The organism is Burkholderia sp. BC1, from assembly GCF_052683555.1.
This window is the reverse complement of the sequence record NZ_JBQYLP010000008.1, coordinates 57,672-110,920: the sequence shown is the minus strand read 5'-3', so window position 1 is coordinate 110,920 and position 53,249 is coordinate 57,672. Positions and strand designations below refer to the sequence as shown.

The following is a 53,249-nucleotide window of genomic DNA, read 5'->3' as shown; positions in this document are numbered from 1 at the left end:
AAAAAACTCGACGCGCTGGGTCTCGCGCAGCGTCGCCGCGAACGACGCGCCTTCGGGCAGCCGCAGATCGACGAGCAGCTCCGGGCGATCCGAGCTCGGGAAGAACTGCTGCGGCACGAGCGAGAAACCGAGCAGCGACACGACGAACAGCGCGACCGTGATCGCGAGCACGACGAAGCGCCGCTCGATGCACCAGTCGATCCAGCCGCGCAGCCGCCGGTAGAACCGCGTGTCGTAGATCTCGTGCTCGTGATCGTCCGGCAGATGCGCGTCGTGCGCGTGCTTCTTGCGTTCGGGCAGCAGGTGATAGCCGAGCAGCGGAATCAGCACGACGGCCGCGAACCACGACGCGATCAGCGCGATCGCCGAGACCTCGAAGATCGAGCGCGTGTATTCGCCGGTGCTCGACTTCGCGAGCGCGATCGGCAGGAAGCCCGACACCGTGACGAGCGTGCCGGTCAGCATCGGGAACGCGGTACTCGTGTAGGCGAACGCGGCGGCGCGTGCGCGGTTGTAGCCCTGTTCGAGCTTCACGGCCATCATCTCGACGGCGATGATCGCGTCGTCGACGAGCAGGCCGAGCGCGAGCACGAGCGTGCCGAGCGACACCTTGTGCAGCCCGATGTCGAACAGGTACATGAAGAGCGCGGTGACGGCGAGCACGACCGGAATCGAGATCACCACGACCATCCCGGTGCGCAGCCCGAGCGAGACGAGGCTCACGATCAGCACGATCGCGACGGCTTCGGCGACGGCTTCGAGGAAGTCGTCGACCGAGTGCGATACCGCGTGCGGCATGCTCGACACCTCGGTGAGCTTGAGGCCGGCCGGCAGCTGCGCCTGCAGCGCCTTCGACTGCGCGTCAAGCGCCTTGCCGAGCCGGATCACGTCGCCGCCGGGCTGCATCGTCACGCCGATGCCGAGCACCGGCTTGCCGGCGCCCGTGCCCGACGCGGCGGTGCGCATCTGCGTGACGGCCGGGTCGTCGTAGCCGCGCCGCACCGTCGCGAGATCGCCGAGCCGGAACGTGCGGCCGTTGATGCGGATCAGCGTGTCGGCGATCGCGGCGACGTTGTCGAACTGGCCGCTCGGCCGCACGAACACGCGGTCGTCGGTCGTCGTCAGCACGCCGGCGGACGACACGTCGTTCTGCGCATTGATCGCCTGCCCGAGCTGCTGCGGCGAGATGCCGAGCCGCGTGAGCTTCGCGTTGTCGACCTCGATGAAAATGCGCTGGGCCGGATCGCCGAAGTAGTCGACCTTCGCGACGCCCGGCACGCGCAGCAGCACGGTGCGCAGCTGGTCCGCATAGTCGTGCAGCTGCGCGGGCGAGAAGCCGTCGCCTTCGAGCGTCCAGATATTCGTGTAGACGTCGCCGAACTCGTCGTTGAAGAACGGACCCTGCACGCCGGGCGGCAGCGTATAGCCGATATCGCCGACCTTCTTGCGGATCTGGTACCAGGTTTCAGGCACGTCCTTGACCGGCGCGGAATCCTTCATCGTGAAGAAGATCAGCGATTCGCCGGGCCGCGAATAGCTGCGCAGGAAGTCGATCGCCGGCGTTTCCTGCAGCTTGCGGCCGATCCGGTCGGTCACCTGTTCCTGCACCTGGCGCGCGGTCGCGCCCGGCCAGAACGTGCGGATCACCATCACGCGGAACGTGAACGGCGGATCCTCGGATTGTGCGAGCCGCGTGTACGCGAGGATGCCCGCGACCGTCGCGAGCACGATCAGATAGACGACGAGCGCCTGATGGCGCAGCGCCCACGCGGACAGGTTGAAGCGTCCTTCTTCGCGGGCCGCGCTCATGACGCGAAATCCTCGGGATGCAGCGGCGCGATCGCGCGGACCTTCTCGCCGGCGCTGACCGTATGCACGCCCTGCAGCACGACGCGCTCGCCCGGCTGCACGCCGTGCGACACGGTGACCGTGCGCTCGTTGAAGCGCGCGACCTCGACGCGGCGCAGCTCGAGCGTGTCGTCCTTCGCGCGGACGATCCAGACGGCCGGATGCGGGCCATCGTGGAACAGCGCGGTCGCGGGCAGCGTGACCGGTTGCGCGTCGGCGGCGCGCGGCGCGCCATCGAATGCGACGTTCGCGGTCATCCCGAGACGGATCGCAGATGCATCCGGCGCGGCGAGCGTGAGCCGCATCCGATACGTCCGGCTTTGCGGATCGGCGGCCGGCGCGATCTCGCGCACCTTCGCCGCGAACGTGCGGCCGGGCAGCGACGGCAGCGTGACCGTCGCCGGATGGCCGGGCGAGAGCGCCGCGAGCGCCGTTTCGGGCACGTCGACGACCACGTCGACGTCGCCGGCCCACGCGAGCTGATAGACGGGCTGGCCGGCCGACACGTTCTGCCCGGTGTCGGCCTGCTCGGCGGTGATGTAGCCCGCATGATCGGCGACGAGCGTCGCGTAGCGCAGCTGATTCTTTGCGAGCGCGAGCTGCTGCTGCGCCTGATCGCGCTGCGCGAGCGCGGCCGTGTAGCTGTCCTCGGTCTGCTCGAGCTGCGCGGTCGCGATCAGGTTCTCGCGCGCCTGCGCGCGGTCGCGGTCGAGTTGCTGTTTGGCGAATGCGAGCCGGTGCGAGGCGGCGTCGAGCTGCGCCTGCGCGCTCGCCGCGTTTTTCTCGACGTCGGACGGATCGAGCAGTGCGACGACCTGGCCGGCCTTCACCGTATCGCCGAGCCGCACCTTGCGCTCGACGATCTTGCCCGCGATGCGGAACGACAGCGGCGTCGCGTAACGCGGCTGGATTTCGCCGGGCAGCGTGAAGGCGGACGCGGCGGCATCCGCGCGCGCGGGCAGCGCGACGACCGGGCGCGGCGCCGGCGGCGCGGATTCCTTCGGATGACAGGCGGCGAGAACGAGTGCGGCGCCGATCAGCAGCGCGGCACGGGAACCGGAGCGATTCACGAAACCCCCAAGGGACGAGAGCGAAAGAGGTCGGCAAGCGCGGCGGCGCCTGCCCCGAAGAGGCCGCGCGAGCGCGACGCCCGGACAGCACGATCGGATACTGCGGCGGATTCTAATACACCTATGTATCCGAATGCAAAGATGAATCTGAAAGGGGAGTGGTGCTAGACTGCGCGCCATGAAACCACAGCGCTTAACTCGCGAGCAGAGCAGGGACCAGACGCGCGAACGTCTGCTGAATGCCGCACATCGCATTTTTCTGAAGAAAGGCTACGTCGCCGCGAGCGTCGAGGACATCGCGGCAGCCGCGGGCTATACACGCGGTGCGTTCTATTCGAACTTCCGCAGCAAGTCGGAATTGCTGCTCGAGCTGCTGGAGCGCGATCACGCGTCGGTGCAGGCCGATTTCGAGGCGATCTTCGAGGAGGGCGGGCCGCGCGAGCAGATGGAGTCGATGGCGCTCGCCTATTACCGAAAGCTGTTTCGCGACGACGAGTATTCGCTGCTATGGGTCGAGGCGAAGCTGCAGGCGGCGCGCGACGCGAAATTCCGCGTGCGCTTCAACCAGTTCCTGCACGGCAAGCGCGTGCAGATGGCCGAATTCATCCGTCGCTTCGCGGATCGCGCGGGCACGCCGCTGCTGCTGCCGGCCGAAACGCTGGCGTTCGGACTGATGTCTCTGTGCGACGGCGTGCAGTCGTATTACACGGCCGATCCGCAGCACGTGTCGGCCGAGGCCGCCGAATCGGTGCTGGCCGGCTTCTTCGCGCGTGTCGTGCTGGGGCGCGCGCCCGATTGACGGCGGCGCGGCGGCTCAGCGCTCGCCGGTCATGCGCCGATACGCGTCGAGCAGCGAGGTCTTGTACACGACGCCCGCGAGCGTCGGCTCGGCCTCGCTCTCGATCACCGGCAGACGTTCACCCTTGAACGCCATGAAGCGTTCGAGCGCGGTCGCGAGCGGCATGTCGGGCGTGAGCAGCGGAAACGGCGTGTGCGCATAGTGCGCGGCCGTCTTGTCGGTCGTGTCGCGCTTGTCGAGCAGGTCGGACGTGATGTCCTTCAGCGCGACCGCACCGCGAAAGCGCCCGGCGTCGTCGGTCACGTACAGATACTTCACCGGATATTCGAGAAACACGCGCGTCATGTCGGCGACGCTCGCCGTGAGCGGCACGACCGTCTGCGCGGGCTGGATCAACTCGCGCATCTGCGTGGTGCGCAGCCGCATCCGCTCGGCCGCGTCCTGGTGATGGCGCAGCGTGATCTCGTACATCGACGTCGTGCCGGTCGCGCGCGCGACGAAATACGCGAACACGCACGACACCATCAGCGGCAGCACGACCTGATAGCTGAGCGTCATCTCGAACATCATCAGGATCGCCATCAGCGGCGCCTGCGTCGCGCCCGCCATGAACGCACCCATCCCGACGATCGCATAGGCGAAGTACGCGGACGTGTGGCCCGGCCACAGCGCGTTCATCGCGAGCCCGAACAGCGAGCCGAATACCGCGCCGACGAACAGCGTCGGCGTGAACACGCCGCCGATCGCGCCCGAGCCCGTCGTCGCGGCGGTCGCGAGCACCTTGAACACGAGCACCGCGACGAGCGCCTGCCAGGTCCACGGCGAATGCAGGATGTCGTTCACGACGCTGTAGCCGTTGCCCCATACATCCGGAATCCACACCGAGATCACGCCGACCACGAGCCCGCCGAGCGCGAGCCGCACCGGCAGCGGCACGGGCAGCCGCTTGAACTGGTTCTTCGACGCGTCGAGCAGATGCAGGAACTGCGGCGCGAGCACGCCGCACAGCGCGCCGAGCACGACGAACAGCAGCACCTCGGGGCCCGTGACGGCCGGAAACACCGGCATCTCGTACGGCGGCCGATAGCCGGCGAACTCGCGCATCACGATGTTCGCGACGACCGACGCGACGACCATCGGCCCGAAGCTTTCCATCGCGATCGTGCCGAGCACGATTTCGGAGACGAAGAACGCGCCGGCGATCGGCGCGTTGTACGCGGACGTGATGCCGGCCGCCGCGCCGCACGCGACGAGCAGCCGCAGGCGCGGCGGATCGAAATGCGCGAAGCGGCCGACGAGCGACGCGGCGAGCGCCGCGAGCTGCACCATCGGGCCTTCGCGGCCGATCGAGCCGCCGCTGCCGATCGTCAGCAGCGACGACAGGCTGCGCCACAGGCTCTGCCGTACGGGCACGATGCCGTTGCCAAGCGCGACGGCTTCCATATAGTCGGTCTTGCCGGACTTGTGTTCGCCGCGCGTCGCGAGCAGCAGCACGCCGCCCGCGAGCAGGCCGCCGGCGGCCGGCAGCCAGAAGCGCACGTACCACGGCAGGCTGCGCGCCATTTGCACGAAGCTGCCGCTGCGCCCGGCGATCAGATGCTGCATCAGGTCGATCCCTTCGCGAAACGCGATGGTCGCGAACGCGCCGCCGACACCGACGATCGCCGACCAGATCAGCATCGTATGGGCATCCGACAGGCGGAACAGCGTCTGTGCGCGGGTGCGCAGCTTCAGCAGGAACGAGAGCACGGCTGACAGGGGGCGATGGAAAACGACGCGAAGCATAGCACTGCGCCGCGCCCGCGGGAGATCCCCGTCGGGCGCGGCGCGCGAAGCGGTGCGGACGTGCGGCTCAGCCAAGCCAGTGCTGCACGGCCCACGTGATGCCGTAGCCGCCGACGATCAACCACACGTACAGAATCAGCCCGGTGGTCAGCGCGCGCGGGCCGGCCTGGCGGATCTGCGCGACGCGCGTCTCGATCCCGAGCGCCGTCATCGCCATCGTCAGCGCGAACGTATCGAGCACGTTCAGCGTATGCGTGACGTCGGCCGGCAGCACGTTCAGCGAGTTGACGATCACGAAGGCCAGGAAGCCGAGCGCGAACCACGGCACCGCGACCTTGCGCTTGCCCTGCGCGCCGTCGGCTGCCGTCTGCGCCGAGCGCGCGAGCCACCAGCCGAGCACGAGCAGCACGGGCACGAGCAGCATCACGCGCGTCATCTTGACGATCGTCGCGACGTGCGCGACCTGCGGGCTGATGTCGCTCGCGGCGCCGACCACCTGCGCGACCTCGTGGATCGTGCCGCCGAAGAACAGCCCGAGCCCGGCCGGATCGAGATTCAGCAGCCCGGCGTGATAGGCGATCGGATACAGGAACATCGACAGCGTGCCGAACAGCACGACGCTGCCGACCGCCATCGCGCTTTGATGGGGCTTGGACTGCAGCGTCGATTCGAACGCGAGCACCGCGGCCGCGCCGCAGATCGCGCTGCCGGCGGCGGTCAGCAGCGCCGCGTCGCGGTCCAGCTTCATCAGCTTCATGCCGGCCCAGGTGCCGATCGCGAGCGTGCTGACGACGACCAGCACCGATACCGTCAGGCCCGGCAGGCCGACCTGCGCGATTTCCTGCAGGCTCACGCGCAGCCCGAAGAACGCGACCGCGATGCGCAGCAGCTTGCGCGCGGAGAAGTTCACGCCGGCCGCCCAGCTCGCCGGCATGCCGTCGCGCAGCGCATTGCCGTACATCGCGCCGGCGACGATCCCGACGATCAGCGGCGACAGGCCGAGCGCGGCGATCGCAGGCAGTTGCGACAGGCTCGTGACGGCGGCGGCGAACAGCGCGACGAACAGCACGCCGTTCAACTGGCCGCGCATCGACGGCGCGGCGTGGCCGAGAGAGGGAGTCGGGGCAGTGGACATGGGAGGCACCGTGACAGCGTCGTTGCGATGGTCTAATCCTAAATTCGTTATATCGATATGAAAAATTGTGATTTGTGACATAAACTATCCGCCAAACCGATAATTCGACGCCATGACCCCGGATCAACTGATAACGTTCGCCGCCGTCGCCGAGCATCTGAACATCAGCCATGCGGCCGTCGCGCTGCATCTATCGCAGCCGGCCGTGTCCGGTCAGTTGCGGCTGCTGCAGGAGGAATTCGGCGAGCCGCTGTATCAGCGCGACGGGCGCGGCATCCGGCTCACGCCGCTCGGCGAGCAGCTCGCGCAGTACGCGAAGGCGCAGCGCGACACGTTCGCGCAGGCACGCGCGTTTCGCGACGCGGTGCGCGGCCTCGATGCCGGCACGCTGCGGATCGGCGCGAGCACGACGCCGGCGAGCTATCTGCTGCCGTACCTGATCGCCGCTTTTCAGCCGCGTGCGCCGCGCATCGCGATCCAGACGATGAGCGGCAACACGGCCGACGTCGTCGCCGCGTTGCCGTCGCTCGATATCGCGATGATCGAAGGGCCGCCCGGCGACGCATTGCCGCCCGGTACCGCGGTGCACGTCTGGCACGAGGACGAAATCGTCGCGATCGTGCCGGCCGGCCATCCGCTCGCCGCGCCCGAGTACGACGCCGGCGTGACGCTCGACGCGCTCGCGCCGCACCCGCTCGTGCTGCGCGAGGAGGGCTCGGGCGTGCGGCAGCTCGTCGAGCGCGCGTTCGCGCAGTGCGCGGCGCCGATGCGCGTTGCGTTCGAGATCGCCGGCGTCGAAGCCGTGAAGGAGGCCGTGCGCGCGGGCATGGGCGTCGGCTTCGTGTCGGCGATGTCGTTGCGCCATCGCGATGCGGCGCTCGTCATGCGTTCTTTCGCGCCGACGCCGCTCACGCGGCATTTCTCGATTCTGGTCCCGCATGGCAGTGCGCCGTCGCGGGCCGCCGCGCAGTTCCTCGAGATGAGCGTCGCGCACACAATCGGATAACGGCCGCGGCCCCACACGCGGCGCACCACGACAGTGCGACGGCAGGCACGGACGATGCGCCTCGGGACGCGCGCGTCGCGCGGGCGGGGCGGCCCCGTGGGGCGGCGTCCGGGCCACCCGCCAATCCTAGGGATTTCCACTATGGTGCACGCCCGAAGCGAAGCGCACCATCCGTCTCAAGCAAATGGAACCGGTTCCAAGGCCGGGGAAAAAGGGCATCATGGCAGACATCGTGATCGTGGCGAGCGCATTCGGAATGGACCGTGTGCGCCAGGCGGGCCACAGTGCATTCATCGCGGCGGCGGCAGCAGCCGGCGCGGCCGGATTCGAGGTGCGGCGCGAGTTGTTCGCGTCGGACGACGACGCGGCGCCCGGCGCGCTGGCCGCGCTCGGCGAGCGGATTGCCGCACACGGGTTGTGGTCGGTCTATTCGACGCCGGCCACGCTGTACACCGACGACGGCGCGCTCGACGCGGTAGCGCTGCGCGACACGCTCGCCGAAGCCGACGCGCTCGGCGCACGCTTCGTGAAATTCCAGCTGGGCGGCTTTGCCGGCGACGCGCACGCGGCCGACATCGTTGCGCTGTCGCGCGGTGCGCGTGCGCGTGTCGTCGTCGAGAACGGGCAATTGGCGGTCGGCGGCGCGTTCGCGCAATTTCGCGGGCTGTTCGACGCGCTCGCGGCGTGCGGCCTGCCCGATGCGCTCGGCATGACGTTCGACATCGGCAACTGGCAGTGGCCGGGCGAAGCGCCGCTCGCATGCGCGCACGCGCTCGCGCCGCACGTCGAATACATCCACTGCAAGGCCGTCGAAGGCGAGGGCGCGCGCCGCTTCGCCGTCGCGCCGGCGCCCGACGATCCGCTCGTGACTGGCGTGCTGGCGGCGCTGCCGCCGCAGGCGCCGCGCGGGATCGAGTTTCCGTTCGACGCACACGATCCGGCGGCCGACGCACGGCGCCGCGTCGCGTGGCTCGCAGCCGCGTGACGCACCCAGGACACGGAGGATTCACTGATGCAGACAGCACTCGATATCGTCACCTACGGCGAAGCGATGGCGATGTTCGTCGCCGCGCAGCCGGGCCATCTCGCGCACGCGGCGCAGTTCACGAAGCGCATCGCGGGCGCCGATCTCAACGTCGCGATCGGGCTCGCGCGACTCGGTTTCCGGGTGGGCTGGATGAGCCGCGTCGGCAACGATTCGTTCGGCCGCTACGTGCTCGACACGCTCGCGCGCGAAGGGATCGACGCGTCGTGCGTGACCGTCGATACGCGCTACCCGACCGGTTTCCAGCTGAAGTCGCGCAATGACGACGGCAGCGATCCGACGGTCGAATATTTCCGCAAGGGCTCGGCGGCGAGCCACCTGTCGTGCGACGACTACGTGGCCGACTACGTGCTCGGCGCGCGCCACCTGCATCTGACCGGCGTCGCGCCGGCGATCTCGGCGAGCTCGTGCGAACTGGCGTTTCATCTCGCGCGCGAGATGCGCGCAGCCGGCAAGTCGATTTCGTTCGATCCGAACCTGCGCCCGACGCTGTGGCCGTCGGCCGAGGCGATGGCGACGACGCTGAACGCGCTCGCGGCGCTCGCCGACTGGGTGCTGCCGGGCCTCGCCGAAGGGCGGCAGCTGACCGGCCGCGACACGCCGGCCGACATCGCGCGCTTCTATCTCGATCAGGGTGCGCGCGGCGTCGTCATCAAGCTCGGCCCGCAGGGCGCGTACTATCGCACCGCCGACGGCGACGAGGGCACGGTCGCGGGCGAGCGCGTCGACAATGTCGTCGACACGGTCGGCGCCGGCGACGGCTTCGCGGTCGGCGTCGTCAGCGCGCTGCTGGAACGCAAGCCGGTCGCGCAGGCGGTTGCGCGCGGCAACCTGATCGGCGCACTCGCGATCCAGGTGATCGGCGATTCGGAAGGGCTGCCGACGCGCGCGGCGCTCGACCGGCTCGAGCGCGAACGGGCCGAGCGAGTAGAGGAAAGCTTCGTCGCGCAATGAGAGGCCGGACACGGCACAATCCGCGAACCGGTTTCGCGCGCGCATCGCGATGCGCGAAGCCGCAGCAACGCATGCAGCAATCACCCCGATCGACGACGCCGACGCAAGCGCTCCGGTCGACACAGGAGACACTCTGATGGCAACCAATCTCGCACCCCGCCGCTGGTGGACGATCATGCCGATCGTCTTCATCACCTACAGCCTCGCCTACCTCGACCGCGCGAACTACGGGTTCGCGGCGGCGGCCGGCATCAACCAGGATCTCGGGATCGGCAAGGGCCTGTCGTCGCTGATCGGCGCGCTGTTCTTCCTCGGCTACTTCTTCTTCCAGATTCCCGGCGCGATCTATGCGGAGCGCCGCAGCGTGAAGAAGCTCGTGTTCGTGAGCCTCGTGCTGTGGGGCGCGTGCGCGGCGCTGACCGGCGTGGTCAGCAACATTCCGTCGCTGATGGTGATCCGCTTCGTGCTCGGCGTGGTCGAGGCGGCCGTGATGCCGGCGATGCTGATCTACATCAGCAACTGGTTCACGAAGAGCGAGCGCTCGCGCGCGAACACGTTCCTGATCCTCGGCAACCCGGTGACGGTGCTCTGGATGTCGGTCGTGTCGGGCTATCTCGTGCACGAATTCGGCTGGCGCCACATGTTCATCGCGGAAGGCGTGCCGGCGATCCTCTGGGCCGTGTGCTGGTGGTTCCTCGTGCAGGACAAGCCCGCGCAGTCGCCGTGGCTGTCCGCGCAGGAAAAGCGCGATCTCGAGACGACGCTCGCGGCCGAGCAGGCGGCGATCAAGCCGGTGCGCAACTATGGCGAAGCGTTCCGCTCGCCGGCCGTGATCAAGCTCTGCGCGCAGTATTTCTGCTGGAGCATCGGCGTGTACGGCTTCGTGCTCTGGCTGCCGTCGATCGTGAAGAACGGCTCCGCGCTCGGGATGGTCGCGACCGGCTGGCTGTCGGCGCTGCCGTATCTCGCGGCGACGATCGCGATGCTCGCCGCGTCGTGGGCGTCGGACAAGGTCGGATCGCGGCGCGGGTTCGTGTGGCCGTTCCTGCTGGTCGGCGCGGCCGCGTTCGCCGCGTCGTTCGCGCTCGGTTCGACGCACTTCTGGATCTCCTACGCGCTGCTCGTCGTGGCGGGCGCCGCGATGTATGCGCCCTACGGCCCGTTCTTCGCGATCGTGCCGGAACTGCTGCCGAAGAACGTCGCCGGCGGCGCGATGGCGCTGATCAACAGCATGGGCGCGCTCGGTTCGTTCGTCGGCTCGTATTTCGTCGGCTATCTGAACGGCGCGACCGGCTCGCCGCTGGCGTCGTATGCGTTCATGAGCGCCGCGCTCGTCGCCGCCGTGATCCTGACGCTGTCCGTCAAACCCCAGCCGCGCGATGCCCATTCGCTCGCGGCGCCGCTGCAAGGAAAATGAAACGATGAAGCCTCGTATCGTCGCGTACAAGCCGCTGCCCGATGACGTCCTCGCGTATCTGCGCGAACATGCGGACGTCGTGCAGGCCGACGGCGCCGACGCGCTGGCCGATGCGCTCGGCGATGCCGACGGCGCAATCGGCGCGAGCCTGAAGATCACGCCGCAGATGCTCGATCGCGCGCCGCGCCTCAAGGCGTGGTCGACGATTTCGGTCGGCTACGACAACTTCGACGTCGCCGATCTGACGCGGCGCGGCATCGTGCTCGCGCACACGCCCGACGTGCTGACCGAGTCGACCGCCGACACCGTGTTCTCGCTGATCCTGGCCTCCGCGCGGCGCGTCGTCGAACTCGCCGAATGGGTGAAGGCCGGCCACTGGCATCGCAGCATCGGCCCCGAGCTGTACGGCACCGACGTGCAGGGCAAGACGCTCGGCATCGTCGGGCTCGGGCGCATCGGCGGCGCCGTCGCGCGGCGTGCGGCGCTCGGCTTCCGGATGCAGGTGCTGTACACGAACCGCGCCGCGCATCCGGAAGCGGAGACGCAATACGGCGCGCGGCGCGTGACGCTCGACACGCTGCTCGCGCAGTCGGATTTCGTCTGCCTGCAGGTGCCGCTGTCGCCGGAGACGCGCCACCTGATCGGCGCGGCCGAATTCGCGAAGATGAAGCGCAGCGCGATCCTGATCAACGCGTCGCGCGGGCCGGTGGTCGACGAGGCCGCGCTGATCGACGCGCTGCGCGCCGGCACGATCCGCGGCGCGGGGCTCGACGTGTTCGAGAAGGAACCGCTGTCGGCCGATTCGCCGCTGCTGCAGATGCGTAACGTCGTCGCGCTGCCGCACATCGGTTCGGCGACGCACGAGACGCGTCATGCGATGGCGCGTTGCGCGGCGGAAAACCTGGTCGGCGCGCTGGCCGGCACGCTGCGCTCGAACCTCGTCAATCCGGACGCGCTCGCGCCGCGCTGAGGCGCTGAGGCGCTGAGGCACGGCCGCGCCGGGGGCGGCCGGCCGGCCGCACGCCTGCCGTTAGAATCGACGGTCTTGGTGCCGGCGGGCGGCGTGCGTTATGATCGCCCGCTCGTCGCGCATGCGCGCGGCCGCGCCCGCGACGACGGTCCGTGCGACGCCGCGCGGCACGCCGGTTCCGGTCGGCATCCGATCGACAGAGGAGTCCGCCAGGTGGCTTTCGTATCCAACAACAAAGGTCCGTCCGCCGACGCAGCGGCGCGGATCGCCCGTCGCGAGGCATCACAGTGACCGAATCGCAACTTTCCACGTCCCGTCCGGCGACGATCAGCGACGTCGCGCGCGAGGCCGGCACGGGCAAGACCAGCGTTTCGCGCTATCTGAACGGCGAGACGCACGTGCTGTCGGCCGATCTGCGCCAGCGGATCGAAGCCGCGATCGCGCGGCTCAACTACCGGCCGAACCAGATGGCGCGCGGGCTCAAGCGCGGCCGCAACCGGCTGCTCGGCATGCTCGCGGCCGACCTGACCAATCCGTATACCGTCGAAGTGCTGCAAGGCGTCGAGGCGGCGTGCCACGCGCTCGGCTACATGCCGCTGATCTGCCACGCCGCGAACGAAGTCGAGATGGAGCGCCGTTTTCTGCAGCTGCTGACCACGTATCGCGTCGAAGGGCTGATCGTGAACGCGCTCGGCGCCGAAGAGGAGGTGCTGCGGCCGCTGCGCGGCGGCGGCATTCCGGCCGTGCTCGTCGACCGGACGGTCGAGGGCTTCGAGGCCGACCTGATCGGCCTCGACAATGCGGACGCGATCGAGACGGCGCTCGCGCATCTGATCGAGCGCGGCTTCGACGCGATCCATTTCGTCGTGCAGCCGTTCGAGCACGTCAGCTCGCGGCGGCTGCGCGAAGCCGCGTTCCGTGCGGCGCTCGCCGCGCGCGGCATGCCGGTGTCGCCGACGGTCGTGCTCGATCTCAACGCGCCGCAGGCGGCCGCCGCCGCGCTGGCCGAACTCGATGCGCGAATCGACGATGCCGCGCGGCGTGGCGTGCGCGCCGCGCTGTTCGCGGCAAACGCGCCGGTCGCGCTCGCGATCGCGCGTCATCTGCGCGCCCGATTCGGCGCCGCGTGGCAGTCGAACGCCGCGCTGCTGTCGATCGACGATCCGGAATGGGCCGAGCTGATCGGCATCACGACGATCCGTCAGCCGACCTACGAGATCGGCTACAAGGCGGTCGAGTTCGTGCACGAGCGGATCGACGGCGCGGGCGGCGACGTGCGCGTCGCGATGCTGCCCGGCGAGCTGATCGCGCGCGCGTCGACCGCAAGCTGAGTATCATTCGGGGCACGCGGCGCGTTCGGTGCGCCGCGCCCAACAAGGAACTCCATGACCGTTGCTCCCGTCACGCTGGCCGTGCTGATTGCGGCCACGCTGATCATCGCGCTGCTGCCGCTCGTCCTCTTCCGTTATCTGCGCAAGCCGCTTGCGCTCGACCGCCGCGACACGATCGTCGGCGTCGCGATGTTCGCGCTGTCCGCGATGATCGTCGAACGCGCATTCCACGCGCTCGTGCTGAGCCGCACGCCGGCCGGCGGCTGGCTCACGCATCCGCTCGCGTTCGTCGCATACAGTGCGCTCGCGACCGCCGTGTTCGAGGAGCTCGGCCGCTATCTCGGGATGCGCTGGCTGAGCCGCCGCTACGGCACGTCGGCCGGCGACGGGCGCGGGATCGGCTACGGGATCGGGCACGGCGGCGCGCAGGCGTGGTTCGTCGGCGTGCTGGTATGGGGGCAGTGGGCGTATCTCGGCTGGCTCGCGAGCCGCGGCCAGCTCGACGCCCAGCTTTCGGACTTGCCGCCCGACACCGTGGTGCGGCTGCAGATGATGCTCGCGACGCTGTCGGTGCCGACCGTCGTGCTGCTGCTGCTCGAACGCGTTGCGGCCTTCGCGGTGCAGGTCGCGCTGTCGGTATTCGTGTGGCGCGGCGTGCGGGCCGGCCGCGCCGGCGTGCTGCCCGCGGCGATCGTGCTGCACGCGCTCGCGGCCGCGCCCGCGTTGCTGTATCAGGTCAGGATGCTGCCGGCCGCGTGGGCCGAGGCCGCGTACTTCGTGATCGCGGCGGTCCTGACGGCCGTGCTCGTGAAGACGTGCCGCACGCCGCGCGCGGCGCACTGAGCGGTGCGGACGAACGAATGCGCCACGCCCGTGCCGACGCGCGGCGACAGAGGATGACATGGACGACTATCAGATTGACTGCGCAAGCGCGGAATTCGATGCGCTCGCGCGCGTCATTTGCGATCTCTTTCCGGAACAGACGCGCTTCGTCGAAAGTAGCGACGCGCGTGGACGCTTTCTGTCCGTGCACTGGCTCGCGATGCGTTTCGGCGCGACGCCGAAGCGGATGACGCTCGACGTACGGATCGCACCGGCTGCGCTGGCCCGCTATCTGGCGCTGAAGCCGATGCAGCGCGCGCGCAGCCATGCGGTGCTGCATGCCTATACGGAGGCGATGCTCGGCTCGCTCGAAGAGCGGCATGCGGCGGGCGAGACGGTCGAGCGCGAAGCGGAACTCGCGCTCGACGAAGACTTTGCGTGACGGCGTGCGCGCGTGATCAGGTGACTGCGGGATTACGTGTGGCCCGCGCGTCGCGCGCTCACGCGTCGCGGTAAACCTGCGCGAAGCGCTGCGCCTGCACGACGCCGTAGTCGCCGGGCGCGTATTGCATGACCCAGTCGCCGGCCGCACCGCGCAGCGTATCGCCGTTTTCCGAGCGTGCGATGGCGAACGGCTCGTCCATCCGGCGTGCGAGCACGACCGTCGGCCGGTTCCGGTATGCGCCCGGTGCGCCGTGCGCAAGCGCCGGATCGGCCGGCACGTACTTCGCGTCGAAGCGCGCGCGCGACACGACCCAGCGGTCGCCGGTCGAGCCCGTGATCAGCGCGTCGCCGGCGACGTAGCGGTTCGGACCTTCGAGGCTCATCAGTTCGCCGGCGGCGTCCGCGAACGCGACGGTGACGGTTTCATCCTTGACGACGCGGCGGGCCTGCGGATCGGTGCGCAGGTCGAGGTGCTTGAGTTCGAGCATGGCGGAAGGGCGGGAAAAGCCGGGAGCTTATCCCGAAATTGACGCGCCGTGTGAGGCGCGTCGACTACTGCAGGCTGTGTGCGCGGCGCCGCCCGGCCGCGGCGGGCAGGGCGGGCGGCCGCGGTACGGCCGAAGTATCAGGGCTGCGCCGGCGCGCTCGCGGCCGGGGCGGCCGCGGCCTTGCCTTCCTTCGCGTTGCCCTTGCGGCGGTGCTCGCCGCCGTGGTGCAGCCAGCTGCGGAACGTCGTATCGGCGAGCGCCTTCTGCTCGGCCGGGAAGCTCTCGTAGAGCGGCGCGAACGCGTCCGCGAGCTTCTTCGCGCCGTCCGCGTTCGCCTGCGCGAGTTCCGCGTACTGCTTCATGTCGTCCACGGCGGACACGTTGCGGCTTTCCATCCGCGCACGGTAGAGGCGGCCCATCGTGTCGCCGTTGTCGCGCATCGTGTCGGCGAACGTCTTCCATTGCGATTCCTGCGCCGGCGTGATCTTCAGCTGATCGTGCAGATACTTGATGCGCTGCTCGATGCGCGCTTCGCGACGGGCGGCGCGCTGCTCCGCGCTCGGCGCGGACGCGGCCGACGTCGTCGCGGCCGAAGCGGACGTTTGCGGTTGCGTCTGCGCGAAGGCGCCGGCGGCAACGACGAGCGTAGCGAGGGTGAGCGAGATTTTCTTCATGATTGGCTCTCCGGGTGGTGTCTTGCGAGCGGGCGTGGCGGCCGTTGCCGCGCGCGCCTCTCGCGTCGCCGCTATTAGTAGCACGTTGCCCGCGCCGCGGCAGCGAATGCGACACTTGCTTACATCCGATACGAATCGAAATTGAAAGGTCGGTGTGTGCGAGGCATTCGGGCGCAGCGGCGTTCGCGCTATCATCGCGGCACGTTCCACTTCGCCGGCGCGCGGCGCCGCGCACAGTCTCATGCGTCCACCCCGTCTCGACCAGCTCGACGATCTCGATCGGCAACTCGTCGCGTTGCTGCAAGCAAATGCGCGTGCGAGCGTTGCCGATCTCGCGCGGCAGCTCGACGTCGCGCGCACGACCGTCGTCGCGCGCATTGCGCGGCTCGAACGCACGAACGTGATCGCGGGCTACAGCGTGCGGCTCGGCCAGGACGTGCTCGACGCGAGCATCTACGCGTACGTCGGCATCATCCTCACGCCGAAGTTCGGCAAGGACGTGCTGCGCAAGCTCGATCGCATGCCGGAAGTGCAGTTGCTATGCGCGGTGAGCGGCGAATACGACTACGTCGCGTGGCTGCGCGCCGATTCGCCGGAACGGCTCAACGATCTGCTCGACCAGATCGGCACGCTCGAAGGCGTCGAACGCACGACGACGTCGATCATCCTGTCGCGCAAGATCGATCGCGGGACCATCGGCGGCTGAGCGGCCGGTGAGCCGCAAGCCGCGCGTATCGGGCGCGTCGTCGTCCGGCTCGTCGCGCCGCGCGACGCGAACGTGCGTCCATCGTTTCCGCCTGCGGGCTAAGCGTCTCCGTCCTTCATGACGATGCCGATCGAGCGATCGGCGAACCCCATTTGCCGTTCGTGAGGCAATTCGATCGGCGCTGGCCGGATGCACTCGCGGTTGGCGTTACCTCGGTGCGCGATGCGCAGCGATCGGCGTTTCGATCGCCATCAATTGCCGCTTTTCCTTCGTGATTTCCCTTGCCGGTCGACGCGTCCGCGTGCGGCGAATCGGCACGTCGCGCGCGCCCGCCGAGCCGCGCGCCACGGTCGTTTCGGCAGTGTTTCGTCGTTTCGGCGAAATGTGTCGTCATTGCGTCGAAGTTATCGGTCGTTTCGCATCATTCTTCGTCTTGGAACTGATTTTGCGCATCTCTACACTGCGGGTCATGGCTCGACGCCGTCCACAACACCAACCCATCATCAGGAGATAAGCGCATGAAAATCGCCATCGTCGGCGCCGGTTTGATCGGCCACACCATTGCTCACATGCTGCGCGAAACGGGCGACTACGAAGTCGTCGCGTTCGACCGCGACGCAGACGCGCTCGCGAAGCTGTCGCGCGAAGGCATCGCGACGCAACGGGTCGACTCGGCCGATGCCGCAGCGATCCGCGAAGCCGTGAAGGGTTTCGATGCGCTGATCAACGCGCTGCCGTACTACCTGGCCGTGAACGTGGCGGCCGCCGCGAAGGCCGCAGGCGTCCACTATTTCGACCTGACCGAAGACGTGCGCGCGACGCACGCGATCCGCGAACTCGCCGAAGGTTCGGATCGCGCGTTCATGCCGCAGTGCGGCCTCGCGCCGGGCTTCATCGGCCTGGCCGCGCACGAGCTCGTGAACGGCTTCACCGAGGTGCGCGACGTGAAGATGCGCGTCGGCGCGCTGCCCGAGTATCCGACCAACGCGCTGAAGTACAACCTCACGTGGAGCGTCGACGGGCTGATCAACGAATACTGCCAGCCGTGCGAAGCGATCCGCGACGGCCGCAAGCAGTGGGTGCAGCCGCTCGAAGGCCTCGAGCATTTCTCGCTCGACGGCACCGAATACGAAGCGTTCAATACGTCCGGCGGCCTCGGCACGCTGTGCGAGACGCTGTCGGGCAAGGTCGAGTCGCTCGACTACAAGTCGGTCCGCTATCCGGGGCACCGCGATCTCGTGCAGTTCCTGCTCGAGGACCTGCGCCTGTCGAGCGATCGCGACACGCTGAAGTCGATCATGCGCCGCGCTGTGCCGTCGACGAAGCAGGACGTCGTGCTCGTGTTCATCACGGTGACGGGCGTGAAGGACGGCCAGCTCGTGCAGGACGTGTTCACGCGCAAGATCTTCGCGAAGGAAGTGTGCGGCATGCACATGAGCGCGATCCAGATCACGACCGCCGGTGCGATGTGCGCGGTGCTGGACCTGTTCCGCGAGAAGAAGCTGCCGCAGAGCGGTTTCATCCCGCAAGAGAAGGTGTCGCTGAAGGCGTTCCTCGCGAACCGCTTCGGCAAGCTGTATGACGGCGGCACGATGGAGCGCGTGCACGCGCTCGCCTGATAACGAAGAAACCAGACCGAGAGGGCCGGACGACGCCGGACGTGCAGCCGCACGTCCGGCGTTGTCGTTTCGGCGCAGGGAAGGGCGCGTGCGCGCTTCAGGCCGGCAGCGGCGGGACGATCGTCGCGGCCGGGGCGGGCGGTACGATGCGGAGCAGCAGTGCGTCGACGTCGGCGTCGGACGGCGCGGTGTTGTCGAACATCACGATGCCGTCGCATTCGGAGCCGGTCGGTACGAAGCGGCGCTGCCGGTATTCGTCCCAGTGCGCGAGCTTGTATGCGTCGTTCGGGTTGCCGCGTGCGACGATCCGCTCGCGTGCGACTTCTTCGGCGGTATGCACCCAGACGACCGTCAGCGCGACGTCGGGCGCGATGCCGAGCCAGGCGCGATCGAGAATGCGGCGGTCGCGCACCTCGCGCGACAGCGGGCCGACGACGATCGCGCTGATGCCGAGCGCGAGGTTTTCACGTGCGGTATCGAGCAGGCCCTGGTACTCGGGATCGCGCAGATGCTGCAGAAAGAGCGGGCTGTCGCGATCGTTCGGATCGGCGGTGAGCGCGCCCATCGCGGCGGCGCTGTAGCGGCCGTACAGCGTATCCTTGTCGAGCAGGCAGAAGGCCTCGCCGGTCGCGCGCATCAGCGGCCGGATCAGCCGTTTCGCGAGCGTCGTCTTGCCGGTGCCGGCGTGGCCGCAGAAGAACACCAGATGCGTCACGAGCGGCGGCTCCCGGCATGCGAAGCGGGCGCGGCGCGGCGGCCGTCGCGCGAGAACACTTCGGCTTCGAGCCACATCGCGTTGATGATGCCGAAGCCGAGCGCGACGCCGATTCCGAGTATCCACGCGAAATACCACATAGGTCTGCCTCCTTGACGGTTGCGCTGCATGGTCGCGTCCGCACGGCCGTACGGGCCGGCGCGCGGGCGGCGACGCGCGAGAGCCCGATCATGACCAATATCGGCGCACGGTGCAAGCCGGCCGCGCGCGCGGCAAACCGGTAAACTGACGGGAAAACGGCAACATCATCCGACAACATGCTGATCAACTGCGCTGCATATCAGGACGGCCGCAAGCTGGCCGACATCGAGATCGAGGCCATCAGCGACTACGTATCGAAGCCCGAATGCTTCGTATGGGTCGCGCTGAAGGACCCGACGCCCGAGGAGCTCGAGCTGATGGGCGAGGAGTTCGGGCTGCACGAGCTTGCGCTCGAGGATGCACGCAAAGGGCATCAGCGGCCGAAGATCGAGGAGTACGGCGATTCGCTGTTCGCGGTGCTGCATACGGTCGAGCTCGACGACGACGACGAATTCAAGGTCGGCGAACTGAACCTGTTCGTCGGCCCGAATTACGTGCTGTCGATCCGCAACCATACCGAGCAGGATTTCCGCGAAGTGCGCAAGCGTTGCGAGCGCGAGCCCGAGCTGCTGCGCGAAGGGTCGGCGTTCGTGTTCTACGCGCTGATGGATCAGGTCGTCGATCGCTACTTTCCGATTCTCGAGACGCTCGGCAACGAGCTCGACGAGCTCGAGGACCGCATCTTCGCCAAGGCGACGACGGCGTCGTCGCGCGCGATCATCGAGGATCTCTATTCGCTGAAGCGCCGGCTCGTGCTGCTGTATCAGCACACGGCGCCGCTGATCGAGCCGCTCGCGAAGCTGACGGGCGGCCGCATTCCGAACGTCTGCAGCGGGATGGTGAACTATTTCCGCGACGTGTACGACCATCTGCAGCGGATCGTGAAGACGATCGAAGGGCGGCGCGAGATGGTCGTGACGGCGATCCAGGTGAATCTCGGGATGATCTCGCTCGCCGAAAACGAAGTGACCAAGCGGCTCGGTTCGTTCGCCGCGCTGTTCGCGATTCCGACGATGATCGCCGGCATTTACGGGATGAACTTCGCGAACATGCCCGAGCTGCACCTGAAATATGGGTTCTACGGCTGCATCGCGGTGATGGTCGCCGCGGACCTCGCGCTGTGGTGGCGCTTCAAGCGCGCAGGGTGGCTGTAGCCGCGGTCACTGCGGCGCGTACTTGCCGACCACGACGCGCCACGGACGCACGCGCCACGACTTGACGAGCCCATTCTGCACATACGGATCGGCACGCGCGAACGATTCGGCGATGGCTGGTGAATCGCCTTCGAACACGAGCACAGCCTGGTCGGCCGGATCGGCAAGCGCGCCGGCGAGCACGAGTTCGCCGCGTTCGGTGGCAGCCCGCGCGAGCGCCAGATGCTCGGCGCGAAATGCTTCGCGGCGGGCCAGATAGTCGTCGACGAGATCGTAGATCAGCTGGAAATGCATGATGGCTCCCGGGATCGGTCGGCGCGCGGGATCGCGCGCGGCGCGGTCAGTATAGGACAGCGTGCGTCGTTTGGCAGGCTGCGATGATGGCGCGTCGTGCCTCGCGCCGCGCGTCGCGAAGTCGTCGCTGCAGCTCGTATCGCTGCTCTCTTATTTGCAACTAATGGTCCGCCCGTTCAATGCCGGCGGCTTCGGTCCGCGTTTCCGCACCCTTCGGCGCATCGGCGCTTCAGTCTGCAGAAAGCCGGCCCGTATTGCGGCTATTCGGCATGGACTGAACGCAATTTTTACGCGCGGCGAGGGCGCACGATGGTGCGGCAAAAATCGCTGCCGATCGGAAAAGTGCGCCGGCCGACACGTCGACAGATCCGATTTCCATCGGCGCGAATGCGACCTATGCTGAACGAATCCGGAGCGAGCTTCGCTCGCCCGCGTTGCCCACTTGTCCAGTCCAGACGAGGTGTGCCATGCCAGTGTCAGCCACCCTGCAGGATTGCCTGCGCCAGAAATCATCCCGATACGAAGTCGTGTATCACCCGTACAGCCATACGAGCATGGAGACGGCCGCCGCCGCGCATATTCCCGGCGATCGGCTCGCGAAAACCGTGCTGCTCGAGGACGAAGATGGCTACGTCGCCGCCGTGCTGCCGACGACGCATGCCGTGCGTCTGTCCGATCTATGGGTCAAGACCGGGCGCCATCTCGTGCTCGCCAAGGAGGTCGAACTGCGCGAACTGTTCAAGGATTGCGACATGGGCGCGCTGCCGCCGGTCTGCATGGCGTACGGGATGAAAACCTTCCTCGAAGAACGGCTCGCGCAGCAGCCGGAAGTCTATTTCGAGGCCGGCGACCACGAAGCGCTGATCCATATGACGCAGGACGAATTTCTGTCGTTGATGGAGACGGCCGAGCGCGCGCATTTTTCGCATCGGATGCAAGGGATGATGTTGTCCTGAGCGGGACGATGCGTTTGTTGGAGGTTGGCGGTGGCCGGTGACGGTCGCCGCGGCCGGTGCGTGCGTTGGTGGTCGAGCGGACTGGTTTGTGGCTTGCCGGATGGTGGCCGCGGGAAGCGGGCGTCGTCGTTTTGCGCGCTTTGTATGGGCGCGTTTTAGACGCTGCTTTGTGGAAATTCGATATTTGACATAATCACAATTATCGACAAAATCGGTTGTAGTGGCTAGATTGAAATGTCCGCTTTTGGCTACATAGAAATGTCCGCTTTCGGGCCGCGTAAGCTGTCCGGCTGCCGGTTTCCCGGCGCCGGAGGCTGCGATGGCTGCAACGGAGCGGATCACGATGACGATGCGCGAGCTGGATCGATTCAAGGTCATCCAGGACGTAGCCGACGGCAAGCTTAAGCCGTGGCGTGCAGCGGAACGGCTGGAATTGACGACCCGGCAGGTCCGTCGGCTGGTCGCCCGGTTACGTGAGCACGGCCCGGTGGGATTGGTGCGGGACACCGGTCGAAGCCCGGCAACCGCCGCCTGGATCCAGGAGCCGCTGACCGGGCTCTGTCGATCATCCGTGAGCGCTACGCCGATTTGGGCCCGACATTGGCCTGCGAGAAGCTGTGGGAATGCCACGGGCTGAGCAGTTGTCAAAGGAACCGGTCAGGAAGCTGATGACGGATGCTGGCTTGTGGATGCCGCGCCGGCAGCGGCCGCCGAAGGTCTATCGGCCGCCAGCACGCAGGACTTGTCCCGGCGAACTGATCCAGATCGACGGCAGACTCTATCAATCGCCACCGTATCCGGCGCGCCGTTCGAACCGGAACCGCTCAACGAGCGTCCCGAGGAACGCCGCATCGTCCGCGCGACCCCGCAAACGCGCCAACAAGCGGCGCGAAGCAGGTCCGCCGACCGCACCGCCACTCGCGCCCCCTCCTCGTTCCGCTCAGATCGCCACCTCCGGCGGCGCCTGACGAAACAGCCGCGTTATCCAGCACAAGTACACGAGCCCGAGTACGTACCACACGACGCCCAGCACGATCGCCGTCTTCTCGAGGCTGACCAGCAGCCAGATATCCGACACCGCACCGATCGCCGGAAAAACGAGCCCGCCGACCACGCCGATCCGGCGCTCGCCATGATTGCCGGAAAGGTACAGCCGAATCACGCACAGATTGACGGCCGTGAACGCGAGGAACGCGCCGAAGTTGATGAACGACGTCGACGTCGCGACGTCCAGTTTCAGCGCGACGAGCCCGACGATGCCGGCCAGCGCGATGTTGATCGCCGGCGTCTTGAAGCGCGGATGGATGAAGCCGAACACGCGCTTCGGCAGGATTTCGTCGCGGCCCATCGCATAGAGCAGCCGCCCCACGCTCGCCTGCGCGGAGATGCCCGACGCGAATTGCGCGAGGATCAAGCCGGCAAGAAACACGGTCACGAATAGATCGCCGCCGATCATCTTCGCCACTTCGAACGCGGCCGAATCCGTGTCCTTGAAGGCGACGCCCGGATGCGCGAGCTGCATCGTGTAGGCGGCGATCACGAAGATCGCGCCCCCGATCAGCGCGATCAGCAGGATCGCGCGCGGCATGTTCTTCTTCGGATCGATCGTTTCCTCGGTCAGCGTCGATACGGCGTCGAAGCCGAGGTAGGAATACGCGGCGATCGCGGCGCCCGCCATCGTCGCGCCGAACCGCACGTGCGGCTTGAAAAACGGTTCGGCCATCGCGATCCCGCCCGCGCCCGCCGCCGCCGATGCGTAGTGCCAGCACAGCACGACGAACATCGCGACGATCGCCAGCTTCACGATCATCAGCACGATATTGAAACGCGCGGCCAGCTCGATGCCGACGATGTTCAGTCCGCTCGTCAGCACGATGAACGCGACGATCCAGATCCACGTCGGCACATGAGGAAATGCGGCGTTCAGATATGCCGCGCCGATCAGCCAGATCACCATCGGCAGGAAGAAGTAGTCGAGCAGCGTCGCCCAGCCGATCATGAAGCCGACGTGCGGACTGAACGTCTTGCGCGTGTACGTGTACGCGGAGCCCGCGGCCGGAAAGAGACGCGCGAGCTTGCCGTAGCTGAGCGCCGTGAACACGATCGCGATCAGCGCGAGCAGATACGCGAGCGCGGCCGTGTCGTCGCTCGCCTTCGCGAGCACGCCGTACGTGCCGTAGACGATCAGCGGAGCCATATAGGCGAGACCGAACAGCAGCACGGACGGCAGGCCGAGCGTGCGCTTCAGGCGCGGCGATTCTTGGGACGACGACGCTTGCATGTTATCTCCTGGGCCCCGCGGGGGCCGATGCGAATGCCTTCGGGCCGTTTGCGGCCGGCATTTCGATTGGATGAGCCGGTACCGCACGCACGCAGCGTGCGCGCGATGCCGTGAATGGACCGAAATCGGGACCGCGTCAGCCGACGCGCTGTCGAGGCGTTTCGATTGCGAGCGCGCGCCGGCCGTCCGGCTGTTCGATCGGTACGAGCCCGAGCGGCACGCGTGCGTCGTGCAGATAGTTGTAGTGCTCGCGGCTTGCTTCGAGACGCGTCGGATCGATGCGCGTGCGCGCGATCGCCTCCTCGCGACCCAGTTCGAGCACCGTGTCGCCGAACGGATCGACGAGCGCGGACAGCCCGGCGAACGTCAGATCGTCGTCGCCGGTGCCGCAACGGTTCACCATCAACGCGAACATCTGGTTCTCCATCGCGCGCGCCGCGATCGCACGACGATGCACGGGACCGAACGGGTCCATGTTGCCGTTCGTGACGATCAGCAGATCGGCATCGAGCGAGCCGATCGCGCGCGCGGTTTCAGGGAATTCGATGTCGTAGCAGATCAGCACGCCGACCGTCAGGCCGTTCCAGCGGCAGGTCGCGAAGCGGTCGCCCGGCGCGAACACGCCGACGTCGGACGCCCACAGATGCGTCTTGCGGTACCGCAGCGCGATGTCGCCCTGCTCGTCGACGAGCACCGTCGTGTTGTAGAACCGGTCGCCGTCGCGCTCCGCCAGGCCGACCGCGACGGCGACGCCCTTTTGCCGCGCCGCGTCGCGCACCGCGGACAATGCGCGGCCGTCGAGCGGCTGCGCGACGTCGGCCACGTTCTCGCGCGTCGGAAAACCCGACAGCGTCGTTTCCGGAAACACGATCAGCTTCGTGCCGCCTGCGACGTCGGCGCGTGCGATTGCGTCGATGACCTTGTGCGTGTTGTGCGCGACGTCGCCGTCGATCAGCGATAGTTGCGCGAGTTCCACCTGCATGAAGCCGTCTCCTTCCAATTGCCTTTCATCTATGCCGCACGCACTGCGCGCCGCGCGGCACTTCGCGAACCGGAACGGCGCCCGTGCGGCTGCCGTTCGAACCGGTGTCGATTATCGGGGTATTATTTTTGGCCCGAAATTCCCCGCCAGGGTTACCCTCACCGGAGCACACGATGGACTTCGAATGGCGAGATCTCGCCTTTCATCGGGAGATCGGCTCGGCCATCGATGCGCTCGATGGCCCGCACTTCTGGGCACGGCTCACGCGCGTGCTCGAGCGTCACGTCGGTTTCGACAACTGGGTCGCGCTGTGCTTCGCGCGCGATGCGGCGCCGCTCGTGCTCGCCGAGCAGGCGATGCCGGACGGCAAGATCGACGTGATGTTCCAGGACTATCTGGCCGCGCTCTATCAGCTCGATCCGTTCTACCTCGCGGCATTCGAAATGCAGGCATCGGGTTTCTACACGCTGGCCGACGTCGCGCCGGACAACTTCCGGATGACCGAGTACTACCAGCGCTATTTCAAGAAAAACATCGTCGGCGACGAAGTGCATTTCAACGTCGTGATCGATCGCGACCACACGCTCGGTTTTTCGCTCGGCAAGACCAGCAAATACGACGAACGCGAAATTGCGCTGCTGACGCTGTACTCGCCGTGGGTGCTGTCGCTGATGCAGCAGCGGCTGCATTTCGAGAAATTCGCGACGAAAGCGGCGCCCCGCCCTGCCGACGGCGACGCGCCCGATCCGCATGCGCGCTTCGGGATGCTGACCGGCAAGAGCGGACGCGGCGCGCTGACGACACGCGAGATCGAAGTCGCGATGCTGTCGTTGAGCGGGTTTTCGTCGCGCGCGATCGGCGAAAAATTGTCGATCTCGTTCGAAACCGTGCGCGCGCACAAGAAGCACATCTACGCGAAGCTCGGCATCAGCTCCCAGTCCGAACTGTTCGCGATGTTCTACGACGCCGGGAAGGCGAACGAGCCGGCGTGATGCGCGACGCGCAGGCGAGCGCTATCGACGATGTTGTCGCCCTTCCCTGTTCCGGTTTCGTTCCTGCTCAGCATCGAAACAGCATGCCGGATGACGTGAGACGCGTTTTTGAAATCGCCAGTTTGGAATTTCAATATGGCTATTGTGATAAGAAGAATTATCCCGACGAGCGCTAAGTTTTTATCGAACTGACCGTTTCGCTGGCGGCGAACCGCCATGCCTGAACGGGGCACTTCGGCCCTCGCCGTCCCGTCGGTTGCGTCCCATCGCTTGCGCCGCCCTACGCCCGCACTGCGCGCATCGCCATTTGTTCCTGCGACGCAAGACAGTTGCGCCACCGCGGGCGTTCGAACTTGCCTCGCCGCGTCTCAGTCCGCACATCGAATTCTTCGATGCGGTCGGCATCGAAGCCGAAACCGCTCGCATTGACGGGCGGCGTCGGCGATGCGCTGAACGTGCTCGCGCAAATTCCCCCGCACCTCGGCGGCTTCGACTGGATGCAACCCATCGTTCGTGTCGAGGGGCACGTCGCATCGGCGCACTGCTTCTTCGGGCTGCCGGCCGTCGTCGACGGCGCGTCCGACCTGTTCGCGACGGTGCTCGGCGACAAGGCGGGCGATGCGCGCTCGGCATTCTCGCAACGCGAGTTGCCGCCCGACGCGACCGTCATCCCCGTCGTGATCGCCGAAATTCGTCATACGTGACGCCCGGCCCGCTCGGCATCGATTCCCCTTACGCCGACCCCGCTTTTCCGTACCGAACCGTGTCCTGCAGCGCCGGATCGCCGCACCGCCCGATCGCCCGAGACCGTTGCCGCACAAGGCATAGCCGGTTTTCGATACATTGAAATACAAAATATCGCATGCGATTTAATCGAATGAGATTGACATGGTGCAGCTCGTCGACGAAACTCCATCGCATGCGATCGAATCGCATCTGAACAAAACCTTCCACTGACGGAGCAAACGATGAGCAAGATCGACAAAGTGCTGTACACGGGTAAGACGCACACGACTTCCGGCGGCCGCGACGGTAGCGCGCGCAGTTCCGACGGTCGGCTGGACATTCGCCTGTCGTCGCCGGGCAGCGCCGGCGACGGCACGAATCCCGAGCAGTTGTTCGCGGCGGGCTGGTCCGCATGCTTCATCGGCGCGATGCAACTCGCCGCGCGTGCCGCGAAGGTAACGCTGCCCGCCGATCTGTCGGTCGACGCGGAAGTCGATCTCGGGATGGGCGGCAACGCGTACTTTCTGCAGGCGCGGCTGAACGTCAGCGCGCCGGGCCTCGATCGCGACGTCGTGCAGCAGATCGTCGATACCGCGCATCAGACCTGCCCGTATTCGAAGGCGACGCGCGGGAACATCGACGTCGAAATCCGCATCGTCTGACTCATGCATCGGGCGGCCGCACGCCGCTCTGCCGAATTTCCGCTTTCCTACCGAGGTGAATGATGAAAACCCGACTGATTGCCGTCCTGCTCGTCGCCGCGTCTGCTGCCGTTGCCGCGCCGGCCTTTGCGAATCCCTCCACCGTCACGCGTGCGCAGGTGCGTGCCGAACTCGTGCAACTCGAAAAGACCGGCTACGCGGTCAACCGGGCCAGCGATACGACTTATCCGGACAGTCTCCAGGCCGCGCTTTCGCAGCTTCATGCGGACGATGCGATCGCAGGTGCCGCGTCGCGCAGCGCGTACGGCAGCGACGGCAACGCCGCGACGCAGTCCGGCCGCCGTGCGGCGGTCCGCGTCGCCGAGCGCTCCGTCTATTTCGGTCATTGAGCGCCGCTTTGCCGCCATACCTGAAGAAGTCTTGAATCCTTTCTCTTTCTGTCGAGGTCGACGATGAAAACCCAATTGATTGCCGCTCTTCTCGTTGCCGTGTCCGCCGCCGTTGCGGCGCCGGCGTTCGCCAATGAATCCGCGCTGACGCGTGCGCAAGTGCGCGCGGAGCTCCTCCAGCTCGAAGCGGCCGGTTACGCGCCGGGCCGCGCGAACGATCCGCACTATCCGGTCGACCTGGAAGCCGCGCTGTCGCGGATTCACGCGAACGATCGGGCGTCGGCGTCCGCATACGGCAGTGATGCCGCACCGGTCGCGCAATCGGGCAGCCGGCTCGCAACGCGCGTCGCCGACCGCTCGATCTACTTCGGACACTGAACGAACCCGCGCGCGGGCGCCGACGATCGGCGCGCGACGCACACCTTACGCATCTTTTTTGTCGAGGTCGATGATGAAAACCCCGCTGCTTGCCACCCTTCTCGTTGCCGTGTCCGCCGCGCTCGCCGCACCGGCGTTTGCCTCCGATGGCGCTGCCGTCACGCGCGCACAACTGCGTGCCGAACTGGCCGCGCTCCAGCAAGCCGGCTACCAGCCGAACCGGCCGAACGATCCGAACTATCCGGACAATCTGCAGGCCGCGCTGAAGCGCGTTCACGACAACGGCATCGCCGTCCCGGACGTGCAGACGTCCGGCTACGGCCGCGACGCCGACGCCGCGACGCAGTCCGGCAGCCGCCGCGCCGTTCGTACGGTCGAGCGCTCGATCTACTTCGGGCATTGAGCGGCGCGGCGAAACCGCCGCCGTCCGCCGGGATATAAAGCGCATGCGATGTAATCGCGTGCGCTTTATATTTGGAGCCGATATATCGCGACAAGTGACTGCGAGTGTGACTGAGCCGACGACGTGGTCGGCGTTCGTGGGCGATACGCATCGCCGACATCTGAAACGGATATGCCTGCGAACGCTCCGTGCACTCGACGAAATGGCGCGCCGCGATGCGCGGGCTGCGCGCGCGTGAACGGAGAAAACAAGAAACGCGGGGGAGTAAGAAACGGGCCGGCTCGCATGCGCTTCGCCGGCCCGACGACGGCTAGTCTTCGATCGAATCGATCAGATTGCCGCGCAACGTGACGATCGCCTTCTGCATTTTCGCGAACTCGTCGGGCTTCAAGCCGGTTGCCTCGACGAGGTTCATGCCGAGCCCCTTTTCGCGCACGCGGCGGCCGCTCTTGGTGAGGCTCACGCGCACCTGGCGCTCGTCCGACGGATCGCGGTGGCGTTCCAGATAACCCATTGCCTCGAGCTTCTTCAGGATCGGCGTCAGCGTGTTCGATTCGAGGAACAGCTTCTCGCCGAGTTGGCCGACCGTCAGGCTGCCCTCCTCCCACAACGCGATGATCGTGATGTATTGCGTATAGGTGAGACCGAGCTCCTCGAGGATCGGCTTGTACGCCTTGCCGAACGCGAGGTTCGTCGAATAGATCGCAAAACAGAGGAACTCGGACAGCTTCGGCGGTTGTGCATCGTTCGGTTTCATCGGCGTTCTCCTTCGACGCGGAAACGGTCGCAGATACGCGCATTATATATCGCATGCGATCGTATCGGAAGCAGGAGAATCGTTCGCGATCGACGATGGAGCGCGGCCCGCGCGGCGAAGCGGCGCGCGCGCTCAGATGTGCGTTGCGTCGTCCCGGCACCGACGGTCGCCGACCGACGACAGCCGGCCGACGGACAGCAGCGAACACTGCACCGGATGCGCGATTTCGGTCGCGAGCCCGCCCGCGGCGAACAGCAGGATCGTCAGCCAGCGTTTCATGCGTCCTCCACGACGGACAGGCTCGCACCGTTGGCGATCGTGGCGTCGAGCGCATACGGATCGATGCCGTCGATGCAGCCGAGATTGACGCGCCAGCACGCGGGATCCATGCGCGTCTGGTGGAACGGATAGACGCCGCAGCGGCTGCAGAAATAGTGGCGCGCCGTGCCGGTGTTGAAGCGATACGTGCTCAGCATGCGCTCGCCCTCGACGATCTTCAGGTCGCGCCCGTCGAACATCGGGCTCATCAGCGCGCCGCGCCGGCGGCACAGGCTGCAATTGCAGCGCACCGCCGGTGTGAGGGCAGCTTTTACTTCGAAGCGGACGGCGCCGCAATGGCAGGATCCGCTGAACCAGGTGGCAGACATCGCGTGCTCCGGAAAAGGCGATATCTGCGTTATAGCGAACGCGCGCGACGGCTGCGTATCGCACTGTATCCGCGTTGCGTGCGGATACATGACGTTGCAATCCCGCGGCCGCCGCCGCGCGGGCGCGCTCAGTCGAGCGCGCGCTGCAGTCGCGCGATCGCGGCGCGCGTCTCGCGCTCGAGCGTCGCGAACAGCTCGGCGGCGGGCAGCGCGCGGACGAGCGGCGCGGTCTGCCCGGCCCACTGCGCGCCGTAGCCGAATTCGCCCTTCGCCTTCGCCGCAGCGTGCAGCGCCTTGCCGGCGTCGTAGGCGATCGGATAGGCGGGCGTGGCCGGCGCGCGCGGATCGGCGCCGAGCGCGGTGAACCGGTTCGCGATGCCGCGCGCGACGCGACCCGAAATGGCCGCGGTGAACGTCGTGTGCCGCGTCGCGTCGCTGAGGATCGCGCGGCGATAGCCGTCGTCGATCGAGGTTTCGGGGCACGCGACGAACGCGGTGCCGAGCTGTGCGGCCTGTGCGCCGAGCGCGAGCGCCGCGGCGATCCCCTCGCCGTCCATGATGCCGCCCGCCGCGATCACGGGCAGCGCGCATTCGCGCACGAGCAGTCGCGTGAGCGCGAACGTGCCGAGCCGGTCGTCGCCTGCAGCCGGATCGAACACGCCGCGATGGCCGCCGGCCTCGACGCCCTGCGCGACGATCGCGTCGATGCCGGCGTCGGCGATCTGCCGCGCTTCGTCGAGATTCGTCGCGGACGCGAACAGCGTGACGCCGGCGCGCTTGAGCGCCGCGATCACGTCGGCCGACGGCAGCCCGAAATGGAAGCTGACGACGGCCGGCTTTTCTTCGACGAGCATCGCCTGCATCGCGGGATCGGCGACGAAGCTCGTATAGATCTCCGACAGCGACGCCGGCGGCGTCGCGCCGTATTGCCGAAACGCCGGCGCGAGCCAGTCGAGCCACGCGCGTTCGATCGCCGCATCGGCGCGCGCCGGCTGGTGACAGAACACGTTGATGTTGAACGGCCGGTCGGTGAGCGCGCGTGTGTCGCGGATCATCTTGCGCGCGCCGTCCGCATTCGTCGCGCCGACGCCGAGCGAGCCGAGCCCGCCCGCGTTCGACACCGCGGCCGCAAGCGCCGGCGTGCTGACGCCGGCCATCGGCGCCTGGATGATCGGCACGCGGATGCCGAGCTGGCGCAGCAGCGCGCGGTGTTCGGTCGATGCGTTCATGTCGTTGCCTCCTGTATCGCGATCGAAAGGTCGGTCGAATCGGGTGCCGGTGCGCCTGCGCGCGCCGCGTTGCTGCGCCATCGTACGTCACGGGCAGTCGAGCGCGCTATCGGCGGCGAGCGGTGCGGTGCACGAGCGGCGCACAGCCCGTACGCAGCGCGCGCGGGATGTCCTCGCTGAAGGCAACCGGCGCGGTGACCGTCAGCGGCGCAGAGCGTTCGTCGGCCAGCGGCATGTCGGCTTCCTCGAAATCCGCGAGGAGGCGACGCCACGCGGCCGCGTGGCGCTCGCCGGCTTCGTCGTCCCCGGATGGTGCGCGTGGTCCGGTAGCGCAGCGCGGTGCCGGTATGGGCCTCAAGAAACGCGATCACGCGGCGGCACGCGGCCCGCGAAGGGCGAGCCGCCATCCGGCGCCGGCGCGGCCGCGCTCGTCCAGCGTGGCGACGAACACCTTCATCGCGTCGATTTGGTCCATGGCACTCGCAAGATCGCGCCGGCGCCGAGACACGGGCATGCACTCTATACCCGTAGCCCCGTGCGCGCCCACGCGCCGCCAACCCTTTCTGCACGGGAAAGGACGCTTGAAACATCCTCAATTATCGGCAGCCGAAAATTCGCGGAGCATGTGTCGGACGATCGGCACAGCCCGCGCATTCGGCCCTCGCGGCGCGGCGCGGGACTGACGCGATTCGCATGGCCGGTGCGCCGTTGTGCCGGCCGTCGCCGACCGGGCGCGATGCCCGGCGGTTCCAACAATCGGAGACATGATGACCAGCCCTTCCCTCGATCTCGGCGGCCGCGCGGCGCCGCCCGCACCGGCGTCCCCGCCTGCCGCCCGCTCCGCCGCCGAGCCGGCGCCCGTTCCTGCCCGCGAGGTCACGCTCGGCGCTTTCATGGACGATCTTCCGGTCGGCGCGCTGCACCGGTTCGTCGTCTGGGTGATCGGGATCGGCCTGTTCTTCGACATGTACGAGATCTTTCTCGTCAGCACGATCGGTTCCGCGCTGCAAAGCGAATTCGGGCTGAACCGCGAGAGTGCCGATTTCAAGCTGCTGCTCGCCTCCGCGTTCATCGGGATGTTCGTCGGCGCGATGTGTCTCGGCAGCGTCGCGGATCGCATCGGGCGCCGTCGCGCGTTCCTGCTGACGCTCGTCTGGTACAGCGCGTTCTCGCTGATCGGCGCGTTCGCGGTAAACGCCGACATGCTCGTCGCGTGCCGCTTCCTGACCGGCATCGGCGTCGGCGCGATCTACCCGGTCGCGGACAGCTTCCTGTCGGAAATCCTGCCGAAGGACAAGCGCGGACGGCTCGCGGCGTGGGCGTACACGACCTCGTATGTCGCCGTACCGCTCGTCGGCTTTCTCGCGCTATGGCTCAACCCGCTGCACGTCGGCAGCGTGGCCGGCTGGCGAATCATTCTGGCGATCGGCAGCCTCGGCGCGGTGTACGTGCTGCTCGTGCGGCACCGGCTGCCGGAAAGCCCGCGCTGGCTGCTCGCGCAGGGGCGCGACGACGAAGCGTACGCGACGCTACGGCGCTTTGCGGACAGCGCCGGCGTACGCATGCCCGAGCGCTTCGCCGCGCCCGTCGAACCGCAGCGGCCGCTCTCGCTCGGCGAACGCCTCGCGTTGCTGCGCCGCCGGCCGTACGGCTCGCGCTACGCGATGCTCGTGATCTTTCACCTGTTCCAGGGCTTCGGCTACTACGGCTTCGGCACGCTCGCGGGTGTCGTCGTCAAAAGCCGCGGCTTCGACGTGACGGACAGCACGCTGTTCCTCGCGCTGTCGTTTCTCGGCTATCCGCTCGGCTCGCTGCTGTCGATTCCGTTGCTCCATCGCATCGAGCGCCGCACGCTCGTGATCGCGTCGATCCTGTCGATCGCCGCGTTCGGGCTCTGTTTCGCGTATTCGAACCATACGGTGCTGATCGTCTGCTTCGGCGTGTTGACGACCTGCGCGTCGAACGTGTTCAGCAACGCGTATCACGTCTATCAGGCCGAGATCTTTCCCGCACGCGTGAGGTCGACGGCGATCGGCAGCACGTACGCGCTGTCGCGCATCGTCAGCGGCGCGCTGCCGTTCGTGCTGCTGCCGGTGCTCGTGCGCGGCGGCGCGGGCGCGATGTTCGGCACGATCTCGGTCGCGCTCGCGATCGTCGCGATCACGCTGCGCGTGCTCGGGCCGCTGACCACGCGCCGTAGCCAGGACGAGATCAATCCGGTGTGACGAATCGGGCGCGTCGCGCGTCGCGCGCCGCCCGGCCGTTTGCGTGTCGGCGCCTCAGCGTGCCGACATGAAGTCGAACAGTTTCGCGATGTCAGAGGTCAGCGCCGCACCGGCCTTCACGCCGACCCACAGCGTGCGCGTCGCCCACGCATCCTCGAGCGTCACCACGCCGAGCCGTGCCGCGCGCTCGCCCGTCACGGCGTCGCGCGGCAGCACGCCGATCCCGAGCCCGGCCTCGATCATCCGGCTCACGCCGTCGAAATTCGATACCTGGATCCGCAGCTTCAGCGACCGCTCGGCCGCGAACGCCGCATCGGTCATTCGCGCGAGCAGCGAGCTGCCGTCGCTGAGCCCGACGTAGTCCTCATCGAGCGTCTCGGCGAAGCGGATCCGCTCGCGCGTCGCGAAGCGATGGCCGCGCGGCACCAGCAGCACGAGTTCGTCGCGCCGATACACGCGGCGCTCGATGCCGGGCGCCGGCACGTTGTCCGCGAACACGCCGAGGTCGGCCTGACCGGCCGCGAGCGCATCGACGATTTCGTGGCTGAGCCGCTCCGCGAGGCTGATCCGGATGCCGGGGTTGTCGGTCAGAAACGCGGCGAGATCGGCGGGCAGGAACTGGACGATGGCCGACGTGTTCGTCCAGACATGGATGTGGCCGCGCACGCCGGCGGCGTAGTCGCTCATCTCGTGCGCCATCCGGTTCACCTGTTCGAGAATCATCGCCGCATGATCGAGCAGCGCACGGCCCGCGGGCGTCAGCTCGACGCCGCGCGCATGCCGGACGAACAGCGCGCTGCCCGTCACGCTCTCGAGTTCCGCGATGCGTTTGCTGACGGCCGACAGCGTGAGCTGCCCGTGCTCGGCGGCCTTCGTGAGACTGCCGTGCTCGGCGACGAGCGCGAATACGCGCAATGACTGCAGATCGAAATGAAGCGGGTTCACCATGGGCAGGTCCTGGAAAGCCTGAGGAGAAAGCCGCGCCCGCGCCGGTAGGGTATGCGCGGGCGCGCATGGGCCTGACGCCGATCATACGCGCACGCATGCGTCGGCGGGCCGCGGGCGGCGGGCGGGATTGGCAGGTTGACAGTCGGCGCGGCCGTGCGCGAGCCGGCGCGCCGCTCGTGCGAGACGGCGCTGCCGCGCCGGCCGGCGCGGCGAGATCGGTTCGCTCAGATCGGCTCGGCGATCTCGATCAGGTTCAGATCGGGATCGCGCACGTAGACGGACCGGATCCGCTGCGTCGCACCCGTGCGCTCGACGGGCCCCTCGACGATCGGCCAGCCGACGCGTGCAAGGTGTGCGATCACGTCGTCGAGCGGCACGGCCGCGATCAGACACAGATCGAGCGCGCCCGGCACCGGCAGGTGCGCTTTCGGCTCGAACTCCGCGCCACGCACGTGGAGGTTGATCTTCTGGTTGCCGAAGCGGAACGCGATGCGGCCCGCGCCGAACGTTTCGAGCCGCATCTGCAGCACGTCGACATAGAACTGCCGCGTGCGCTCGGGATCGACGCAGGTCAGCACGAGATGGTCGATGCGATCGATCAGTGTCATGTGCGTGCTCCATCGAGGACAACGCGCGGCGCTGCGATCGCTTCGGTCGGCGCACGATGCAGGTCCGAGCGGCGCCCGGCTTTCAGCAGCTGGCTCGGCACGTCGTGACCGATCAGCGCGGGCAATCGCGCGGCCGCGGCGAGCACGGCCGCGAGATCGACGCCGGTGTCGTAGCCGTCGAGCTCGAGCATGTGCACGAGCTCTTCGGTGCACGCGTTGCCGGTCGCGCCCGGTGCGTAGGGGCAGCCGCCGAGACCGCCGAGCGACGCGTCGAAGCGGTCGATGCCGGCGTCGAGCGCCGCGAGCGTGTTCGCGAGCGCCATTCCGCGCGTATTGTGAAAGTGCAGCGTCAGCGGCAGCGCACCGAAGCGCGCGCGTGCGCGTTCGCAGAGGTCGCGCACCTGCGACGGAAACGCCATGCCCGTCGTGTCGCAAAGCGTGAAGCCGTGCACGCCGAGATCGGCGAACCGCTGCATCCATGCGAGCACCGTTTCGGCAAGCACGTCGCCTTCCATCGGGCACCCCATCGCGGTGGACAGCGACACGTTGATCGCGATGCCCGTGCCGCGCACCGCGTCGATCACCTCGCGCAGCTGCGCGAACGACTGCTCGCGCGTCATCCGCAGGTTCGCGCGGTTGTGGCTCTCGCTTGCCGACATCACGAGGTTCACCTCGTCGACGCCGCACGACAGCGCGCGCTCTGCGCCGCGCACGTTCGGCACGAGCGCGGTGTAGACGACGCCCGGTACGCGCGCGATGCCGTGCATCACGGCCTCCGCGTCGCGCAGCGCGGGGATCGCCTTCGGCGACGTGAACGACGTGACTTCGATCTTCGCGTAGCCGCACGCGCTCAGCGCGTCGATCAGCGCGATCTTGGCGTCGGTGTCGACGAATGCCGCTTCGTTCTGGAGACCGTCGCGCGGCGCGACTTCGTGCAGATGGAGCCGTTTGTACCGTTGGTGTCGAGCGTTCATGTCGAGCCTCCGTCAGATCACGCCGCGAGCGCGCCAGTCGTCGCGCGTCGCCGCATCGATGCCGAGCGATTCGAGCACCGTGTCGGTATCCGCGCCGAGCGCGGGCGCGGGCCGTGCGATGCGTCCCGGCGTCGCGGCGAGCTTCGGCACGATGCCCGGCACGAGCACCGGCGTGCCGTCGGGCAGCGCATCGTCGACGATCATGTCGCGCGCACGGTAGTGCGGATCGGACGCGATGTCCGCGACGTCGTAGATGCGGCCCGACGGAATGCGCGCTTCATGCAGGGCGGCGAGCACGTCGTCGAGATCGTGCTGCGCGGTCCAGGCGCCGATCGCCGCATCGAGGCGCTCGACCTGAGCGACGCGGCCGTCGTTGTGCGCGAGCGCGGGATCCTGGCCGAGGTCGGCGCGGCCGATCAGGTCCATCAGCCGCCGGAAGATGCTGTCGCCGTTGCCGGCGATCAATGCGTACTTGCCGTCGCGGCAGCGATACGCGTTGGTCGGCGCGATGCCGGGCAGGCTGCTGCCGGACGGCTGGCGCACCGTGCCGAACACCGCGTATTCGGGCAGCAGGCTTTCCATCATGTTGAAGACCGACTCGTACAGCGCGACGTCGACGACTTGCCCCGTGCCGCCCGGCCGATCGCGATGCCGCAGCGCGAGCAGCACGCCGATCACGCCGTGCAGCGCGGATAGCGAATCGCCGAGCGAGATGCCGACGCGCACCGGCGTACGGCCCGGCTCGCCGGTCAGATGCCGCAGCCCGCCCATCGCTTCGGCGATCGCACCGAAGCCCGGCCGGTCGCGGTACGGGCCGCTCTGCCCGTAGCCCGACACGCGCAGCATCACGAGCCGCGGGTTGATCGCCGACAGCGTGTCCCAGCCGAGCCCCCATCCTTCGAGCGTGCCGGGGCGGAAATTCTCGATCAGCACGTCGGCTTCGGCGACGAGGCGGCGCACGACGTCCTGTCCTTCGGGCGTGCGCAGATCGAGCGTCACCGACGACTTGTTGCGCGACTGCACGGCCCACCATACCGACGTGCCGTCGTGCAGCAGCCGCCATTTGCGCAGCGGGTCGCCGACGCCGGGCGGCTCGATCTTGATCACGTCCGCGCCGAATTCGGCGAGCATCCGGCCGGCGAACGGCCCGGCGATCAATTGCCCGAGTTCGAGCACACGGATGCCGTCGAGCGGTGTTGTCATGACTGTCTCCGATCAGGTAATGGGGTTCATGGCGGCGATCATGACTGCGTTTGCGCGGCGCGAAAATCGATCGATGCTCAAGCGCCCTTTCCGTTTCGGAAAGGCGTGCGCGGGCGATCGACGGTGTGTTGGCCGCGGAGAAGCGCGTACTTTCCGGCGCGGAAAGCGCAGAAGCGACGATGACGGGGGAATGGACCGGCGCCGCGTGGGATGCAGGGCGGTGGTGTGCGACGAGGGGAACGGCGGACAGAGGACGGCGGCTCAGGTAGCCGCGATCAGGCCGGCTGGAGCGGTTGGTGATCCGGTCGGCAAGCCCGTTAGGCGAGCCGATTTACAGCAGCGCCGCCGGTCGCGCGAGCATCGTCACGCGACGGCGGAAGTCGGGAAAACGCGGATTCGCGATGCGACGCCGCTCAGTAAGCCGACATCTCGACGCAAGGATCGACCTTCGACGGCGAGCAGATCGTCGAGTACTTCGCGCTTTCGCGCATCAGCGCTTCGCCTTGCTGCAGCGCGATCTTGATTTCCGGATGGCGTTCGTACGCGAGAAATGCCGAGCACACGACCGCGGACATCACGACGAGCGAGAACACGAATTTTTCGAGGGTTTGGAAACGTTCAGGCATGGTTCGACCTTTCAGCAAGGCCGACATTGTAACGCAAGATAAGGGTTTTCCCTATATCGAATTCGTCATACCGAAGATGCGCGGGAGGCGGCCGGGCGCGATGTTCGCGCCCTTTTTCGCCGTTAAGCCGCCGTCAAGCGCCCGTCGAAAGCGATGACGGGACCAGCGCGGCAATCGGGCTGCGTCGGCGTCGTGTCTTGACGGAAAGCCCGAAGACGATGAAAGCCGCCCTTTCCCTGCTCGTCGCTACCGCTGCGATCGCGGCGCCGCTCGCGTCGTTCGGGTCGTTCGCGCAGCCCGCCAAGCGGCCCGTGACGCGTGCCGAAGTGGTTGCGCAGCTGAGTCGACTCGAACTCGTCGGCTACAAGCCGTTCAAGAGCGCGTATCCGGACGACATTCAGACCGCCGAGGTGCGCGTCGCTGAGGCCACGGGCGTTGGCGCGGGAGCCAGACGTGTCGAGCGCTATCGGGCCGTCGCAGCCTGCGTCTGCACGTCGATGCCGCCGGGCGAATCGCGTCGAATCATGTCCAGCGGATTCGCATTGGCGCACGCCGCGCCATGCCGCTGTCGCTGTCGCTGTCGCTGTCGCTGTCGCTGTCGCTGCCAGCGTGATACGGCGAACGCCCCATCACCGCGCGGCGGCCGACGTGCCGCTCGCCCCGTTGCCGGGCCATGCTCGGCCGATCTTGTCGATCAGCGATTTGGCGGCGCCGGTCGCGATCGCCGCATCGACGCCCGAGGTCTGCCACGTGCCGTCGGCGGCCTGCACGAAGGTCAGATTCGCACGCGACGGCGTGTAATCGGCATTGCGCCACGTGACGACGACGTCGCACGTATAGGTCCGTTCGCCGGCCTTCCTGCAGTCGCCGTCGGGCTGGGCCGACACGACGTCGGCCGACACCGGCAGCGGCTGGCCGAATAGCGCGTTCAGGCCGCCGTGGTTCTCGGCTTCGAGCGCGCGGCGCACCGCGGCATCGACGTCCGACGATCCGGGGCCGTCGTGGATCAGGTTGCAGGCGGCCAGCAGCGTCGAGGCGCAGCCGAGGATCAGCAGCGAGTGAAACTTCATGGAGCGTTCGTCGATCGGTCAATAGCGTGGGTCAATAGCGGGCGGCCTGCGACGCTGCGCATGCGCGCCGCGGGGCCGGTACGCCGCGTAGTCTGCAACGTCCGCGCGACGCGCGCGGTATCCATTTGTAACCGATCGTGCGGACGGCACGCGCCCGCGACGCTACTGACGCTCCTGCTTCACGCGGCTCACGAGCTGCGTCGGGCTCACGAACTGCAGCGCGATCACGACCCACACGAGCGTGATCGCCATGTAGATCATCGCCATCGCGTCGATCGACTGCGGCGCGCGCACGCCGGTCGAAAACACCGCGTAGTACAGCGCAACGACGAGCGTCTGCGTGCTCGGACCGGCGGTGAAGAAGGTCAGCTCGAACATCCCGATCGTGCGCACGAGCACGAGCAGCCCGGCCGCGAGCATGCCCGGCACGAGCAGCGGCAGCAGCACGTAGCGGAAGTAGCGCCACGTGTTCGCGCCGAAGATCCGCGCGGCGGCTTCGAGGTTCGGATCGATCTGCTCGATGAACGGCGTCATCACGAGAATCACGAACGGCAGCGCCGGCACGAGGTTCGCGAGAATCACGCCGGATAGCGTGCCCGCGAGCCCGATCTTGTACATCGCCGTCGCCATCGGAATCCCGTACGTGACGGGCGGCACCATCAGCGGCAGCAGGAACACGAGCAACGCGAAACGCTTGCCGCGGAACTGCACGCGCGCGAGCGCATAGGCGGCCGGCACGCCGAGCGCGATCGACAGCAGCACGACCGCGCCGACGACTTCGACCGTCACCCAGAGCACGCTCGCGAGCTGGAAGTCCTCCCACGCCTTCGCGTACCAGTGCAGCGTGAAGCCCTGCGGCAGCGGCGTGCCGAACCAGCGCGTCGCGACCGAATTCACGGCGACGGTCGCGATCAGCAGCAGCACGTTCAGCAGAAAGAACGCCATCACGGCCCAGACGAGCGCATGCCATGCGCGGCCCGTCAGGCCGCCGCGCAACGCACGCGGCTTCGGCGTATCGGCCGGTCGCGCGTCCTGCGGCTCCTGCTTCGGCGGCCAGGCCGGTGCCGCATGATTGTCGATCGCCATCAGCCCTTGCCTCCCGTCACCGGACCCGAGTAGAAGAAACGGCGTGCGCCAAGCATCGACGCGACCACCAGCAGTTGCACGAAGCCCATCACGATCGCGATCGCCGACGCGAGCGAGTAGTCGTAGTTCTCGAACGCGGCTTCGGCCGCCGCGATCGAGATCACGCGCGTCGGGCCGGCCGGCGCGCCGAGCAGCACGGCCGACGGAAACACCGAGAACGCCTGCACGAACGACAGGCACGCGGCCATCGTGAGCCCCGGCACGAGCAGCGGCAGATAGATCTGGCGGAATTGCTGCCACGGATTCGCGCCGAGCGTCGCGGCCGCGCGCGCGAGCGTCGGGTCGATGCCGCTGATATACGAGAGCATGAGCAGGAACGCGAACGGAAAGCCCGACACGATCAGCGACAGCAGCACGCCCCAGTAGTTGTGCGTGAGACGCACTTCGTCCGCGTACAGATGCAGTCCGTGCAGCGCCTGCGGAAACCAGCCGTTCGGCCCGAAGTACGTGAGCATCCCGTCCGCGACGAGCACGGTGCCGAGCGTGACCGGGATCACGAGCAGCGTCGTCACGAACTTCTGGTACGGCGAATTGCGGCGCAGCGCGAACGCGACGGGCACCGACACGCCGACGTTGATCAGCGTCGCCGGCACCGCGAGCTTCAGCGTGACGAGCACGGTCGGCCACAGCGCGGTATCGGTGAAGAACTGCACGTAGTTCGCGAGCATTCCGCCGCCGTTCATCGGCTCGAACGACAGCACGAGGCCGTAGGCGAACGGGTAGATGAACAGCGCGACGATGAACGCGAGCGCGGGCGTGACGAGCCACGCCTTCGCGTCGCGCGGCGCGCTGCCGGACAGGAGCGTGCTCATGCGGCCTCCCGGCCGGCGGCCCGTGCCGTGCGCGGCATGCGGACGAGCGGGCGGCACGCGGTCATGGCGCGTCTCCCGGATAGACGAGCGTGCGCGACGGCGCGACGCGCAGCGTCAGCCGTTCGCCCGGTGCGAACTCGCCCGCCACGCGCGCCCAGATCGCGCCGAACGGCGCGAGCGCGCGGATCAGCGAATCGCGGCCGCCGTATTCGACCGTTTCGACCGTCGCCTCGAACGTGTTGTCGGCGGCGGCATCCGCGCGCTCGATATCGTCGGGCCGCAGCGCGACCGCGACCGCCTTGCCGTCGAAGCCCGCCATCGGCACGCCCGCGAGACGCACGCCGGCGGCCGCGACCGTCACGTAGTCGCCGGCCATCCCTTCGAGCATGAACGGCAGCACGTTGCGATAGCCCATGAAGCGTGCGACGTGCAGGTTGTGCGGGCGCGTATAGACCTCCTTCGGCGACGCGACCTGCTGCACGACGCCCTCCTTCATCACGACGATGCGGTCGGCCATCGACAGCGCCTCGTCCTGGTCGTGCGTCACGTAGATCGTCGCGCGCTCGAGCTGCGTATGGATGCGGCGGATCTCCGCGCGCATCTCGATGCGCAGCTTCGTATCGAGGTTCGACAGCGGCTCGTCCATCAGCACGAGCGGCGGCTCGATCACGATCGCGCGCGCGATCGCGACACGCTGCTGCTGGCCGCCCGACAGCTGGCCCGGCAGCTTGCCTTCGTGGCCGACGAGCTGCACGAGTTCGAGCGCCTGCTGCGCGCGACGGCGCGCTTCCTGCTTCGGCACACCGCGCATCTTCAGCCCGAAGCCGACGTTGTCGAGCACCGTCATGTGCGGAAACAGCGCGTAGTTCTGGAACACCATCCCGAACCCGCGACGCTCGGGCGGCAGCACGTCGATGCGCGTGTCGTCGAGCCAGATGCCGCCGCGCGTGAGCGGCTGCAGCCCGGCAATGCAGTTCAGCGCGGTCGACTTGCCGCAGCCCGACGGGCCGAGCAGCGCGATGAACTCGCCGCGGCGGATGTCGAGGTCGAGCCCGTTCAGCGCGGCCACCTGCGCGCCTTCCGCGTTGGTGAAGCTGCGACAGACGCCATCGAGCCGCAACCGTTCGAAACTGTGCTTCATGCCCCACACTCCGGTGACACGGGCGCACCGGCGCCCGCGGGTTCGACCGTCACTTCGACTTCTGCGAGCCGATCTCGCGGTCCCACTTCTGGAACGCGGCGACCATCGCCTGCGCACTGAGCGGCTGCACGTGCGGACGCTCGGCGAGCAGCTTCGCGTATTCGGGGCGGCCGAACTTGCGGATCACGTCCTGGCTGTGCGCGGGCGCCATCTCGAGCGTCACGCCCTTCACGGCCGGGCCGGGATAGAAGTAGCCGTCGTCGTAGGTCATCGCCTGCTGAGCCGGTTCGAGCAGGAAGGTCATCAGCTTGAACAGCACGTCGAGCTTGTCCTTCGGCACGCCCTTCGGAATCACCATGTAGTGCGCGTCGTTCACCCACGTCATGTTGTCGAACGCCTGGATCCGGAAGTCGGCCGGCACGATGCCGAGCGCGCGCGGGTTGATGTCCCAGCCGGTGACGGTCACCGTCATGTCGCGCGTGCCTTCGCCGAGCTCCTTCATCACGGCCGACGTGCCGCCCGGGTAGTACGGGATGCAGTCGTTGAGCTGCTTGAGGAAGGCCCAGGTCTTGTCCCAGCCGTTGATCGGGTCCTGCGGATTCTTGTCGCCGAGCACGTACGGCAGCCCCATCAGGAACGTGCGGCCCGGCCCCGAGTTCGCGGGCCGCGCGTAGATCAGCTTGTTCGGATGCGCCTTGCACCAGGCGAGCAACTGCTCGGGCGTCTTCGGCGGATCGCCGACCTTCGCCGGGTTGTATTCGAGCAGCGGGCCGGCCGGCATGTAGGTGACCTCGAGCCCGAAACCTTGCGCGAGATCCTGCATCTTGCGCGGGCCCGGCGCGTATTTGTCAAGCACGCCGGGGAGCGCGGCCGCATGGTCGGGCAGCAGCTTGAGCCAGAGGTTCTGCTCGATGCCGGCCGCGAGCGCGTCGGTGCCGGTCAGCACGAGGTCGATGTCCGCCCGCCCGGCCGCCTGCATCGCCTTGATCTTGCCCGGCAGTTGCGGCGCCGGCGCGTTCGTGAACGTGACGTTCGAGACGAGATTCGGATTGTTTTCCCTGAACGCCTCGATGGCCTTCTGCGTGAGCTGCAGGTTGCCCGCGACGTCGACGACATTCAGCGACACGGGCGCGGCGACGGCCGCCGCAGCCGACAACGTCAAACCCAGCGCGACGGCGATGCGGCGAACGATCCTGGTTGTGTTCATGTCTCCTCTCTGCGGTCAGTGGATGGGACCTTTCTTTCGGGAAATCATGACGGCGTTATACGATGTCGGTCAACAAAAAATCATGACAACCGGGGCGGGAATTTCCCTAACAAAAAGCTTTAATGAAACGGCGTCCGGCCGAGGAATCGGCTCGCTGCGTCCCGCGTGTTAAGACGTCATATAACGTCGCGCCGCGTTCGTCTGACGGTTCGCGGTGCCGCGCCGGACCGCGCATGCACCGCGCGGTGTCCTGCACCCGTTTCCCGAATCGGCTACAGTGGGCGTTTTCGGCGCGCCCGCTCGCGCTGCCGCCACGATCGCACCGCCCTCGCGGCGCACGTTGCGGCGGCGCCCGGGCGCGGATTCTTCAACTCGACGAACGTATCCCCATGTCCGATCTGTCCGCCTTTCCGATCACGCAGAAGTGGCCGGCCCAGCATCCCGACCGTCTCCAACTCTACTCGCTGCCGACGCCGAACGGCGTCAAGGTGTCGATCATGCTCGAGGAAACGGGGCTGCCGTACGAGCCGCATCTCGTGCGCTTCGACACGAACGACCAGTTCTCGCCGGCGTTCCTGTCGCTGAACCCGAACAACAAGATTCCCGCGATCCTCGATCCGAACGGTCCGGACGGCAAGCCGCTGCCGCTGTTCGAATCGGGCGCGATCCTGATCTATCTCGCCGACAAGACCGGCCAGCTGATTCCGAAGGATCCGGCCGGCCGCTACGAGGCGATCCAGTGGGTGATGTTCCAGATGGGCGGGATCGGGCCGATGTTCGGCCAGCTCGGCTTCTTCCACAAGTTCGCGGGCCGCGAGTACGAAGACAAGCGTCCGCGCGACCGCTACGTCGCCGAGTCGAAGCGCCTGCTCGGCGTGCTCGATGCGCATCTGTCGAACCGGCAGTGGATGATGGGCGACACCTATACGATCGCCGACATCGCGATCTTCCCGTGGGTGCGCAATCTCGTCGGTTTCTATGAAGCCGGCGATCTGGTCGGCTTCGGCGAGTTCCGCCACGTCGCGCGTGCGCTCGAGGCGTTCGTCGCGCGGCCGGCCGTTGTGCGCGGGCTGAACATTCCGGCGCGCGACTGAGCGCATGGCGGGCGCGCGGTACGCTGCCCGCCTCCTTTGCCGGCCCGCGCTTCGCACGGCGGACCGTGTCTGTCGGGCCGCGCTACTGCGGCCCGTTTTACGTCCGGCCGCCGCGACCGGGTGTCGACCGGCATTCTCCCGTTTCCGTCAGCCGTTGTTGCGGCCGCCACGCCGGTTGCGCGTTCGCGCCGATATGCGGTGTGCCTCTGCGTCGACCGCGCACGCGGCAACGGCCGGTGCGAACGCGCCGCGCGCCGCACGCTCAGCGTTCGCCCCCATACAGCGTCGAATCGGCGAAGCCTTCTGCATCGAGCACGCGTCCGACGAGGATCAGCGCGGTGCGTTCGATCGACGTGTGCCGCACCTTGGCCACGATATCGGCGAGCGTGCCGACGACGCGTTCCTCGTCGGGCCAGCTCGCGCGATACACGACCGCGACCGGACAGTCGGGCCCGTAGTGCGGCAGCACTTCGTCGACGATTTTTGCGAGATGGCGCACGCCGAGATGGATCGCGAGCGTCGCGCGATGCGCGGCGAGCGAGCCGAGCGTCTCGCCTTCGGGCATCGTCGTCTTGCCGGCGAAGCGCGTGAGGATCACCGTCTGTGCGACGCCCGGCAGCGTCAGCTCGACGCCGAGCGTCGCCGCGCATGCGGCAGTGGCCGTCACGCCCGGCACGATTTCATAGCGAATCCCGAGCGCCTTCAGCCGGCGGATCTGCTCGCCGATCGCGCCGTAGAGCGACGGATCGCCCGAATGCACGCGCGCGACGTCCTGCCCTTTCGCATGTGCGTCGGCGAGCAGCGCGACGATCGCGTCGAGATCGAGCTCCGCGGTATTGACGACCTGCTCCGCGCGATGGCCGTCGAGCACGGCCGCCGGCACGAGCGAGCCCGCATACAGAATCACCGGGCACGTGCGCACGAGGCGCTGGCCCTTCACCGTGATCAGCTCCGGGTCGCCGGGACCCGCGCCGATGAAATACACCGTCATCGAAAAAACTCCGTCAGTAGATGGGGCGATGCGCCGCGTCTCACGCGCGCGCGGCCGGATCGAGCGCAGCGAGCAGCGCGGCGGCCGACTCGAACGTGCGATCGGCATCGGGCAGCGTCGGCCGGCGCAGCATCACGACCGGCAGCCGGCGCTCGCGTGCGACCTCGAGCTTCGCTTCGGTCGCGCTGCCGCCGCTGTTCTTGCTGACGACGACGTCGATCCCCGCGAGCGCGAACAGCGCGCGTTCGCCGTCGAGCGTGAACGGCCCGCGCGCGACGACGATCTGTGCGCGCGCGTTGCCCGGATGCGCATCGAGGCAGCGCACGAGCCAGAACTGGTGCGGCGGGATCGCGTCGAGATGCGCGAGCGGTTCGCGACCGAGCGTGAACAGCGGCCGGCGGAACGGCGCGATCGCGGCCTCGATGCCGGCCCAGTCGTCGACCATGCGCCAGTCGTCGCCGGGTTGCGGCGTCCACGGCGCGCGGCGCAGTGCCCACAGCGGCACGCCGGCGTCGCGCGCGGCGGCGGCCGCGTTCGCGCTGATCCGCGCGGCGTACGGATGCGTCGCGTCGATCACGAGGCCGATCCGCTCGGCGCGCAGATACGCGCCAAGCGCCGCCGCACCGCCAAAGCCGCCGACGCGGACCGCGCAGCGTAGATCGTCCGGCACCTTGCCGAGCCCCGCGAGGCTGTAGACGTGCTGCGGGCCGAGCGCGCGCGCGATCGTCAGTGCGTCGCCGGTGCCGCCGAGCAGCAGGATGCGCGCGCTCATCGTGCGCTCCCGACGAAACGGCCCTGCCGGTCGATCGCGAACATCTCGACGGCGACCGACGCGGGCACGATGTCGCGCGCGACGCGCAGCGCATGCGCACAGACGATATCGCCGAGCGGCACGCCGTCCGCGCCGGCGAGCGCCAGCGCTTCGACGCTCGTATTGGCCGCGCGGATCGCGGCCTGCAACGCGTCGCTCGCGCCCGCATCGCGCGCCCACTGCGCGAGCAGCGGCAAGTCGATGCTCGAATGGCGGCTGTGCAGATCGAGATGGCCGGCCGCGAGCTTGCTCAGCTTGCCGAAGCCGCCGCACATCGACAGCCGCGCGACCGGCGCGCGCCGCAGATGCTTGAGCACCGCGCCCGCGAAATCGCCCATCTCGATCAGCGCGATGTCGGGCAGGCCGTAGTGCGCGCGCATCGCGTCCTCGCTCGCGTTTCCGGTGCACGCGGCGATATGCGCGACGCCGTTGGCGCGCGCGACGTCGATCCCCTGATGGATCGACGCGATGTACGCCGAACACGAGAACGGCCGCACGATGCCGGTCGTGCCGAGAATCGACAACCCGCCGACGATGCCGAGACGCGGATTCATCGTCTTCAGCGCGAGCGCCTCGCCGCCTTCGACGCCGATCGTCACGTCGAAGCCGCCCGTATAGCCCTGTTCGGCGGCGAGCGCGTCGAGGTGTGTCGTCATCATCTGGCGCGGCACCGGATTGATCGCCGGTTCGCCGATCGGCAGCGCGAGGCCCGCGCGCGTGACCGTGCCGACGCCCGGCCCCGCATGAAAACGCACGCCGCGTGCGCCGCCGAGCGCGACACGCGCGAAGATCAGCGCGCCGTGCGTGACGTCGGGATCGTCGCCGGCGTCCTTGATCGTGCCGGCTTCCGCGCCGTCGGCCGTCGCGCGGCAGAATTCGAGGCGCATCATCACGCGCTGCCCTTTCGGCAAGACGATTTCGACCGCGTCGTCCGCGCGGCCGGCGAGCAGCAGGCGCGACGCCGCGAGCGACGTCGCGGTCGCGCAACTACCGGTCGTATAGCCGAAGCGCAGCGGCGCGGGCCGTTCGGGCGTCTCGTCGCGCATCAGCGGCACTCCGCGGCGCACGGCGCGGCGGCCGTATCGGGTTTGCGCACGTCGTACAGCGTGACGGGCAGCGCCTGTCGCCAGGTGTCGAAGCGGCCGAGCGGTTCCGCATGCGCGATCGACACGCGCGTGAGCGTGCCGCCGTGCGCGTCGCGCCATCCGGCGAGCGCGACGTCGCCCTGCAGCGTGACCGCGTTCGCGACGAGCCGGCCGCCCGGTTTCAGCGCGGCCCAGCATGCGTCCAGCACGCCGGGCGTCGTCGCGCCGCCGCCGATGAAGATCGCGTCGGGCGCGGCCAATCCGGCTAGCGCATCGGGCGCGCGGCCGGCGACGAGCTGCAGGCCCGGCACGCCGAGCGCGTCGCGGTTGTGTTCGATGAAGCGCTGCCGCTCCGCATGCGATTCGATCGCGATCGCCTGACACGACGGATGCGCGCGCATCCATTCGATGCCGATCGAGCCGCTGCCCGCACCGACGTCCCACAGCAGTTCGCCGGGCGCCGGCGCGAGGCGCGCGAGCGTCAGCGCGCGCATGTCGCGCTTCGTCAGCTGGCCGTCGTGGCGATAGGCGTCGTCGGGCAGCCCGGGCGTCAGCGCGCGGCGCGGCGCGTCGGGGCCGGCTTCGCAATCGAGCGCGACGAGATTGAGCGCGGCCGTCTCTTCGACGTTCCAGTCTTGCGCGAGACCGTCGATGCGCCGCTCGAGCGGGCCGCCGAGGTGTTCGAACACGCTCATGCGCGTCGGGCCGAAGCCGCGCGCGACGAGCTCGGCCGCGACGGCGGCCGGCGTGCGGCCGTCCGCGCTCAGCACGAAGAGGCGCCGGCCCGGCAGCAGATGGCGCGCGAGCGTCGCGAGCGGGCGGCCGACCAGCGACACGGCGCCGACGTCCTGCAGCGGCCAGCCGAGCCGCGCGGCCGCCAGCGACAGCGATGACGGCGCCGGCAGCACGCGCCATTCGTCGCCGCTGAGCCGGCGCGCGAGCGTCGCGCCGACGCCGAACAGCATCGGATCGCCGCTCGCGAGCACGCAGACGGGCGAGCCGCGCCGCGCGAGCACGCCCGACAGGTCGAACGGCGACGGCCACGCTTCGCGCGCGGCCGGCAGTCGCGACGGCAACATGTCGAGATGCCGCTTCGCGCCGACGACGAGCGTCGCGTCGAGCAGCGCGCGGCGTGCGGCGCGGCCGAGCCCCGCGAAGCCGTCGTCGCCGATGCCCACCACCGTCAGCCATGCCGTCATGCACCCTTCCCCATCGTTCGTCCTGTTGCCGCCGCGTACCGGTCTGCATCGCCAAAAACGGGATAGTACCGTGTTCGACTCCGCGTTTCACCGGCAGGCAGGACGGCGCTTCGCGCAGGCCGGCGATTCGGCGCGCGGCCGATTCAGCTGATTCGGCTGATGAAGATTCAGCCGATGAAATATCTGCGACGAGCGCACGGCATGCGCCGCCCGGCGACCGAAGAACAGCTTCGGCACGGCGGCGCTGCCGTCCACGTGCCGCCGCACGGTTTTCCGGTCGCGAGCCGCCCGCGAAATCGGGTATCCTACGCGCGTTCGTTCGCCGGTGCCCTTCGGGGCCGAAGAGGGAACACAGGGCGCATCGCGCCGCTGTGGCTGCCCCCGCAACTGTAGACAGCGAGCCGATCTCCCCCTCATGCCACTGGTTTCACCGGGAAGGCCGGGAGCAGGCGCCGACCTGTCAGCCAGGAGACCTGCCGGCCTGAAAGTGCGTGCGTGCCAGCCGGCGTCGGGCGGGGTGTACCGATGCGTTGGCCGCGGCGCGACACTGTCCCGGTGCCCCGTTGAGTCCCGCCTTCTCCGTTCCGTTTACCGCGTCGCCTGTCGCGCGCCCGTCGGCTTGTCCGGGGCTCGTGCGCATCGTCGCGGCCGCCGACGGCGGACTGTGCCGGATCAAGCTGCCGGGCGGCCGGCTCGACGCGAACCAGGCACGCACGATCGCCGCCGCCGCGCGCAGGTACGGCTCCGGCGCGATCGACGCGACCAATCGCGCGAACCTGCAGATACGCGGGATCCGCGGCGGCGCGGCCGATGCGCTCGTGCGCGCCTTGCTCGATGCGCAGCTCGGCCCGCACGCGGCCGAGATGCGCGCGCTCGACGACGCAGCCGCGCTGGCCGCGAGCGACGATGCACGCAACCTGATGCTGAGCCCGCTCGCCGGTCACGACCGCGCGGCGCTCGTCGACAGCCGCGCGTTCGCCGCGCCGCTGCTCGATCTGCTCGCGACGGATCCGCGCCGCGGCGAGCTGTCGCCGAAATTCTCGATCCAGTTCGACGGCGGCGAATCGGTCGCCGCGCTCGATCATCCGCACGACATCTGGCTCGCCGCATGGCGCCGCGACGACGGCGCGACGCGCATCGCGGCCGGCCTCGCCGGCTGTCCGCCGACTTCGCACGACGACGCCCCCGCGGCCGTCGACGTGGCGCCGGAGCACACGGTCGCACTCGTTCGCGCGCTGCTGCACGCGTTCCTCGATCTCGCACCGGCCGACGTCACGCGGATGCGTACGCTGCTCGCCGCGTGCGGCGAAGCTGCGCTGCTGACGCGCGCGCAACGCGACCTGCCCTTCGCACTGACTGCCGATCCCGCGCTGGCCCGCTGGCGGCGTGCGCCGTCCGATCCCGCGTGGCGCTTCGGCGCGCGCGCGTCGGTCGACGCGTCGCGCTGCAGCGTCGGCGCGCAGTTCGCGCTCGGACGGCTCGACGCCGCGCAACTGGAACGGCTCTCGGCACTGGCCGATGCATACGGCGACGGCACGCTGACGATGACGCCGTGGCAAGGCGTGTTCGTGCACGGCGTCGTGCACGCGCAGGCGCCGGCCGTGCTCGAGGCGCTCGCGGCGCTCGGTCTCGTCTGCGCGCCGTCCGATCCGCGCGCGACGCTCGTCGCGTGCGCGGGCAGCACGGGCTGCGCGAAAGCGCGCGCCGACACGAAACGCGACGCGCTCGCGCTCGCTGCGCATGTCGGCCGGCCGCTCGACGTGCATCTGAGCGGCTGCGAGCGGCATTGCGCACTGCCGCGCACGGCGGCGCATACGCTCGTCGCGGTCGCGCCGGCGCGCTACGACCTGTATCGGCGCGATGTCGCGGCGGCCTCGCCCGGCATCGCGCTCGCCCACCATCTGACGATCGACCGCGCCGCGGCGCTGATTGCGCGCACGCGACACGACCACGACTCCAGCCAGGACACCACCGATGATTGACTATCTACGCGACGGGCAAGAGATCTACCGCCAGTCGTTCGCGACGATCCGCGCCGAGGCCGACCTGTCGCGGATTCCGCCCGACCTCGAGAAGCTCGCGGTGCGCGTGATCCACGCGTGCGGAATGGTCGACGTCGTCTACGATCTGCGGTTTTCCGAGGGCGCCGGCGCGGCCGGCCGTGCGGCGCTCGCGGCCGGCGCGCCGATCCTTTGCGATGCGCGGATGGTCGCCGAAGGAATCACGCGCGCGCGGCTGCCCGCCGGCAATCGCGTGCTCTGCACGCTGAACGCGCCCGAAGTGCCCGACCTCGCGCGGCAGCTCGGCAACACGCGTTCGGCCGCCGCGCTCGAACTGTGGCGCCCGCACCTGGCCGGCAGCATCGTCGCGATCGGCAACGCGCCGACCGCGCTGTTCCATCTGCTCGACATGATCGACGCCGGCGCGCCGCGGCCCGCGCTGATTCTCGGCTTTCCGGTCGGCTTCATCGGCGCGGCCGAGTCGAAGGCGCTGCTCACCGACGATAGCCGCGGCGTGCCGTACGTCGCACTGCTCGGCCGGCGCGGCGGCAGCGCGATGGCGGCCGCCGCAGTGAACGCACTCGCGTCGGAGGCCGAATGACGGCCGCGCGCGGACGCCTGTTCGGGATCGGCGTCGGCCCCGGCGACCCGGAACTGATGACGCTGAAGGCACTGCGTCTGCTGCAGGCTGCGCCGGTGGTCGCGTATTTCGTCGCAAAAGGCAAGAAAGGCAACGCGTACGGCATCGTCGAAGCGCACTTGCGCGACTCGCAGCTGCAGCTGCCGCTCGTCTATCCGGTAACGACGGAGGCGCTGCCGCCGCCGCTCTGCTACGAAACCGTGATCGCCGACTTCTACGACACCGCTGCCCACATCGTCGCATCGCATCTCGACGCGGGCCGCGACGTCGCGGTGATCTGCGAGGGCGATCCGTTCTTCTACGGGTCGTACATGTATCTGCACGATCGCCTCGCGCCGCGCTACGACACCGAGATCGTGCCGGGCGTGTGCGCGATGCTCGGCGGCACGGCCGTGCTCGGTCAGCCGCTCGTGTATCGCAACCAGAGCCTGTCGGTACTGTCCGGCGTGCTGCCCGAGCACGAGCTGCGCACGCGTCTCGCTCAGGCGGACGCGGCCGTCGTGATGAAGCTCGGCCGCAATTTCGACAAGGTGCGCCGCGTGCTCGACGAGCTCGGGCTCGCGCAGCGTGCGCGCTATGTGGAGCGCGCGACGATGGCGAGCCAGCGCATCGTGCCGCTCGACGAAGTCGATCCGATGGCGTCGCCGTATTTCTCGCTGCTCGTCGTGCCGGGGGAAAAATGGCAAGGATGACGACGCCGCCGGCGATCGTGGTGCTCGGCGCCGGTGCGCTCGACACCGCACGACGCATCCAGGCGCGCTATCCGGGCGCGCAGGTGCACGGGCTTGCGTCACGTGTCGACGCGGACGTGCGCTTCGACGAACTCGGCGCGCATCTGCGCGAACTGTATGCGCGCGGGCTGCCGATCGTCGCGCTGTGCGCGGCCGGCATCGTGATCCGCTGCATCGCGCCCGCGCTCGCGGACAAAGGCGTCGAGCCGCCCGTGCTCGCGGTGGCCGAGGACGGCTCGGCCGTCGTGCCGCTGCTCGGCGGGCTGACGGGCGTCAACGCGATCGCGCGCGAGATCGCCGCACAACTCGGGATCGCGCCGGCGATCACGACGAGCGGGGAACTGCGATTCGGCGCGTGCGTGCTGAACCCGCCCGACGGCTATGTGCTCGCCGATCTCGCGCAGGGCAAGCGCTTCGTGTCGGATTTGCTCGCCGGTGCGTCGACGCGCATCGACGGCCCCGCACCGTGGCTCGACGATGTCGCGCTGCCGCGCGACGCGGCGGCGGCCCATGCGATCCGCGTGACGCCCGACGCGGTGCGCGTCGCACGCGACGAACTGGTGATTCATCCGCGCAGCGTCGTGGTCGGCATCGGCCCGCACGCGAGCCGCGCGGCCGAACCGCTCGCCGTGCGGATCGACGCACTGCTCGACGCATGCGGGCTTGCGCGGCGTGCGCTCGCGGCGATCGTCGCGCCTGCGTCGACCATCGGCGATTCTGCGCTCGATAGCGCCGCCGAAGCGCTCGACGTGCCGCTGCGTTTCGTCGATGCGGACGACGGCGCCGATGCCGGCATGGACGCCGCCGCCCTGCTCGCGCGCGCACTGCGCGTGCCGCACGCGTTGCGCGGCGAAGCGGACGGCCTCGCGTGCACGGTCGCGACGCAGCCTGTCGATGCGGCGACGCTCGGCCGCGGACGCGGCCGCCTGACCGTGCTCGGGCTCGGGCCCGGCGGCGCCGCGTGGCTGACGCCCGCGGCGCGCGCGGCGCTCGCCGATGCGACCGACATTCTCGGCTACACGACGTACGTGAACATGGCCGGTCCGTTCCGCGCCGATCAGCGCGTGCACGGCACCGACAATCGCGAGGAAATGCAGCGCGCGCGCCATGCGTTCCAGCTGGCGGCCGCCGGCCGGCGTGTGGCGGTCGTATCGTCCGGCGATCCGGGCGTGTTCGCGATGGCCGCCGCCGTGCTCGAAGCGCTCGACGACGCACGCGATCCGCAGTGGGCTGCGGTCGACCTGCGGATCGAGCCCGGCGTATCGGCATCGCTCGCGACTGCCGCACAGGTCGGCGCACCGCTCGGCCACGACTTCTGCGCGATTTCGCTGTCGGACAACCTGAAGCCGTGGGACGTGATCGAAACGCGTTTGCGGCATGCGGCCGAAGCCGATCTCGTGATGGCGTTCTACAACCCGATCTCGCGCGCGCGACCTTGGCAGCTCGATCGTGCGCTCGACGTCGTGCGCGCGCACCGTGCGGCCGATACGGTCGTCGTGCTCGGCCGCGACATCGGCCGCCCCGGCGCAACGCTCGCGACGACGACGCTCGGCGCGCTGCGCAGCGATCAGGTGGACATGCGGACGATGGTGATCGTCGGCTCGTCGACGACGCGGCGCTTTGCGATCGGCGCCGGACGCGAGTGGGTCTATACGCCGCGCTGGTATCGATGAGCGACGCGCCGCGCACTGAGGCGTGCGCGGCAGCGGCACGCCCGGGCGTTACGCGCGCGCGTAATCGGCGAGCAGCCGCGCCTTCGCGTCGACGAGCAGCGCCGCGTGCGCGTCGCGATGCTGGCGAATCCGCTCGGTCGGCCCGACGACCGACAGCCCGTACCAGTCGCCGTCGAGCGGTAGCGCGACCGCGATCGCCGACAGCTCCGGCGCGCTCTCGCCGAAGTTTTCGGCCCAGCCGCGCTT

At 68.4% G+C, this 53,249-nt stretch carries 55 protein-coding genes, 4 pseudogenes and 1 riboswitch (1 of these 60 only partly in view); of the genes and pseudogenes, 27 read left to right on the top strand and 32 right to left on the bottom strand.

Annotation, left to right across the window (positions count from 1 at the left end):
- Positions 1-1,809 (bottom strand): efflux RND transporter permease subunit (locus tag ACSHSS_RS06305; RefSeq protein ID WP_445544726.1); only part of this gene is annotated, 1,809 nt, incomplete at its 3' end.
- Positions 1,806-2,918 carry an efflux RND transporter periplasmic adaptor subunit gene (locus ACSHSS_RS06300; RefSeq protein WP_006412558.1) on the bottom strand — a complete coding sequence of 371 codons (1,113 nt, stop codon included), beginning with the start codon at positions 2,916-2,918 and terminating at the stop codon, positions 1,806-1,808. The genes ACSHSS_RS06305 and ACSHSS_RS06300, both read right to left, overlap by 4 nt.
- A gap of 178 nt (positions 2,919-3,096) precedes the next feature.
- On the opposite strand from ACSHSS_RS06300, the gene ACSHSS_RS06295 reads away from it, so the two are divergent.
- On the top strand, positions 3,097-3,717 hold the full coding sequence (locus ACSHSS_RS06295; RefSeq protein WP_006400005.1) for a TetR/AcrR family transcriptional regulator: 621 nt from the start codon (positions 3,097-3,099) through the stop codon (positions 3,715-3,717).
- Between the two features lie 15 nt (positions 3,718-3,732).
- Here the strand turns inward: ACSHSS_RS06295 and ACSHSS_RS06290 are convergent, their stop codons facing one another.
- Positions 3,733-5,466 carry a ClcB-like voltage-gated chloride channel protein gene (locus ACSHSS_RS06290; RefSeq protein ID WP_445544727.1) on the bottom strand — a complete coding sequence of 578 codons (1,734 nt, stop codon included), beginning with the start codon at positions 5,464-5,466 and terminating at the stop codon, positions 3,733-3,735.
- A gap of 103 nt (positions 5,467-5,569) precedes the next feature.
- Positions 5,570-6,637 (bottom strand): YeiH family protein, encoded by a 1,068-nt coding sequence (locus tag ACSHSS_RS06285; RefSeq protein ID WP_445544725.1) that lies wholly within the window; start codon positions 6,635-6,637, stop codon positions 5,570-5,572.
- Between the two features lie 112 nt (positions 6,638-6,749).
- Between ACSHSS_RS06285 and ACSHSS_RS06280 the strand changes: the two genes are divergently transcribed.
- The 8 genes from ACSHSS_RS06280 to ACSHSS_RS06245 all read left to right on the top strand — a co-directional run bounded on the left by ACSHSS_RS06280 (position 6,750) and on the right by ACSHSS_RS06245 (position 14,624).
- On the top strand, positions 6,750-7,643 hold the full coding sequence (locus ACSHSS_RS06280) for a LysR family transcriptional regulator (RefSeq protein ID WP_445544724.1): 894 nt from the start codon (positions 6,750-6,752) through the stop codon (positions 7,641-7,643).
- 220 nt (positions 7,644-7,863) lie between these two features.
- Positions 7,864-8,628, top strand: a complete 765-nt coding sequence (locus ACSHSS_RS06275) for a TIM barrel protein (RefSeq protein ID WP_105855430.1) — start codon at positions 7,864-7,866, stop codon at positions 8,626-8,628.
- A gap of 27 nt (positions 8,629-8,655) precedes the next feature.
- On the top strand, positions 8,656-9,642 hold the full coding sequence (locus ACSHSS_RS06270) for a sugar kinase (protein WP_006404761.1): 987 nt from the start codon (positions 8,656-8,658) through the stop codon (positions 9,640-9,642).
- A gap of 136 nt (positions 9,643-9,778) precedes the next feature.
- Positions 9,779-11,059: an MFS transporter gene (locus ACSHSS_RS06265; protein ID WP_006400012.1), complete on the top strand. Its 1,281-nt coding sequence runs from the start codon at positions 9,779-9,781 to the stop codon at positions 11,057-11,059.
- A 4-nt stretch (positions 11,060-11,063) separates the two neighbouring features.
- Complete coding sequence (locus tag ACSHSS_RS06260) at positions 11,064-12,029, top strand: bifunctional glyoxylate/hydroxypyruvate reductase B (RefSeq protein WP_006412554.1); 966 nt, start codon at positions 11,064-11,066, stop codon at positions 12,027-12,029.
- A 287-nt stretch (positions 12,030-12,316) separates the two neighbouring features.
- Entirely contained in the window at positions 12,317-13,360 is a 1,044-nt protein-coding gene (locus tag ACSHSS_RS06255; RefSeq protein ID WP_006400015.1) for a LacI family DNA-binding transcriptional regulator, read from the top strand.
- Positions 13,361-13,414: 54 nt separating this feature from the next.
- Positions 13,415-14,203 (top strand): YhfC family glutamic-type intramembrane protease, encoded by a 789-nt coding sequence (locus tag ACSHSS_RS06250; RefSeq protein WP_105855432.1) that lies wholly within the window; start codon positions 13,415-13,417, stop codon positions 14,201-14,203.
- 58 nt (positions 14,204-14,261) lie between these two features.
- The gene (locus tag ACSHSS_RS06245) at positions 14,262-14,624 is read left to right on the top strand and encodes a DUF3022 domain-containing protein (RefSeq protein WP_006400017.1); all 363 of its coding nucleotides are present in this window, start codon (positions 14,262-14,264) and stop codon (positions 14,622-14,624) included.
- 58 nt (positions 14,625-14,682) lie between these two features.
- Here the strand turns inward: ACSHSS_RS06245 and ACSHSS_RS06240 are convergent, their stop codons facing one another.
- Together ACSHSS_RS06240 and ACSHSS_RS06235 are read right to left on the bottom strand one after the other, a co-directional pair.
- Positions 14,683-15,114 carry a PGDYG domain-containing protein gene (locus ACSHSS_RS06240; protein ID WP_006400018.1) on the bottom strand — a complete coding sequence of 144 codons (432 nt, stop codon included), beginning with the start codon at positions 15,112-15,114 and terminating at the stop codon, positions 14,683-14,685.
- A gap of 137 nt (positions 15,115-15,251) precedes the next feature.
- Positions 15,252-15,788: a Spy/CpxP family protein refolding chaperone gene (locus tag ACSHSS_RS06235; RefSeq protein ID WP_006400019.1), complete on the bottom strand. Its 537-nt coding sequence runs from the start codon at positions 15,786-15,788 to the stop codon at positions 15,252-15,254.
- Between the two features lie 241 nt (positions 15,789-16,029).
- Between ACSHSS_RS06235 and ACSHSS_RS06230 the strand changes: the two genes are divergently transcribed.
- Together ACSHSS_RS06230 and ACSHSS_RS06225 are read left to right on the top strand one after the other, a co-directional pair.
- Positions 16,030-16,494 (top strand): Lrp/AsnC family transcriptional regulator, encoded by a 465-nt coding sequence (locus ACSHSS_RS06230; protein ID WP_006400020.1) that lies wholly within the window; start codon positions 16,030-16,032, stop codon positions 16,492-16,494.
- Positions 16,495-17,012: 518 nt separating this feature from the next.
- Positions 17,013-18,113 carry a saccharopine dehydrogenase family protein gene (locus ACSHSS_RS06225; protein ID WP_006400022.1) on the top strand — a complete coding sequence of 367 codons (1,101 nt, stop codon included), beginning with the start codon at positions 17,013-17,015 and terminating at the stop codon, positions 18,111-18,113.
- A 97-nt stretch (positions 18,114-18,210) separates the two neighbouring features.
- Here the strand turns inward: ACSHSS_RS06225 and ACSHSS_RS06220 are convergent, their stop codons facing one another.
- Together ACSHSS_RS06220 and cydX are read right to left on the bottom strand one after the other, a co-directional pair.
- Entirely contained in the window at positions 18,211-18,828 is a 618-nt protein-coding gene (locus ACSHSS_RS06220; RefSeq protein ID WP_012213310.1) for an AAA family ATPase, read from the bottom strand.
- A complete protein-coding gene (cydX, locus tag ACSHSS_RS06215) occupies positions 18,825-18,968 on the bottom strand; it encodes a cytochrome bd-I oxidase subunit CydX (protein WP_012213311.1) in 144 nt (47 codons plus the stop codon). Before cydX ends, ACSHSS_RS06220 begins: the two co-directional genes overlap by 4 nt.
- 177 nt (positions 18,969-19,145) lie before the next feature.
- On the opposite strand from cydX, the gene corA reads away from it, so the two are divergent.
- The gene (gene corA, locus ACSHSS_RS06210; RefSeq protein ID WP_006400026.1) at positions 19,146-20,123 is read left to right on the top strand and encodes a magnesium/cobalt transporter CorA; all 978 of its coding nucleotides are present in this window, start codon (positions 19,146-19,148) and stop codon (positions 20,121-20,123) included.
- Between the two features lie 6 nt (positions 20,124-20,129).
- Here the strand turns inward: corA and ACSHSS_RS06205 are convergent, their stop codons facing one another.
- A complete protein-coding gene (locus ACSHSS_RS06205; RefSeq protein WP_445544723.1) occupies positions 20,130-20,417 on the bottom strand; it encodes a YciI-like protein in 288 nt (95 codons plus the stop codon).
- Positions 20,418-20,884: 467 nt separating this feature from the next.
- On the opposite strand from ACSHSS_RS06205, the gene ACSHSS_RS06200 reads away from it, so the two are divergent.
- Positions 20,885-21,373 carry an aminoacyl-tRNA deacylase gene (locus tag ACSHSS_RS06200; RefSeq protein WP_006400028.1) on the top strand — a complete coding sequence of 163 codons (489 nt, stop codon included), beginning with the start codon at positions 20,885-20,887 and terminating at the stop codon, positions 21,371-21,373.
- A gap of 319 nt (positions 21,374-21,692) precedes the next feature.
- Positions 21,693-22,146, top strand: a pseudogene (locus ACSHSS_RS06195) (helix-turn-helix domain-containing protein); the annotation flags it as partial.
- 167 nt (positions 22,147-22,313) lie between these two features.
- Here the strand turns inward: ACSHSS_RS06195 and ACSHSS_RS06190 are convergent.
- Both ACSHSS_RS06190 and ACSHSS_RS06185 read right to left on the bottom strand, forming a co-directional pair.
- A complete protein-coding gene (locus ACSHSS_RS06190; RefSeq protein WP_445544721.1) occupies positions 22,314-23,654 on the bottom strand; it encodes an APC family permease in 1,341 nt (446 codons plus the stop codon).
- 136 nt (positions 23,655-23,790) lie between these two features.
- Positions 23,791-24,636 carry a carbon-nitrogen hydrolase family protein gene (locus ACSHSS_RS06185; protein ID WP_445544720.1) on the bottom strand — a complete coding sequence of 282 codons (846 nt, stop codon included), beginning with the start codon at positions 24,634-24,636 and terminating at the stop codon, positions 23,791-23,793.
- Between the two features lie 173 nt (positions 24,637-24,809).
- Between ACSHSS_RS06185 and ACSHSS_RS06180 the strand changes: the two genes are divergently transcribed.
- Entirely contained in the window at positions 24,810-25,628 is an 819-nt protein-coding gene (locus tag ACSHSS_RS06180; RefSeq protein WP_006400032.1) for a response regulator transcription factor, read from the top strand.
- Here the strand turns inward: ACSHSS_RS06180 and ACSHSS_RS06175 are convergent.
- Positions 25,595-25,966 carry a hypothetical protein gene (locus ACSHSS_RS06175; RefSeq protein WP_445544719.1) on the bottom strand — a complete coding sequence of 124 codons (372 nt, stop codon included), beginning with the start codon at positions 25,964-25,966 and terminating at the stop codon, positions 25,595-25,597. The genes ACSHSS_RS06180 and ACSHSS_RS06175 overlap by 34 nt on opposite strands.
- A 108-nt stretch (positions 25,967-26,074) precedes the next feature.
- Here ACSHSS_RS06175 and ACSHSS_RS06170 point away from each other — a divergent pair.
- The 5 genes and pseudogenes from ACSHSS_RS06170 to ACSHSS_RS06150 form a co-directional block, all read left to right on the top strand.
- Positions 26,075-26,332, top strand: a pseudogene (locus tag ACSHSS_RS06170) (RidA family protein); the annotation flags it as partial.
- 264 nt (positions 26,333-26,596) lie between these two features.
- Entirely contained in the window at positions 26,597-27,016 is a 420-nt protein-coding gene (locus ACSHSS_RS06165; RefSeq protein ID WP_006400035.1) for an organic hydroperoxide resistance protein, read from the top strand.
- Positions 27,017-27,075: 59 nt separating this feature from the next.
- The gene (locus tag ACSHSS_RS06160; RefSeq protein ID WP_445544718.1) at positions 27,076-27,405 is read left to right on the top strand and encodes a DUF4148 domain-containing protein; all 330 of its coding nucleotides are present in this window, start codon (positions 27,076-27,078) and stop codon (positions 27,403-27,405) included.
- A gap of 63 nt (positions 27,406-27,468) precedes the next feature.
- Positions 27,469-27,783, top strand: coding sequence for a DUF4148 domain-containing protein (locus tag ACSHSS_RS06155; protein WP_445544717.1), 315 nt, complete (start codon positions 27,469-27,471; stop codon positions 27,781-27,783).
- A gap of 70 nt (positions 27,784-27,853) precedes the next feature.
- The gene (locus ACSHSS_RS06150; protein WP_105840495.1) at positions 27,854-28,186 is read left to right on the top strand and encodes a DUF4148 domain-containing protein; all 333 of its coding nucleotides are present in this window, start codon (positions 27,854-27,856) and stop codon (positions 28,184-28,186) included.
- A gap of 310 nt (positions 28,187-28,496) precedes the next feature.
- Here the strand turns inward: ACSHSS_RS06150 and ACSHSS_RS06145 are convergent, their stop codons facing one another.
- The 5 genes and pseudogenes from ACSHSS_RS06145 to ACSHSS_RS06125 form a co-directional block, all read right to left on the bottom strand.
- Positions 28,497-28,943 carry a MarR family winged helix-turn-helix transcriptional regulator gene (locus ACSHSS_RS06145; RefSeq protein ID WP_012213318.1) on the bottom strand — a complete coding sequence of 149 codons (447 nt, stop codon included), beginning with the start codon at positions 28,941-28,943 and terminating at the stop codon, positions 28,497-28,499.
- 132 nt (positions 28,944-29,075) lie between these two features.
- Complete coding sequence (locus tag ACSHSS_RS06140) at positions 29,076-29,222, bottom strand: hypothetical protein (RefSeq protein ID WP_445544716.1); 147 nt, start codon at positions 29,220-29,222, stop codon at positions 29,076-29,078.
- Positions 29,219-29,590, bottom strand: a complete 372-nt coding sequence (locus ACSHSS_RS06135; RefSeq protein WP_012213319.1) for a GFA family protein — start codon at positions 29,588-29,590, stop codon at positions 29,219-29,221. The genes ACSHSS_RS06140 and ACSHSS_RS06135 overlap by 4 nt, the downstream gene beginning before the upstream one ends.
- 128 nt (positions 29,591-29,718) lie before the next feature.
- Positions 29,719-30,819, bottom strand: coding sequence for an NAD(P)H-dependent flavin oxidoreductase (locus ACSHSS_RS06130; protein WP_445544715.1), 1,101 nt, complete (start codon positions 30,817-30,819; stop codon positions 29,719-29,721).
- Between the two features lie 154 nt (positions 30,820-30,973).
- Positions 30,974-31,294 (bottom strand): annotated as a pseudogene (locus ACSHSS_RS06125) (LysR family transcriptional regulator); the annotation flags it as partial.
- Between the two features lie 292 nt (positions 31,295-31,586).
- On the opposite strand from ACSHSS_RS06125, the gene ACSHSS_RS06120 reads away from it, so the two are divergent.
- Complete coding sequence (locus tag ACSHSS_RS06120) at positions 31,587-33,044, top strand: MFS transporter (RefSeq protein WP_445544714.1); 1,458 nt, start codon at positions 31,587-31,589, stop codon at positions 33,042-33,044.
- A gap of 54 nt (positions 33,045-33,098) precedes the next feature.
- Here ACSHSS_RS06120 and ACSHSS_RS06115 read toward each other — a convergent pair whose 3' ends face one another.
- From ACSHSS_RS06115 to ACSHSS_RS06095, 5 genes are all read right to left on the bottom strand, one after another.
- Complete coding sequence (locus ACSHSS_RS06115) at positions 33,099-33,992, bottom strand: LysR family transcriptional regulator (protein WP_445544713.1); 894 nt, start codon at positions 33,990-33,992, stop codon at positions 33,099-33,101.
- A 224-nt stretch (positions 33,993-34,216) separates the two neighbouring features.
- Positions 34,217-34,600 carry a VOC family protein gene (locus ACSHSS_RS06110; RefSeq protein ID WP_006404794.1) on the bottom strand — a complete coding sequence of 128 codons (384 nt, stop codon included), beginning with the start codon at positions 34,598-34,600 and terminating at the stop codon, positions 34,217-34,219.
- The gene (locus ACSHSS_RS06105) at positions 34,597-35,574 is read right to left on the bottom strand and encodes a hydroxymethylglutaryl-CoA lyase (protein WP_445544712.1); all 978 of its coding nucleotides are present in this window, start codon (positions 35,572-35,574) and stop codon (positions 34,597-34,599) included. The genes ACSHSS_RS06110 and ACSHSS_RS06105 overlap by 4 nt, the downstream gene beginning before the upstream one ends.
- 12 nt (positions 35,575-35,586) lie before the next feature.
- A complete protein-coding gene (locus ACSHSS_RS06100; protein ID WP_105763819.1) occupies positions 35,587-36,777 on the bottom strand; it encodes a CaiB/BaiF CoA transferase family protein in 1,191 nt (396 codons plus the stop codon).
- 413 nt (positions 36,778-37,190) lie between these two features.
- The gene (locus tag ACSHSS_RS06095; protein ID WP_006414192.1) at positions 37,191-37,403 is read right to left on the bottom strand and encodes a hypothetical protein; all 213 of its coding nucleotides are present in this window, start codon (positions 37,401-37,403) and stop codon (positions 37,191-37,193) included.
- Positions 37,404-37,621: 218 nt separating this feature from the next.
- Between ACSHSS_RS06095 and ACSHSS_RS06090 the strand changes: the two are divergent.
- Positions 37,622-37,732: pseudogene (locus tag ACSHSS_RS06090) on the top strand (DUF4148 domain-containing protein); the annotation flags it as partial.
- 300 nt (positions 37,733-38,032) lie between these two features.
- Here the strand turns inward: ACSHSS_RS06090 and ACSHSS_RS06085 are convergent.
- The 5 genes from ACSHSS_RS06085 to ACSHSS_RS06065 all read right to left on the bottom strand — a co-directional run bounded on the left by ACSHSS_RS06085 (position 38,033) and on the right by ACSHSS_RS06065 (position 42,779).
- Complete coding sequence (locus tag ACSHSS_RS06085) at positions 38,033-38,473, bottom strand: hypothetical protein (RefSeq protein WP_105752432.1); 441 nt, start codon at positions 38,471-38,473, stop codon at positions 38,033-38,035.
- Positions 38,474-38,635: 162 nt separating this feature from the next.
- On the bottom strand, positions 38,636-39,559 hold the full coding sequence (locus ACSHSS_RS06080) for an ABC transporter permease (protein WP_217115226.1): 924 nt from the start codon (positions 39,557-39,559) through the stop codon (positions 38,636-38,638).
- Positions 39,559-40,431 carry an ABC transporter permease gene (locus ACSHSS_RS06075; RefSeq protein ID WP_006414195.1) on the bottom strand — a complete coding sequence of 291 codons (873 nt, stop codon included), beginning with the start codon at positions 40,429-40,431 and terminating at the stop codon, positions 39,559-39,561. Before ACSHSS_RS06075 ends, ACSHSS_RS06080 begins: the two co-directional genes overlap by 1 nt.
- Before the next feature lie 61 nt (positions 40,432-40,492).
- Positions 40,493-41,572: an ABC transporter ATP-binding protein gene (locus ACSHSS_RS06070; protein ID WP_059940969.1), complete on the bottom strand. Its 1,080-nt coding sequence runs from the start codon at positions 41,570-41,572 to the stop codon at positions 40,493-40,495.
- A 49-nt stretch (positions 41,573-41,621) separates the two neighbouring features.
- Entirely contained in the window at positions 41,622-42,779 is a 1,158-nt protein-coding gene (locus tag ACSHSS_RS06065) for an ABC transporter substrate-binding protein (protein WP_445544711.1), read from the bottom strand.
- 389 nt (positions 42,780-43,168) lie between these two features.
- Here ACSHSS_RS06065 and ACSHSS_RS06060 point away from each other — a divergent pair, with 389 nt between their 5' ends.
- The gene (locus ACSHSS_RS06060; RefSeq protein ID WP_060043087.1) at positions 43,169-43,873 is read left to right on the top strand and encodes a glutathione S-transferase N-terminal domain-containing protein; all 705 of its coding nucleotides are present in this window, start codon (positions 43,169-43,171) and stop codon (positions 43,871-43,873) included.
- 262 nt (positions 43,874-44,135) lie between these two features.
- Here the strand turns inward: ACSHSS_RS06060 and cobM are convergent, their stop codons facing one another.
- Genes cobM through cbiE form a run of 4 tightly spaced genes read right to left on the bottom strand, consistent with a single transcriptional unit; the run spans position 44,136 to position 47,959 of the window.
- The gene (gene cobM / locus ACSHSS_RS06055; protein ID WP_445544710.1) at positions 44,136-44,864 is read right to left on the bottom strand and encodes a precorrin-4 C(11)-methyltransferase; all 729 of its coding nucleotides are present in this window, start codon (positions 44,862-44,864) and stop codon (positions 44,136-44,138) included.
- A gap of 40 nt (positions 44,865-44,904) precedes the next feature.
- Complete coding sequence (locus ACSHSS_RS06050) at positions 44,905-45,636, bottom strand: cobalt-precorrin-6A reductase (protein ID WP_445544709.1); 732 nt, start codon at positions 45,634-45,636, stop codon at positions 44,905-44,907.
- The gene (locus tag ACSHSS_RS06045) at positions 45,633-46,721 is read right to left on the bottom strand and encodes a cobalt-precorrin-5B (C(1))-methyltransferase (protein WP_253578366.1); all 1,089 of its coding nucleotides are present in this window, start codon (positions 46,719-46,721) and stop codon (positions 45,633-45,635) included. Before ACSHSS_RS06045 ends, ACSHSS_RS06050 begins: the two co-directional genes overlap by 4 nt.
- Positions 46,721-47,959 carry a precorrin-6y C5,15-methyltransferase (decarboxylating) subunit CbiE gene (cbiE, locus tag ACSHSS_RS06040; RefSeq protein WP_105855446.1) on the bottom strand — a complete coding sequence of 413 codons (1,239 nt, stop codon included), beginning with the start codon at positions 47,957-47,959 and terminating at the stop codon, positions 46,721-46,723. Before cbiE ends, ACSHSS_RS06045 begins: the two co-directional genes overlap by 1 nt.
- A gap of 306 nt (positions 47,960-48,265) precedes the next feature.
- A riboswitch (cobalamin riboswitch) is annotated at positions 48,266-48,454 on the top strand.
- 68 nt (positions 48,455-48,522) lie between these two features.
- On the opposite strand from cbiE, the gene cobG reads away from it, so the two are divergent.
- Genes cobG through cobJ form a run of 4 tightly spaced genes read left to right on the top strand, consistent with a single transcriptional unit; the run spans position 48,523 to position 53,003 of the window.
- Positions 48,523-49,941 (top strand): precorrin-3B synthase, encoded by a 1,419-nt coding sequence (gene cobG, locus ACSHSS_RS06035; RefSeq protein ID WP_445544708.1) that lies wholly within the window; start codon positions 48,523-48,525, stop codon positions 49,939-49,941.
- Complete coding sequence (locus ACSHSS_RS06030; protein WP_445544707.1) at positions 49,934-50,560, top strand: precorrin-8X methylmutase; 627 nt, start codon at positions 49,934-49,936, stop codon at positions 50,558-50,560. The genes cobG and ACSHSS_RS06030 overlap by 8 nt, the downstream gene beginning before the upstream one ends.
- The gene (locus ACSHSS_RS06025) at positions 50,557-51,291 is read left to right on the top strand and encodes a precorrin-2 C(20)-methyltransferase (RefSeq protein ID WP_445544706.1); all 735 of its coding nucleotides are present in this window, start codon (positions 50,557-50,559) and stop codon (positions 51,289-51,291) included. The genes ACSHSS_RS06030 and ACSHSS_RS06025 overlap by 4 nt, the downstream gene beginning before the upstream one ends.
- Complete coding sequence (cobJ, locus tag ACSHSS_RS06020) at positions 51,288-53,003, top strand: precorrin-3B C(17)-methyltransferase (RefSeq protein WP_445544705.1); 1,716 nt, start codon at positions 51,288-51,290, stop codon at positions 53,001-53,003. The genes ACSHSS_RS06025 and cobJ overlap by 4 nt, the downstream gene beginning before the upstream one ends.
- 48 nt (positions 53,004-53,051) lie before the next feature.
- Here the strand turns inward: cobJ and ACSHSS_RS06015 are convergent, their stop codons facing one another.
- On the bottom strand, positions 53,052-53,249 hold the final stretch of the coding sequence (locus tag ACSHSS_RS06015; RefSeq protein WP_054316776.1) for an IclR family transcriptional regulator. The gene runs 546 nt beyond the window's last position; 198 of the gene's 744 nt are visible here — the last part of the coding sequence; the start codon falls outside the window, past its right edge — the gene reads right to left on this strand; its stop codon occupies positions 53,052-53,054.

Excerpts from the sequence above, each read along its gene's own strand:
- ACSHSS_RS06295 (WP_006400005.1), top strand. The coding sequence starts at position 3,097 with ATGAAACCACAGCGCTTAACTCGCGAGCAGAGCAGGGACCAGACGCGC.
- ACSHSS_RS06285 (WP_445544725.1), bottom strand. The coding sequence starts at position 6,637 with ATGTCCACTGCCCCGACTCCCTCTCTCGGCCACGCCGCGCCGTCGATG.
- ACSHSS_RS06280 (WP_445544724.1), top strand. The coding sequence starts at position 6,750 with ATGACCCCGGATCAACTGATAACGTTCGCCGCCGTCGCCGAGCATCTG.
- ACSHSS_RS06275 (WP_105855430.1), top strand. The coding sequence starts at position 7,864 with ATGGCAGACATCGTGATCGTGGCGAGCGCATTCGGAATGGACCGTGTG.
- ACSHSS_RS06270 (WP_006404761.1), top strand. The coding sequence starts at position 8,656 with ATGCAGACAGCACTCGATATCGTCACCTACGGCGAAGCGATGGCGATG.
- ACSHSS_RS06265 (WP_006400012.1), top strand. The coding sequence starts at position 9,779 with ATGGCAACCAATCTCGCACCCCGCCGCTGGTGGACGATCATGCCGATC.
- ACSHSS_RS06260 (WP_006412554.1), top strand. The coding sequence starts at position 11,064 with ATGAAGCCTCGTATCGTCGCGTACAAGCCGCTGCCCGATGACGTCCTC.
- ACSHSS_RS06250 (WP_105855432.1), top strand. The coding sequence starts at position 13,415 with ATGACCGTTGCTCCCGTCACGCTGGCCGTGCTGATTGCGGCCACGCTG.
- ACSHSS_RS06245 (WP_006400017.1), top strand. The coding sequence starts at position 14,262 with ATGGACGACTATCAGATTGACTGCGCAAGCGCGGAATTCGATGCGCTC.
- ACSHSS_RS06240 (WP_006400018.1), bottom strand. The coding sequence starts at position 15,114 with ATGCTCGAACTCAAGCACCTCGACCTGCGCACCGATCCGCAGGCCCGC.
- ACSHSS_RS06235 (WP_006400019.1), bottom strand. The coding sequence starts at position 15,788 with ATGAAGAAAATCTCGCTCACCCTCGCTACGCTCGTCGTTGCCGCCGGC.
- ACSHSS_RS06230 (WP_006400020.1), top strand. The coding sequence starts at position 16,030 with ATGCGTCCACCCCGTCTCGACCAGCTCGACGATCTCGATCGGCAACTC.
- ACSHSS_RS06225 (WP_006400022.1), top strand. The coding sequence starts at position 17,013 with ATGAAAATCGCCATCGTCGGCGCCGGTTTGATCGGCCACACCATTGCT.
- cydX (WP_012213311.1), bottom strand. The coding sequence starts at position 18,968 with ATGTGGTATTTCGCGTGGATACTCGGAATCGGCGTCGCGCTCGGCTTC.
- corA (WP_006400026.1), top strand. The coding sequence starts at position 19,146 with ATGCTGATCAACTGCGCTGCATATCAGGACGGCCGCAAGCTGGCCGAC.
- ACSHSS_RS06205 (WP_445544723.1), bottom strand. The coding sequence starts at position 20,417 with ATGCATTTCCAGCTGATCTACGATCTCGTCGACGACTATCTGGCCCGC.
- ACSHSS_RS06200 (WP_006400028.1), top strand. The coding sequence starts at position 20,885 with ATGCCAGTGTCAGCCACCCTGCAGGATTGCCTGCGCCAGAAATCATCC.
- ACSHSS_RS06190 (WP_445544721.1), bottom strand. The coding sequence starts at position 23,654 with ATGCAAGCGTCGTCGTCCCAAGAATCGCCGCGCCTGAAGCGCACGCTC.
- ACSHSS_RS06185 (WP_445544720.1), bottom strand. The coding sequence starts at position 24,636 with ATGCAGGTGGAACTCGCGCAACTATCGCTGATCGACGGCGACGTCGCG.
- ACSHSS_RS06180 (WP_006400032.1), top strand. The coding sequence starts at position 24,810 with ATGGACTTCGAATGGCGAGATCTCGCCTTTCATCGGGAGATCGGCTCG.
- ACSHSS_RS06165 (WP_006400035.1), top strand. The coding sequence starts at position 26,597 with ATGAGCAAGATCGACAAAGTGCTGTACACGGGTAAGACGCACACGACT.
- ACSHSS_RS06160 (WP_445544718.1), top strand. The coding sequence starts at position 27,076 with ATGATGAAAACCCGACTGATTGCCGTCCTGCTCGTCGCCGCGTCTGCT.
- ACSHSS_RS06155 (WP_445544717.1), top strand. The coding sequence starts at position 27,469 with ATGAAAACCCAATTGATTGCCGCTCTTCTCGTTGCCGTGTCCGCCGCC.
- ACSHSS_RS06150 (WP_105840495.1), top strand. The coding sequence starts at position 27,854 with ATGATGAAAACCCCGCTGCTTGCCACCCTTCTCGTTGCCGTGTCCGCC.
- ACSHSS_RS06145 (WP_012213318.1), bottom strand. The coding sequence starts at position 28,943 with ATGAAACCGAACGATGCACAACCGCCGAAGCTGTCCGAGTTCCTCTGT.
- ACSHSS_RS06140 (WP_445544716.1), bottom strand. The coding sequence starts at position 29,222 with ATGAAACGCTGGCTGACGATCCTGCTGTTCGCCGCGGGCGGGCTCGCG.
- ACSHSS_RS06135 (WP_012213319.1), bottom strand. The coding sequence starts at position 29,590 with ATGTCTGCCACCTGGTTCAGCGGATCCTGCCATTGCGGCGCCGTCCGC.
- ACSHSS_RS06130 (WP_445544715.1), bottom strand. The coding sequence starts at position 30,819 with ATGAACGCATCGACCGAACACCGCGCGCTGCTGCGCCAGCTCGGCATC.
- ACSHSS_RS06120 (WP_445544714.1), top strand. The coding sequence starts at position 31,587 with ATGACCAGCCCTTCCCTCGATCTCGGCGGCCGCGCGGCGCCGCCCGCA.
- ACSHSS_RS06115 (WP_445544713.1), bottom strand. The coding sequence starts at position 33,992 with ATGGTGAACCCGCTTCATTTCGATCTGCAGTCATTGCGCGTATTCGCG.
- ACSHSS_RS06110 (WP_006404794.1), bottom strand. The coding sequence starts at position 34,600 with ATGACACTGATCGATCGCATCGACCATCTCGTGCTGACCTGCGTCGAT.
- ACSHSS_RS06105 (WP_445544712.1), bottom strand. The coding sequence starts at position 35,574 with ATGAACGCTCGACACCAACGGTACAAACGGCTCCATCTGCACGAAGTC.
- ACSHSS_RS06100 (WP_105763819.1), bottom strand. The coding sequence starts at position 36,777 with ATGACAACACCGCTCGACGGCATCCGTGTGCTCGAACTCGGGCAATTG.
- ACSHSS_RS06095 (WP_006414192.1), bottom strand. The coding sequence starts at position 37,403 with ATGCCTGAACGTTTCCAAACCCTCGAAAAATTCGTGTTCTCGCTCGTC.
- ACSHSS_RS06085 (WP_105752432.1), bottom strand. The coding sequence starts at position 38,473 with ATGAAGTTTCACTCGCTGCTGATCCTCGGCTGCGCCTCGACGCTGCTG.
- ACSHSS_RS06080 (WP_217115226.1), bottom strand. The coding sequence starts at position 39,559 with ATGGCGATCGACAATCATGCGGCACCGGCCTGGCCGCCGAAGCAGGAG.
- ACSHSS_RS06075 (WP_006414195.1), bottom strand. The coding sequence starts at position 40,431 with ATGAGCACGCTCCTGTCCGGCAGCGCGCCGCGCGACGCGAAGGCGTGG.
- ACSHSS_RS06070 (WP_059940969.1), bottom strand. The coding sequence starts at position 41,572 with ATGAAGCACAGTTTCGAACGGTTGCGGCTCGATGGCGTCTGTCGCAGC.
- ACSHSS_RS06065 (WP_445544711.1), bottom strand. The coding sequence starts at position 42,779 with ATGAACACAACCAGGATCGTTCGCCGCATCGCCGTCGCGCTGGGTTTG.
- ACSHSS_RS06060 (WP_060043087.1), top strand. The coding sequence starts at position 43,169 with ATGTCCGATCTGTCCGCCTTTCCGATCACGCAGAAGTGGCCGGCCCAG.
- cobM (WP_445544710.1), bottom strand. The coding sequence starts at position 44,864 with ATGACGGTGTATTTCATCGGCGCGGGTCCCGGCGACCCGGAGCTGATC.
- ACSHSS_RS06050 (WP_445544709.1), bottom strand. The coding sequence starts at position 45,636 with ATGAGCGCGCGCATCCTGCTGCTCGGCGGCACCGGCGACGCACTGACG.
- ACSHSS_RS06045 (WP_253578366.1), bottom strand. The coding sequence starts at position 46,721 with ATGCGCGACGAGACGCCCGAACGGCCCGCGCCGCTGCGCTTCGGCTAT.
- cbiE (WP_105855446.1), bottom strand. The coding sequence starts at position 47,959 with ATGACGGCATGGCTGACGGTGGTGGGCATCGGCGACGACGGCTTCGCG.
- ACSHSS_RS06030 (WP_445544707.1), top strand. The coding sequence starts at position 49,934 with ATGATTGACTATCTACGCGACGGGCAAGAGATCTACCGCCAGTCGTTC.
- ACSHSS_RS06025 (WP_445544706.1), top strand. The coding sequence starts at position 50,557 with ATGACGGCCGCGCGCGGACGCCTGTTCGGGATCGGCGTCGGCCCCGGC.
- cobJ (WP_445544705.1), top strand. The coding sequence starts at position 51,288 with ATGACGACGCCGCCGGCGATCGTGGTGCTCGGCGCCGGTGCGCTCGAC.